The organism is Cellulomonas sp. ES6 (genome assembly GCF_030053835.1).
Classification (GTDB): Bacteria; Actinomycetota; Actinomycetes; order Actinomycetales; family Cellulomonadaceae; genus Cellulomonas.
The window spans coordinates 1764574-1820794 of sequence record NZ_CP125655.1 but is presented as its reverse complement, the minus strand read 5'-3'; the positions used below and the strand labels follow the sequence as shown (position 1 = coordinate 1820794).

The 56221-nt window shown below is 75.9% G+C and carries 49 protein-coding genes, 1 tRNA gene and 12 pseudogenes (2 of these 62 running past the window's edge); 47 read left to right on the top strand and 15 right to left on the bottom strand.

Features of this window, described 5'->3' with window-relative positions:
• Positions 1-1134, bottom strand: the 5' portion of a protein-coding gene (locus tag P9841_RS08600; protein ID WP_502848758.1) for a pyridoxal phosphate-dependent aminotransferase. 114 nt of this gene lie to the left of the window's left edge; only the first 1134 of its 1248 coding nucleotides appear in the window; it begins with the start codon at positions 1132-1134; the stop codon falls past the left edge of the window.
• Between the two features lie 157 nt (positions 1135-1291).
• Between P9841_RS08600 and P9841_RS08595 the strand changes: the two genes are divergently transcribed.
• From P9841_RS08595 to rplA, 5 genes are all read left to right on the top strand, one after another.
• Positions 1292-1364, top strand: a tRNA-Trp gene (locus P9841_RS08595).
• A 95-nt stretch (positions 1365-1459) separates the two neighbouring features.
• Positions 1460-1744 carry a preprotein translocase subunit SecE gene (gene secE / locus P9841_RS08590; protein WP_222171244.1) on the top strand — a complete coding sequence of 95 codons (285 nt, stop codon included), beginning with the start codon at positions 1460-1462 and terminating at the stop codon, positions 1742-1744.
• Between the two features lie 71 nt (positions 1745-1815).
• Positions 1816-2625 carry a transcription termination/antitermination protein NusG gene (gene nusG, locus P9841_RS08585; RefSeq protein WP_283321611.1) on the top strand — a complete coding sequence of 270 codons (810 nt, stop codon included), beginning with the start codon at positions 1816-1818 and terminating at the stop codon, positions 2623-2625.
• 88 nt (positions 2626-2713) lie between these two features.
• Entirely contained in the window at positions 2714-3145 is a 432-nt protein-coding gene (gene rplK / locus P9841_RS08580; RefSeq protein WP_222171246.1) for a 50S ribosomal protein L11, read from the top strand.
• A 105-nt stretch (positions 3146-3250) separates the two neighbouring features.
• Positions 3251-3970: a 50S ribosomal protein L1 gene (gene rplA, locus P9841_RS08575; RefSeq protein WP_283321610.1), complete on the top strand. Its 720-nt coding sequence runs from the start codon at positions 3251-3253 to the stop codon at positions 3968-3970.
• 107 nt (positions 3971-4077) lie between these two features.
• Here rplA and P9841_RS08570 read toward each other — a convergent pair whose 3' ends face one another.
• Positions 4078-4677 carry a hypothetical protein gene (locus P9841_RS08570; protein ID WP_283321609.1) on the bottom strand — a complete coding sequence of 200 codons (600 nt, stop codon included), beginning with the start codon at positions 4675-4677 and terminating at the stop codon, positions 4078-4080.
• Positions 4674-5093 (bottom strand): DUF4383 domain-containing protein, encoded by a 420-nt coding sequence (locus P9841_RS08565; protein WP_283321608.1) that lies wholly within the window; start codon positions 5091-5093, stop codon positions 4674-4676. Before P9841_RS08565 ends, P9841_RS08570 begins: the two co-directional genes overlap by 4 nt.
• 155 nt (positions 5094-5248) lie before the next feature.
• Between P9841_RS08565 and P9841_RS08560 the strand changes: the two genes are divergently transcribed.
• Entirely contained in the window at positions 5249-5542 is a 294-nt protein-coding gene (locus P9841_RS08560) for a thiamine-binding protein (RefSeq protein WP_283321607.1), read from the top strand.
• 203 nt (positions 5543-5745) lie between these two features.
• A complete protein-coding gene (locus tag P9841_RS08555) occupies positions 5746-6918 on the top strand; it encodes a hypothetical protein (protein WP_283321606.1) in 1173 nt (390 codons plus the stop codon).
• Between the two features lie 12 nt (positions 6919-6930).
• On the opposite strand, the gene P9841_RS08550 is transcribed toward P9841_RS08555, so the two are convergent.
• The 5 genes from P9841_RS08550 to P9841_RS08530 form a co-directional block, all read right to left on the bottom strand.
• A complete protein-coding gene (locus P9841_RS08550; protein WP_283321605.1) occupies positions 6931-7899 on the bottom strand; it encodes an alpha/beta hydrolase in 969 nt (322 codons plus the stop codon).
• Between the two features lie 36 nt (positions 7900-7935).
• Entirely contained in the window at positions 7936-8898 is a 963-nt protein-coding gene (locus tag P9841_RS08545; RefSeq protein ID WP_283321604.1) for a zinc-binding dehydrogenase, read from the bottom strand.
• Positions 8899-9146: 248 nt separating this feature from the next.
• Positions 9147-9974, bottom strand: a complete 828-nt coding sequence (locus tag P9841_RS08540; RefSeq protein ID WP_283321603.1) for a maleylpyruvate isomerase N-terminal domain-containing protein — start codon at positions 9972-9974, stop codon at positions 9147-9149.
• 34 nt (positions 9975-10008) lie between these two features.
• Positions 10009-11181: a homoserine O-acetyltransferase MetX gene (gene metX, locus P9841_RS08535; RefSeq protein ID WP_502848753.1), complete on the bottom strand. Its 1173-nt coding sequence runs from the start codon at positions 11179-11181 to the stop codon at positions 10009-10011.
• 89 nt (positions 11182-11270) lie between these two features.
• Positions 11271-12590: a bifunctional o-acetylhomoserine/o-acetylserine sulfhydrylase gene (locus tag P9841_RS08530; RefSeq protein WP_283321602.1), complete on the bottom strand. Its 1320-nt coding sequence runs from the start codon at positions 12588-12590 to the stop codon at positions 11271-11273.
• A gap of 553 nt (positions 12591-13143) precedes the next feature.
• Between P9841_RS08530 and P9841_RS08525 the strand changes: the two genes are divergently transcribed.
• Positions 13144-14550, top strand: a complete 1407-nt coding sequence (locus tag P9841_RS08525) for a C40 family peptidase (protein ID WP_283321601.1) — start codon at positions 13144-13146, stop codon at positions 14548-14550.
• Between the two features lie 77 nt (positions 14551-14627).
• Here P9841_RS08525 and P9841_RS08520 read toward each other — a convergent pair whose 3' ends face one another.
• Positions 14628-15125: an inorganic diphosphatase gene (locus tag P9841_RS08520; protein WP_146835884.1), complete on the bottom strand. Its 498-nt coding sequence runs from the start codon at positions 15123-15125 to the stop codon at positions 14628-14630.
• Between the two features lie 172 nt (positions 15126-15297).
• On the opposite strand from P9841_RS08520, the gene dacB reads away from it, so the two are divergent.
• From dacB to P9841_RS08410, 22 genes and pseudogenes are all read left to right on the top strand, one after another.
• The gene (dacB, locus tag P9841_RS08515) at positions 15298-16713 is read left to right on the top strand and encodes a D-alanyl-D-alanine carboxypeptidase/D-alanyl-D-alanine endopeptidase (protein ID WP_283321600.1); all 1416 of its coding nucleotides are present in this window, start codon (positions 15298-15300) and stop codon (positions 16711-16713) included.
• 38 nt (positions 16714-16751) lie between these two features.
• Complete coding sequence (locus P9841_RS08510) at positions 16752-17753, top strand: Rv3626c family coenzyme F420 biosynthesis-associated protein (RefSeq protein ID WP_283321599.1); 1002 nt, start codon at positions 16752-16754, stop codon at positions 17751-17753.
• A 1-nt stretch (position 17754) separates the two neighbouring features.
• Positions 17755-18929, top strand: a pseudogene (gene tilS / locus P9841_RS08505) (tRNA lysidine(34) synthetase TilS).
• Positions 18930-18940: 11 nt separating this feature from the next.
• Complete coding sequence (hpt, locus tag P9841_RS08500; protein ID WP_459349153.1) at positions 18941-19480, top strand: hypoxanthine phosphoribosyltransferase; 540 nt, start codon at positions 18941-18943, stop codon at positions 19478-19480.
• Positions 19481-19618: 138 nt separating this feature from the next.
• Positions 19619-21706: an ATP-dependent zinc metalloprotease FtsH gene (ftsH, locus tag P9841_RS08495; RefSeq protein ID WP_283321596.1), complete on the top strand. Its 2088-nt coding sequence runs from the start codon at positions 19619-19621 to the stop codon at positions 21704-21706.
• 70 nt (positions 21707-21776) lie between these two features.
• A pseudogene (gene folE / locus P9841_RS08490) lies at positions 21777-22345 on the top strand (GTP cyclohydrolase I FolE).
• A 79-nt stretch (positions 22346-22424) separates the two neighbouring features.
• Positions 22425-23278 (top strand): annotated as a pseudogene (gene folP / locus P9841_RS08485) (dihydropteroate synthase).
• A pseudogene (gene folB, locus P9841_RS19130) lies at positions 23275-23597 on the top strand (dihydroneopterin aldolase); the annotation flags it as partial. The pseudogenes folP and folB, both read left to right, overlap by 4 nt.
• Before the next feature lie 119 nt (positions 23598-23716).
• Positions 23717-24829 carry a 2-amino-4-hydroxy-6-hydroxymethyldihydropteridine diphosphokinase gene (gene folK, locus P9841_RS08470; RefSeq protein WP_283321595.1) on the top strand — a complete coding sequence of 371 codons (1113 nt, stop codon included), beginning with the start codon at positions 23717-23719 and terminating at the stop codon, positions 24827-24829.
• A complete protein-coding gene (locus P9841_RS19125; protein WP_502848748.1) occupies positions 24829-25659 on the top strand; it encodes a DUF3180 domain-containing protein in 831 nt (276 codons plus the stop codon). The genes folK and P9841_RS19125 overlap by 1 nt, the downstream gene beginning before the upstream one ends.
• Complete coding sequence (locus tag P9841_RS08460; RefSeq protein ID WP_502848746.1) at positions 25653-25964, top strand: PH domain-containing protein; 312 nt, start codon at positions 25653-25655, stop codon at positions 25962-25964. Before P9841_RS19125 ends, P9841_RS08460 begins: the two co-directional genes overlap by 7 nt.
• Before the next feature lie 157 nt (positions 25965-26121).
• Positions 26122-26820: a PH domain-containing protein gene (locus tag P9841_RS08455; RefSeq protein ID WP_283321594.1), complete on the top strand. Its 699-nt coding sequence runs from the start codon at positions 26122-26124 to the stop codon at positions 26818-26820.
• A gap of 86 nt (positions 26821-26906) precedes the next feature.
• Positions 26907-27482 (top strand): annotated as a pseudogene (locus P9841_RS08450) (PH domain-containing protein); the annotation flags it as partial.
• Between the two features lie 133 nt (positions 27483-27615).
• Positions 27616-28737: a Rossmann-like and DUF2520 domain-containing protein gene (locus P9841_RS08445; RefSeq protein ID WP_283321593.1), complete on the top strand. Its 1122-nt coding sequence runs from the start codon at positions 27616-27618 to the stop codon at positions 28735-28737.
• Positions 28734-29621 carry a pantoate--beta-alanine ligase gene (gene panC / locus P9841_RS08440; protein WP_283321900.1) on the top strand — a complete coding sequence of 296 codons (888 nt, stop codon included), beginning with the start codon at positions 28734-28736 and terminating at the stop codon, positions 29619-29621. Before P9841_RS08445 ends, panC begins: the two co-directional genes overlap by 4 nt.
• A 3-nt stretch (positions 29622-29624) precedes the next feature.
• Entirely contained in the window at positions 29625-30122 is a 498-nt protein-coding gene (panD, locus tag P9841_RS08435) for an aspartate 1-decarboxylase (protein ID WP_283321592.1), read from the top strand.
• Positions 30106-31658 (top strand): annotated as a pseudogene (locus P9841_RS08430) (L-aspartate oxidase). Before panD ends, P9841_RS08430 begins: the two are co-directional and overlap by 17 nt.
• Entirely contained in the window at positions 31652-31825 is a 174-nt protein-coding gene (locus P9841_RS19120) for a hypothetical protein (RefSeq protein ID WP_502848743.1), read from the top strand. Before P9841_RS08430 ends, P9841_RS19120 begins: the two are co-directional and overlap by 7 nt.
• Complete coding sequence (gene nadC, locus P9841_RS08425) at positions 31822-32772, top strand: carboxylating nicotinate-nucleotide diphosphorylase (protein WP_283321591.1); 951 nt, start codon at positions 31822-31824, stop codon at positions 32770-32772. Before P9841_RS19120 ends, nadC begins: the two co-directional genes overlap by 4 nt.
• A 9-nt stretch (positions 32773-32781) precedes the next feature.
• On the top strand, positions 32782-34311 hold the full coding sequence (lysS, locus tag P9841_RS08420) for a lysine--tRNA ligase (protein ID WP_283321590.1): 1530 nt from the start codon (positions 32782-32784) through the stop codon (positions 34309-34311).
• 34 nt (positions 34312-34345) lie between these two features.
• Positions 34346-34543 carry a hypothetical protein gene (locus P9841_RS08415; protein ID WP_283321589.1) on the top strand — a complete coding sequence of 66 codons (198 nt, stop codon included), beginning with the start codon at positions 34346-34348 and terminating at the stop codon, positions 34541-34543.
• Between the two features lie 97 nt (positions 34544-34640).
• A complete protein-coding gene (locus P9841_RS08410; protein ID WP_283321588.1) occupies positions 34641-34979 on the top strand; it encodes a histone-like nucleoid-structuring protein Lsr2 in 339 nt (112 codons plus the stop codon).
• A 72-nt stretch (positions 34980-35051) separates the two neighbouring features.
• On the opposite strand, the pseudogene xylB reads toward P9841_RS08410, so the two are convergent.
• Both xylB and xylA read right to left on the bottom strand, forming a co-directional pair.
• Positions 35052-36481, bottom strand: a pseudogene (gene xylB, locus P9841_RS08405) (xylulokinase).
• A gap of 114 nt (positions 36482-36595) precedes the next feature.
• Positions 36596-37783 carry a xylose isomerase gene (xylA, locus tag P9841_RS08400; protein ID WP_222171274.1) on the bottom strand — a complete coding sequence of 396 codons (1188 nt, stop codon included), beginning with the start codon at positions 37781-37783 and terminating at the stop codon, positions 36596-36598.
• 505 nt (positions 37784-38288) lie between these two features.
• Between xylA and P9841_RS08395 the strand changes: the two genes are divergently transcribed.
• From P9841_RS08395 to mshA, 5 genes and pseudogenes are all read left to right on the top strand, one after another.
• On the top strand, positions 38289-39116 hold the full coding sequence (locus P9841_RS08395; protein ID WP_283321587.1) for an ROK family protein: 828 nt from the start codon (positions 38289-38291) through the stop codon (positions 39114-39116).
• Positions 39117-39423: 307 nt separating this feature from the next.
• Positions 39424-40488, top strand: coding sequence for a lactonase family protein (locus tag P9841_RS08390; RefSeq protein ID WP_283321586.1), 1065 nt, complete (start codon positions 39424-39426; stop codon positions 40486-40488).
• Positions 40433-40873, top strand: a pseudogene (locus P9841_RS19005) (MFS transporter); the annotation flags it as partial. The gene P9841_RS08390 and the pseudogene P9841_RS19005, both read left to right, overlap by 56 nt.
• Positions 40874-40935: 62 nt before the next feature.
• Positions 40936-41907, top strand: a complete 972-nt coding sequence (locus P9841_RS08385; RefSeq protein ID WP_349306959.1) for an MFS transporter — start codon at positions 40936-40938, stop codon at positions 41905-41907.
• Positions 41908-42045: 138 nt separating this feature from the next.
• Positions 42046-43282 (top strand): annotated as a pseudogene (gene mshA / locus P9841_RS08380) (D-inositol-3-phosphate glycosyltransferase).
• Between the two features lie 51 nt (positions 43283-43333).
• Here the strand turns inward: mshA and P9841_RS08375 are convergent.
• Positions 43334-43864, bottom strand: a complete 531-nt coding sequence (locus P9841_RS08375) for a nitroreductase family deazaflavin-dependent oxidoreductase (RefSeq protein ID WP_349306945.1) — start codon at positions 43862-43864, stop codon at positions 43334-43336.
• Here P9841_RS08375 and P9841_RS08370 point away from each other — a divergent pair.
• Positions 43863-44603, top strand: a complete 741-nt coding sequence (locus P9841_RS08370; RefSeq protein WP_283321585.1) for a phosphoglyceromutase — start codon at positions 43863-43865, stop codon at positions 44601-44603. The two genes, P9841_RS08375 and P9841_RS08370, sit on opposite strands and share 2 nt — an antisense overlap.
• Positions 44604-44691: 88 nt before the next feature.
• Here P9841_RS08370 and phoU read toward each other — a convergent pair whose 3' ends face one another.
• A complete protein-coding gene (gene phoU, locus P9841_RS08365) occupies positions 44692-45357 on the bottom strand; it encodes a phosphate signaling complex protein PhoU (RefSeq protein WP_283321584.1) in 666 nt (221 codons plus the stop codon).
• A 193-nt stretch (positions 45358-45550) separates the two neighbouring features.
• On the opposite strand from phoU, the pseudogene P9841_RS08360 reads away from it, so the two are divergent.
• From P9841_RS08360 to pstB, 6 genes and pseudogenes are all read left to right on the top strand, one after another.
• Positions 45551-46751: pseudogene (locus tag P9841_RS08360) on the top strand (sensor histidine kinase).
• 4 nt (positions 46752-46755) lie between these two features.
• Complete coding sequence (locus P9841_RS08355; RefSeq protein ID WP_283321583.1) at positions 46756-47469, top strand: response regulator; 714 nt, start codon at positions 46756-46758, stop codon at positions 47467-47469.
• A 156-nt stretch (positions 47470-47625) separates the two neighbouring features.
• Positions 47626-48741, top strand: coding sequence for a phosphate ABC transporter substrate-binding protein PstS (gene pstS, locus P9841_RS08350; RefSeq protein WP_283321582.1), 1116 nt, complete (start codon positions 47626-47628; stop codon positions 48739-48741).
• Between the two features lie 221 nt (positions 48742-48962).
• Positions 48963-49867, top strand: a pseudogene (gene pstC / locus P9841_RS08345) (phosphate ABC transporter permease subunit PstC).
• Between the two features lies 1 nt (position 49868).
• Complete coding sequence (pstA, locus tag P9841_RS08340) at positions 49869-50834, top strand: phosphate ABC transporter permease PstA (protein WP_283321581.1); 966 nt, start codon at positions 49869-49871, stop codon at positions 50832-50834.
• Positions 50835-50875: 41 nt separating this feature from the next.
• A complete protein-coding gene (gene pstB, locus P9841_RS08335) occupies positions 50876-51655 on the top strand; it encodes a phosphate ABC transporter ATP-binding protein PstB (RefSeq protein WP_283321580.1) in 780 nt (259 codons plus the stop codon).
• Positions 51656-51944: 289 nt separating this feature from the next.
• On the opposite strand, the gene P9841_RS08330 is transcribed toward pstB, so the two are convergent.
• Entirely contained in the window at positions 51945-52322 is a 378-nt protein-coding gene (locus P9841_RS08330) for a hypothetical protein (RefSeq protein WP_283321579.1), read from the bottom strand.
• A gap of 363 nt (positions 52323-52685) precedes the next feature.
• Between P9841_RS08330 and P9841_RS08325 the strand changes: the two genes are divergently transcribed.
• From P9841_RS08325 to P9841_RS19115, 4 genes are read left to right on the top strand one after another with little or no spacing between them, the layout of a single operon-like run.
• A complete protein-coding gene (locus tag P9841_RS08325) occupies positions 52686-53168 on the top strand; it encodes a CarD family transcriptional regulator (RefSeq protein ID WP_013769765.1) in 483 nt (160 codons plus the stop codon).
• Positions 53169-53189: 21 nt separating this feature from the next.
• Positions 53190-53906, top strand: coding sequence for a 2-C-methyl-D-erythritol 4-phosphate cytidylyltransferase (gene ispD / locus P9841_RS08320; protein WP_283321578.1), 717 nt, complete (start codon positions 53190-53192; stop codon positions 53904-53906).
• Positions 53903-54394 carry a 2-C-methyl-D-erythritol 2,4-cyclodiphosphate synthase gene (locus P9841_RS08315; RefSeq protein WP_502848875.1) on the top strand — a complete coding sequence of 164 codons (492 nt, stop codon included), beginning with the start codon at positions 53903-53905 and terminating at the stop codon, positions 54392-54394. Before ispD ends, P9841_RS08315 begins: the two co-directional genes overlap by 4 nt.
• Positions 54297-54569, top strand: a complete 273-nt coding sequence (locus P9841_RS19115; RefSeq protein WP_502848735.1) for a hypothetical protein — start codon at positions 54297-54299, stop codon at positions 54567-54569. The genes P9841_RS08315 and P9841_RS19115 overlap by 98 nt, the downstream gene beginning before the upstream one ends.
• Before the next feature lie 200 nt (positions 54570-54769).
• On the opposite strand, the pseudogene P9841_RS08310 reads toward P9841_RS19115, so the two are convergent.
• A pseudogene (locus P9841_RS08310) lies at positions 54770-55755 on the bottom strand (EamA family transporter); the annotation flags it as partial.
• A 72-nt stretch (positions 55756-55827) separates the two neighbouring features.
• Here P9841_RS08310 and P9841_RS08305 point away from each other — a divergent pair.
• Positions 55828-56221 carry the 5' end (the start) of a LysR family transcriptional regulator gene (locus P9841_RS08305; protein ID WP_283321577.1) on the top strand. The gene runs 521 nt beyond the window's last position, so 394 of the gene's 915 nt are visible here — the first part of the coding sequence; the start codon lies at positions 55828-55830; its stop codon lies beyond the right edge, outside the window.

Below are 56221 nucleotides of genomic sequence, written 5' to 3'. Positions count from 1 at the left end.
GACGGCGACCTCGGCCTGGTCGAGCAGCAGCGCGGCGAGCTCCGCCGAGGTCGTGGGCGTCACGCCGCGGAACGTCCGCCCGAGCAGCCCCTGCACGTCCGGGTACGCGTAGAACGCGCCCTGCGGCGCCGGGATCCGCACGCCGTCGATCTCGCCGAGCATCGCGACCATCGTGCGGCGGCGCCGGTCGAACGCCTCCCGCATCGCCGCGACCGCCGACAGGTCCCCGGTGAGCGCGGCGACGGCGGCCCGCTGGGACACGTTCGCCACGTTCGACGTCAGGTGGGACTGCAGGTTCGTCGCGGCCTTCACGACGTCCGAGGGGCCGACCAGCCACCCCACGCGCCAGCCCGTCATCGCGTAGGTCTTCGCGACGCCGTTGAGCACCACGGTGGTGTCGGCGAGCTCCGGCACGACGCGCAGCACCGGCGTGGCGACCGCGCCGTCGTACGTGAGGTGCTCGTAGATCTCGTCGGTGACGACCCAGATGCCGTGCTCGAGCGCCCAGCGGCCGATCTCGGCGGTCTCCTCCGGCGTGTACACCGCACCGGTGGGGTTGGACGGCGAGCAGAACAGCAGCACCTTCGTGCGCGGGGTGCGCGCGGCCTCGAGCTGCTCGACGGTGACCCGGTAGCCCTGCTCGACCCCGGCGAACACCTCGACGGGGACGCCGCCGGCCAGCTGCACCGCCTCGGGGTACGTCGTCCAGTACGGGGCGGGCAGCAGCACCTCGTCGCCCGGGTCGAGCAGCGTCGCGAACGCCTCGTAGACCGCCTGCTTGCCGCCGTTGGTCACCAGGACGTCGGCCGGCGAGATCTCGTAGCCGGAGTCGCGCAGCGTCTTGGCCGCGATCGCCTCCTTGAGCACGGGCAGCCCGCCCGCGGGCGAGTACCGGTGGTTGGCGGCGTCGCGCGCGGCGGCGACGGCGGCCTCGACGATGTAGTCCGGCGTCGGGAAGTCGGGCTCGCCGGCGCCGAAGCCGATGACGGGCCGGCCGGCGGCCTTGAGCGCCTTGGCCTTCGCGTCCACGGCGAGCGTGGCGGACTCGGCGATGCCGCCGACGCGCGCGGAGACGCGGCGGGGCGAGGGGGCGGACGGGGCGGGCTGGTCGGCGTGCGCGCTCACGGGTCCCATCCTCGCAGACCTGCGGCGGAGCGGGTCGAGCGGCCCGACGGGGCGCGGTTCGACCCCGGGCCGACCGTCGCGTACAGTTGTCCCTCGGTGGTTGACGCCCGCCATGATGAGCCGTGCCCACGGGGGCGGTGCCGTCGTGGCGGAGGGACGCCGCCGTAGGGCAGTGGCGCAATTGGTAGCGCACCGGTCTCCAAAACCGGCGGTTGTGAGTTCGAGTCTCGCCTGCCCTGCGTTTGTGGTCACGGACCGCCGACCCCAGCGGGCCGGTGGACGACAAGAGGCGACCGGCGACGGCCGGCGTCGCGAGACGTAGGGGAACGAACAGGTGAGCGACTCGGCACCCGTGGCGGCGTCCGGCGCGGGCGAGCCCGCCGAGCGGACCGGTGCCGGCAAGCCCGCCCGTCCGGAGAAGCGCCGGGGCCTGTTCGCCCGGATCGCGCTGTTCGTCCGCCAGGTCGTCGCGGAGCTCAAGAAGGTCGTCCGCCCCACCCGGTCCGAGCTCGTCACGTACACGACCGTCGTGCTGGTGTTCGTCGCGGTGGTCATGGCGTTCGTGACGGTCGTCGACCTGGGCATCGGCCAGGCCACGCGCTGGATCTTCGGGGGCTGAGCCTCCGCGGCGCCCCGCCCGGGCGCTCGACACCTCAGCACCATCGTCCGCAGCAGAAAGCAGGTTCGCACGTGTCGCAGGAATCGCAGCAGCCCGGTCCGGGTGCCGCCGAGTCCGAGCTCGACGACGCCCTCGCGTCGGTCGAGGCGGTCGAGGCCCCCGCGGCGGGCTCGGACGAGCCAGCCGACGTGAGCGACGAGGCCGGGGACGAGCCCGAGACCGCCGGGACGGAGGACGACGAGCCCGTCGCGGACGAGCCCGTCGACGACGAGCCCGACGTCGACGAGGACCCGGTCGCGGCCTTCAAGGCGCAGCTCCGCTCGCAGCCCGGCGACTGGTACGTCATCCACTCGTACGCGGGGTACGAGAACCGGGTGAAGACCAACCTCGAGAACCGCACGCAGAGCCTCAACATGGAGGACTTCATCTACCAGGTGGAGGTCCCCATGGAGGAGGTCGTGGAGATCAAGAACGCGCAGCGCAAGGTCGTGCGCCGCGTCCGGATCCCCGGCTACGTCCTCGTCCGCATGGACCTCACCGACGAGTCGTGGGGCGCCGTGCGGCACACCCCCGGCGTCACGGGCTTCGTGGGCCACACCCACCAGCCGGTGCCGCTGACGCTCGACGAGGTGTTCTCCATGCTGGCGCCGACGATCGAGGCGAAGGCCCCGGCCGCCGCCCCGCAGCAGAAGGCCGCCGCCGCGATCGAGGTCGACTTCTCCGTCGGCGAGTCGGTCACCGTCACCGACGGCCCGTTCGACACGCTGCCGGCCACGATCTCCGAGATCAGCCCCGAGAACCAGAAGCTCAAGGTCCTCGTGTCCATCTTCGGCCGGGAGACCCCGGTCGAGCTGTCGTTCAGCCAGGTCGCCAAGATCTGACCGCCGCCCGGCCCCGCCGGGAGCACGACGGCACTGCAACCGGGTCATCGCCCACGGCGTCGGCCCACGAGAGAAGAAAGGGTGGCTCATGCCCCCGAAGAAGAAGGTCACCGGCCTCATCAAGCTCCAGATCAACGCCGGTGCGGCCACCCCCGCGCCGCCGATCGGCCCCGCGCTCGGTCAGCACGGCGTGAACATCATGGAGTTCTGCAAGGCGTACAACGCGGCGACCGAGTCGCAGCGCGGCAACGTCATCCCCGTCGAGATCACGGTGTACGAGGACCGCTCGTTCACCTTCATCACGAAGACGCCGCCGGCCGCCGAGCTCATCAAGAAGGCCGCCGGTGTCGCGAAGGGCTCGCCCACGCCGCACACCGTCAAGGTCGCGACGCTGACCGCGGACCAGGTCCGCGAGATCGCCCAGACCAAGCTCGAGGACCTCAACGCCAACGACCTGGCCGCCGCCGAGAAGATCATCGCCGGCACCGCCCGCTCCATGGGCATCAAGGTCGAGGGCTGACCCTCACGCACCACCCGCCCGCCCCGGGACGTCCGGGGCGGGCACCCCAGTGGCAGGGCCCTGTGCGGCCCGACGACCACGACTGCTGACAAGGAGACAGAGCAGATGGCGAAGCACAGCAAGGCGTACCGCGCCGCGGCCGAGAAGATCGAGCCGGGCACCCTCTACGCCCCCCTCCAGGCGATCCGCCTGGCCCAGGAGACGTCGACCACGTCGTACGACGCCACCGTCGAGGTCGCGATGCGCCTCGGTGTCGACCCCCGCAAGGCGGACCAGATGGTGCGCGGCACCGTCAACCTGCCGCACGGCACCGGCAAGACGGCCCGCGTCATCGTCTTCGCGAACGGCGAGCGTGCCGAGCAGGCCCGCGCCGCCGGTGCGGACGAGGTCGGCGGCGACGAGCTGATCGAGAAGGTCGCGGCCGGGTACACCGACTTCGACTCCGCGGTCGCGACCCCGGACCTCATGGGCAAGGTCGGCCGCCTCGGCAAGGTGCTCGGTCCGCGTGGCCTCATGCCGAACCCGAAGACCGGCACCGTGACCATGGACGTCGCGAAGGCCGTCGCCGACATCAAGGGCGGCAAGATCGAGTTCCGCGTCGACAAGCACGCGAACCTGCACTTCATCATCGGCAAGACGTCCTTCTCGGACACCGCGCTGGTGGAGAACTACGCCGCGGCGCTGGAGGAGATCCTGCGTCTGAAGCCGTCCGCGTCGAAGGGCCGCTACATCACCAAGGCGACCGTCTCGACCACGAACGGCCCCGGGATCCTGCTCGACCAGAACAAGACCCGGAACCTCACCTCGGAGGACGACGCGGCCTGACGCCCGTCCCCACCGCGACCGCAGGCCCGGTTCCCCGCTGAGGGGAGCCGGGCCTGCGGCGTCGGGCGGTCCGTGCGGCGCGAGCGAGCGGCGCCGGGCCGGGCGGCTCAGTGGTGCGGCTGCTCGGCAGGCAGGCTGTGACCGTCGTGCGGGCCCTGCTGCCCGTGCCGGCCGTGCGGGACGGCGTGCTCGCCGGCCTCGGTGGCCGCGAGCCCCGGGATGGTGACGAGGGCGACCAGCACCGAGCCGGTCGCGAGGGCGGCGAGCTGCCCGAGCGGTCCCGGGCGGCGCTCGGGTCGGCGCGGCGCGGAGGCCACGCGCTCGGCGAGACCGAGCAGCACCGCGCCGGCCAGCGCCAGGACGAGGGCGGCGCCCTCCGCGAGCGTCGGGGCGCGGCCCGTGGCGGGGGCGCTCAGCAGCACCAGGGGCCCCGCGGCGAGCAGGGCGCCGAGCGCCGCGCGGGGCGCCGGGGCCGGCCCGCGGAGCGCCGCGAGCGACCACCCCAGCGCCGCGAGGCCGAGCCCGGTCAGCGCGACCCCGACCGGGAGGTGGTGCGCCAGGTGGCCGGCGCCCGTGCCGCAGGCGACCAGGCCGAGGCCCAGGGCCGCGGTCGCCGCCCACGCCCGCGCGGTGAGCGCCAGGGCGCCCTCCGCGCGGGCGGGCGCTCCGCCGGCCGCCCGGGGCGCGGCCGGCCGGCGGGCGGTCACGCCGCGCGGCGGGCCGTGGTCCCCGCCTCGGCGGTGCGGTCCGCGCCGAGCCCCACGCCCAGCAGCAGGACGGCGCTGGCGAAGTGGAGCACGTTGTCGGCGCCGTTCAGCGCCAGGATGTTCGCGGACGACCCGACGAGGAACAGCCCGAGCAGGCCCACGAGCAGGTAGACGCCGCCCACCGTGGTGTTGGCGGTCCTCGCGGCGCGCGTGGAGGCCGCCGCGGCGCCCAGCAGGACGGCGCCGATGCCGAGGTGCACGATGTTGTGCAGGGGGTTCACCTCGAACAGGATCAGCGTCCCGCCCTCGGTGCCGGCGAACGCCGCCCCGGAGCTGACGAAGAAGCCCGCGATGCCGACGAGCAGGTAGACCGCGCCGAAGATGCCGCCGACGAGGCGGTTGGCCGACTGGCTCATGTGATCTGTCTCCTCCCGGGGTTGCGTCCCCGCTGACGGTGCGCGCAGGTCCGCACGCACCCGTGGTTCGGAGCGGACGCGGCGGCGGATGGGTGGTGCGGTGCAGCCGTCCGGGGGGTGGACGCGGGCCGGGGTCCTGCACCAGGGTGGGAGGCATGCTCGTGGCGTTCTCCGTCTCCCCGCTCGGCTCCGGCGAGTCCGTGACCGAGGCCGTCGCCGACGCCGTGCGCGTGGTGCGCGAGTCCGGGCTCCCGAACCGCACGGACGCGATGTTCACGACGGTCGAGGGCGAGTGGGACGAGTGCATGGACGTCGTGCGCCGCGCCACGGAGGCGGTCGGTCGGCACGGCGGGCGGGTGAGCCTGGTGCTGAAGGCCGACATCCGGCCCGGCCGCACCGGCGAGCTGACGGGCAAGGTCGAGCGGCTGGAGGAACGTCTTCGGTCGTGACGGGGCGGGCGGTGCGCCGAGGTGCCGCCGGCCCGCGTGGACATGTCGTGCAGATGGGTGGTTCCCGGGCCGGGTGACGCCCGGGGGATGACAGACTGCCGTGCGGTGGAGCGCGTCCGCGGGCACCGGCGAGGGGCGCCGGCCGCGAGGTCCGCGCCGCGGTGCGGCGGGACGGCGGACGCAGGAAGGGAAGCAGCGTACTGATGGCGATCTTCGAGCTCGACGGCGGCCGCAGCAGTCTCGTCCAGCCGATGCGACCCCGCTCCGACTCGTTCGACGCCGACTCCTCGGCCCTCGTCACCGACCACGTCTCCGCGCTGCTGGGCGAGCAGGTGCTCCCCGTGCGCGAGGGCGGCCCCGGCGGCCCGCACCTGCTGGCGCTCGACGCCTCCGCGCGCCCCGTCGTCGTCGAGGTCGTGCAGCTGCTCGACGAGGCGGCGCTGGTGCGCGCGCTGCGGCACGCGGGCGGCGCCGCGCGCCTGAGCCGGTCGGACCTCGCGCGGATGTACGCCGGCGGCGCGGAGTCGTTCGAGGCCGACCTCGCCGTGTTCCGCGACCGCTCCCCGATCCTCGCGAGCCGCGACACCGCGGCGGGCGTGCGCCTCGTCGTCGTGTGCGCGGACGTGACCGGCGGGCTGCTGGACGCCGTCGACTTCGTCACCGCCGGCCTGCACGTCGAGGTGCTGCGGATGGGCGTGACCCAGGGGCCGGGCGGCCGTCGCTACGTCGACGTGTCGCCGCTGCGCTCGTCCACCGCGGGCGTCCGGCGCGCGGTGGAGCCCGGCCCGCGCACCGGCGCGGTGCAGGTCGCGCCGCCGCCGTCGGCCGCGGTCACGGACCCCACCCCGGTGGTCCCGGCGCCGGCCGACGCCGCGCCGACCCCGTCCGTCGCCGCCGACGGTACCGACGCCGCCGACGGCCCCGGTCCGCGACGGCACGCCGCCGCGGGGGAGCCCGACGCGCAGCGGGACGCCACCGCCCCGGCCGCCCCGGCGCCCGCCGGCCCGCCGACGCCCCGGCCCGCACCGTCGTCGCCGCGCAGCGACGAGACCACGCTCATGCCGCCCGTGCCGCCGGACGGGGGACCGCAGCACCGCGGCGAGGTCGACCACCGCCCGCTGCCCGAGCTCGCCGCGCTCGCGGCCGCCGAGCGTTCGGCGCTGGAGCTCGTGTGGCACCGCGTGCGCCGCGGCCAGCGCCTCACCGCGACGCTGCGCGCCGACGGCCTCATCGAGCTGCCGGGTGGCAGCGTGCACGCCGACCCGGACGACGCGGCGACGGTCGCGGCCGACCTCGAGTCCCCGACGGACGGCTGGCGCGTCTGGCGGTTCGGCGAGGACGGCCCCACGCTGGGCGAGGCGGTCGGCGTCCGCTGACGCGCGCGGCGGTCAGGACCAGCCGTAGGCCGCCGTCCACCGGCTGATCTCGGCGTACAGCCGCGCCCGGACCGGGGCCGGTGACAGCGTGAGGTCGTGCAGCCCGCCGGCGATCCGCACCACGGACACGACCGGCCCGAGCTGGACGGCGCGCCGCGCCAGCAGCTCCACGTCGAGCACCACGTCGGCGGCGCGCATGTCCTCGCTCCACCGCGGGCTGATGACCGTGCGGTCCGACGCGAGCATCAGCACCGGCCGCCGGATGTGCAGCCCCCGCGCGACCTCCGCGTGACCGTCGAGGATCGCCGCGAGCCACCCCGGCCGGACGGGGAACGACCGGGCCGGGCGCCACGCGTCCTCGTACGTCCACTCGCCCCCGTCGGCGCTCCGCAGCGTGCGTGCGTAGTACCCGGGGTCGATGTTCGGCAGCGGTGCCTTGGGCTGCAGGCGCGCCAGGCGCGCGATCGCGGGGGCGCTGACGTGCCGGGCGACGGCCGCGCCCTGGAGCTCCAGCCACGGGCTGTTGAGGACGAGGCCGTGGAACCGGCCCGGGTGCCGGTTCGCCCACAGGACGCTGATGAGACCGCCCGTCGAGTGGCCCATGAGCATCACGCGCGCGAACCGGCCGAGGTCGCGGTGCACCTGCTCCAGGGCGACCTCGATGTCCTCGTCGTAGGTCCGCAGGTCGTCGACGTAGCCGGGCGTCTGGTGCGGGCGCAGGCTGCGGCCGTACTTGCGCAGGTCGAGGGCGTAGAACGCGGCGCCCTGCGCGTGCCAGAACTCCGCGAGCCCGGTCTGGAAGAAGTAGTCGGACCACCCGTGCAGGTACAGCACCGCACGGGACGGGCGCACCGGCTCCGGCGTCGGGGGCGCGTACCGCACGAGGCTGGCGACGACCTCGCCCTCGTCGTCGGGCGCGAGCTCCAGGGTCCGCACGCGGTAGCCGTCGCCCAGGACGTCCGGCTGCCAGCGACCCGCCATGCGCCCTCCTCCGTCGTGGGCGCGCGGCCCGGTGCCTCAGACCTCCGCGACGACCTTCCCGAACTGCTCGCCGCGTGCCAAGCGTGCCAGCCCCTCGCCGACCCGGGCCAGCGGGACGGTCGAGTCCACGACGGGCCGGATGCCGGTGCGGGCGAGGAACCCCAGCAGCTGCTCGAGGTCCAGGCGGGAGCCCATGGTGGCGCCGAGCACCGCGATCTCCAGGAAGAACAGCCGCTGGATCTCCATCGCCGCGGGGTCCCCGGTGGTCGCGCCGGCCACCACGATCGTCCCGCCGGGACGCACCGAGCGGACCGAGTGCGACCAGGTCGCCGCGCCGACGGTCTCGATCACGAGGTCGACGCGGACGGGCAGCCGCTCCCCGGGCGCCACGGCCCCGGCGGCGCCGAGCGTCAGCGCCCGCTCGCGCCGGGAGGCGTCGCGGCTCGTCACCCAGACCTCCAGCCCCGCGGCGGACGCCAGCCGGACCGCGGCCGTCGCGACGCCGCCCCCGGCGCCCTGCACGAGCACGCGCTGGCCGGGCTGGGCGCCACCGGTGCGGAACAGCATCCGGTACGCGGTCAGCCACGCCGTGGGCACGCACGCGGCCTCGGCCCAGGACAGCTCCGCGGGCTTCGGCACGAGGTTCCAGGTGGGGACCGCGACCTGCTCGGCGAGGGTCCCGGGGTAGCGCTCGGACAGCAGGGAGCGGGGCTCGTCGGGCCCGACGCCGTGGCCGGAGTCGCCGCCGACCACCGCGTGCACCACGACCTCGCGGCCGTCCGCCGTCACGCCCGCCGCGTCGGTGCCGAGCACCATCGGCAGCTGCTCGGCCCGCAGCCCGACGCCGCGCAGCGACCACAGGTCGTGCTGGTTGAGCGCGGCCGCCCGGACGTCCACCGTGGTCCAGTGCGTGCGGGGCTCCGGTGCGGGCAGGTCCCCGACGACCAGGCCGGCGAGCGGCTCCTCGGGCGCGAACCGGTTGACGTAGGCAGCGAGCACGCCCCCAACCTAACCACGCGCGCGGGCCCGCGCGGGCGCGATCCCGCCCGGTCCGGCCGCCCGGGCGCCCGAGAAGCCAGGACACGCCCGGGATCCGCGGGGCCGCTCGGCGTGTCCTGGCTTCTCGGCGAGCGTGGCCGGGGGCTGGGCTGGGCGGGGCTGGGCTGGGCGGGCGCGCGGGCCGTGCGTGCGCGGGTCCGGACCGTGCGTGCGCGGGTCCGGGCGTGCGGGAGCGGGTGCGGGGGGGGTCAGAGCAGCGGGAGCATGCGTCCCAGGTCCGGGACCGCGTCCGAGGGGAACCGCGGCGCGAGGGCGGACGCGAGCACGTCCACGTCGTACGGGACCCGGCCGGCCGCGAGGCGCACCCAGGTCAGCGGGCGCACCACTTCCAGGTCCCAGCCGCCGCGGGCGCGCACGATGGCCAGGAGCTCCTGCGCGACGAGGTCGAGGGCGTCGCCGTCGAGCGGCCCCCCGGAGGTGACGCCGTCGCCGAGGCCGCCGGCCGGTCCCAGACCTCCGGGCACGCCGGGGAGCGGCCCGACGCCGTCGCCGAGCTCGGCGCGCGAACCCGGCGCGGCGCCCCGGGTGCGTGCGAGGGACCGCTGGAGGTCGTCCGCGTGCACCACGAGCTCGGTGATCCGGGACGTGAGCATGGTGGACAGCAGCACGGGTCCCCGGCGCGCCTGCACCACCTGGTCGGCGGGGCCGAGGTCGGCGACGTGGCGCAAGGCCTGGCGCACGAGGTCGTCGACGTGCCGCAGCGGGTCGTCGGCGATCTGCGCGGCGAGCTCGCGCGTGACCCGGTCGATGTCCGCGGCGCGGCCCGCGTACGTGCCGAGGTACTCGCCGAGCGTCAGCGGGACGGTCCCCGGGGGCGCGGGCTCGCAGGCGGTCAGCGCGCCCATCGCCCGGCCGAGGTGCGCGACGAGGTCCGCGACCGTCCAGCCGTCGAGGATGCTCGGGGCGCCGCCGTCGCCGGCCGCGACCACGTCCCCGACCCAGGCGCGCAGCGTGTCCCACTGCCGGCGCAGCACGGCCTCGCGCTCGGTGACGTCCCCGGTCCTGGTGGCTGCCATGGGCACAGGGTGCCACGGCCGGTGCGTCGCCGGCTCAGCCCTCCAGGTGCGCGCGCACGAGCGGGCCGAGCTGGTCGTGCTCGATGAGGAACCCGTCGTGGCCGTACGGGGTGTGCAGCGTGCGGACCGGGCCGGAGCCGGGGATGCCGGCGGCGATGCGGGCGGACTGCTCGGGCAGGAACAGCCGGTCGGAGTCCACGGCGACGACGAGCGTGCGGGCGGTGACGGTCGCGAGCGCCGCCTCGACGCCGCCGCGGTCGCGGCCGAGGTCGTGCGTGATCATCGAGCGCGTCAGCACCGCGTACGTGTTCGCGTCGAACCGGCGGGCGAGCTTGTCGCCGTGGTGGTCGAGGTAGGACTGCACCGCGAACCGCCCGCCCTCGAGCGGCTCCTCGCCGCCCTGCGGGATCCGGCCGAAGCGCTGGTCGAGCTCGGTGGCGCTGCGGTACGTCTGGTGGGCGATCTGCCGCGCGAGGCCGAGACCCACGTGCGGCCCCTCCCCGTCGGGCGCGTCGTAGTAGTCCCCGCCGCGGAACCGCGGGTCGGCGGCGAGCGCCGCGAGCTGGGTGTGGAACGAGGCGATCTGGTCGCCGGAGGTCTGCGCGGTCGTCGCGATCGCGGCGAGCCCCCGCACCCGGGACGGCGCGGTGACGGCCCACTCGAGCGCGCGCTGGCCGCCCATCGAGGCGCCGACGACGAGCGCCCACGACCCGACGCCGAGCGCGTCGGCGAGCCGGACCTCCGCGGCCACCTGGTCCCGGACCGTCAGGTGCGGGAACCGGCTGCCCCACGGCCGGCCGTCCGGGGCCGCGGTGGCCGGCCCGGTGCTGCCCTGGCAGCCGCCGAGGACGTTCGGCGCGACGACGAACCAGCGGTCCGTGTCGATCGGCGCCCCGGGGCCCACGAGCGTCGACCACCAGCCCGGGGTCGGGTGGCCCGGCCCGGCCGGGCCCGTCACGTGCGAGTCGCCGGTCAGGGCGTGCAGCACGAGCACCGCGTTCGAGCCGTCGGGCGCGAGGGTGCCCCAGGTCTCGTACGCGAGCCGGACGCCCGGCAGGCGGCCGCCGGCCTCGAGGTCGAGCGGGCCGAGGTCGGCGAACTGCCGCCGGCCGACGGGGTCCCCCTCGCGCCAGGCGGACGACGCGCGCGGCGGGCCGTCGGGCAGGGCGCGGCGGCGGGGCTGGCGGGTGGTGCGGTGCTCGGGCACGTCGGACCGTCCTGACGCGGGCGCGCCGACGGGCGCCGTGGGGGTCACGGCGCCCGTCGGACGGGTGGTGGCGGAGGTCACGGCGGTGCTCAGGCCCCCTTGGCGGCGCGGAACCCGGCGTCGAGGTCGGCGAGGATGTCCTCGATCCCCTCCAGGCCGACGGCGAGCCGGACCAGGCCCGGCGTGACGCCGGACAGCGCCTGCTCCTCGGGCGTGAGCTGGCTGTGGGTGGTCGACGCGGGGTGGATGACGAGCGAGCGCACGTCGCCGATGTTCGCGACGTTGGAGTGGAGCTCCAGCGCGGAGACGAACGCCTGCCCGGCCTCGGCCCCGCCGGCGATCTCGAACGCCAGCACCGCGCCCGTGCCGCGCGGCCCGTACTTGCGGCCGAGCTCGTACTGGGGGTGGGACGGCAGGCCGGCGTACGTCACGGAGAGCACGTCGTCGCGCGCCTCCAGCCACTCGGCGACCTTCTGGGCGTTCGCGACGTGCCGCTCGACGCGCAGCGACAGCGTCTCGAGGCCCTGCGCGATGAGGAACGCGTTGAACGGGCTGATCGCCGCGCCGAGGTCGCGCAGCAGCTGGACCCGCGCGCGCAGGACGTAGGAGAGGTTGACGCCGAAGGCGCCGTCCTTGCCGAGGTCCCGGGCGAACACCAGGCCGTCGTACGACGGGTCGGGCTGGTTGAACGAGGGGTAGCGCTCCGGGTCGGTGCCGTAGTCGAACGTGCCGCCGTCGACGATCACGCCGCCGATCGCGGTCCCGTGACCCCCGAGGTACTTGGTGGCGGAGTGCACGACGACGTCCGCGCCCCACTCCAGCGGCCGGATCAGGTACGGCGTCGCGACGGTGTTGTCGACGATGAGGGGGACGCCGGAGTCGTGGGCGATGCCGGCGACGGTCTCGATGTCGAGCACGTCCTGCTTCGGGTTGGGCACCGTCTCGGCGTAGAACGCCTTGGTGTTCGGGCGCACGGCGTCGCGCCAGGCCTGCGGGTCGTGCGGGTCGGTGACGAACGTCGTCTCGATGCCGAAGCGGGGCAGCGTGTGGTGCAGCAGGTTGTAGGTGCCGCCGTACAGGGACGGGCTGGCGACGATGTGGCTGCCGGCCTCGGCGATGTTGAGGATCGCGTAGGTCTCGGCGGCCTGGCCGGAGGCGAGCAGCAGCGCGCCGACGCCGCCCTCGAGCGAGGCGATCCGGTCCTCGACGGCCTGGACCGTCGGGTTGCCGATGCGGGTGTAGATCGGGCCGAGGTCCTTGAGGGCGAACCGGTCGGCCGCCACGCCCGCGTCGGGGAAGACGTAGGACGTGGTCTGGTAGATCGGCAGGGCGCGGGCGCCGGTGGCGGCGTCGGGCGTCTGGCCGGCGTGGATCTGGCGGGTCTCGAACGACCACTGGGGCTGGCTCATGGCGGGGCTCCTGGCTGGGTGGGCTGGTGGGGCGGGGGACGGCGGCGCACGCGCGTCGTGCCAGGAGAGGGTCCGGGCCGGGGGTGCCGGTGTGCGGCTGCCCCGGTGCGACGGTCGGTGTCGCGTCAGCGGGGGAGCCGGGGCCGCGGGCCGGTGGACCGGTCTGCGGGCACAGCCGAGCGTGCGCTGGTCAGCGACACATTCGGCGGGACATGGCGCCACAGTACGGAGCGGCGGGGCGCCTGCGGAACAGGTGTCTCACACTCCGAGACAGGCGTCCGCGTGGTGGATGCGGGGGCCGTGCGGCGGGGCCGCCGCCCGTCCCGTGATGCCGCTGGTGAGGCGCCTGCGTGCTCCGAGCGGGTGATTGTGCCCCCGGGGTGTCCGGTTCGTCCCGAACCACGCCGATGTGACTCGTGTGAACGGTGTGACTGGTGTTCACTTCTGTGAATCCAGCCGGTAGCGTTCCCGCGGGGCGCGCCGGACGGTGGCGCCCCGGATCGGACCCGCCCTCCCGGGGCGCGGGAGGCGTGGACGACGAGAGGCGGACGACGTGCGGACGACAGGACGGGTGCGGCTGGCCCGCGCCGCCACCGCGGCGGTCGCCGCGGCGCTGCTGCTCCTGCCCGCCGGCGGTGCCGCGGTCGCCGACCCCGACGTCAGCGACCAGGACGTGCGCGACGCCCGGCGCGCCGTGACGAGCGCCGCGGGCGCCGTCGCCGACATGGAGGTGCGGCTCGCCGAGCTCAGCACCCGCGCGCAGGCCGCGCAGGTCGCGGTCCAGCAGGCCGGCGAGACCTACGCCCAGGCCCAGGCCGACCTCGCCTCCGCCCAGCAGGACGCCGCGCGCGCCGCCGAGCAGTACGACCAGGCACGCGAGCAGTTCGCCTCGGCGCGCTCGACGCTGGTCGCGATCGCCCGCGAGGCCGCGCGGTCCGGCGGGTCGATGGACACCGTGCAGTCGCTGCTGTCGGCCGACGGGTTCCAGGACGTCGTGTCCCGCAACGAGGCGCTGTCGCACGTCAGCGACAAGGCCGACCAGGCGGTGCAGACCTACCTCGCCGCGCAGCAGGTCGCCGACACCCTCCAGCGCGCTGCCGAGCAGGCCGAGGCCGCCCAGGAGTCCGCCGCCGCCGACGCGCAGCAGGCGCTCGACGCCGCCGAGCAGGCGCAGACGGACGCCGACACGCAGGTCGCCGCCGCGCAGACCGAGCGGCAGTCGCTCATCGTGCAGCTCGCGGCGGCCCGCAACACCAGCGCCGAGGTCGAGCAGGCGCGCCAGGACCAGATCGACGCGGAGCGCCGCGAGCGCGAGGAGGCCGCGGCGCGCGCCGAGCGCACCGAGGAGCCGAGCGCCCCGCCGGCGTCCGGCGGCACCGGCGGCGGGACGGACGGTGCGGGTACCGGCGGCGGCACCGCCGCCCCGTCGACCCCGAGCACGCCGTCGACCCCGAGCACCCCGTCGACGCCCAGCACGCCGTCGACGCCCGCGAACCCGAGCGCCCCGTCGACCCCGACCCGGCCCACGACGCCGAGCCAGCCGAGCACGCCCGCGACGCCGCCCGCCGGCGGCGGGTCGTCCGCCGGCACCACGTCCGGCGCCGAGGCCGCGATCGCCTGGGCCCGGGCCCGGCTCGGCGTGCCCTACCAGTGGGGCGGCACCGGCCCGAGCGGCTACGACTGCTCCGGCCTCACGCAGGGCGCCTGGGCCGCGGGCGGCGTGAGCCTCAACCGCACGTCGCGCGACCAGTACCGGCAGGTCAAGAAGATCTCGTACGACCAGCTCCGGCCGGGTGACCTGGTGTTCTGGGGCTCGGACCCGAACGACGCGTCCTCGATCTACCACGTCGCCATGTACATCGGCGGCGGCCAGATCATCGAGGCCCCGCGCCCGGGCAAGACCGTGCAGATCTCCCCGATGCGGTACGCGTCGTCGATGGCGTACGCCGGCCGCCCCTGACGTCCCGCCTCCCCGGGCGCCGGGGACCCGCGCACGGCTGAGGCCCGGCACCCCAGGGTGCCGGGCCTCCCGCCTGCTCAGTGCTGGTCGTACCCCGCGTCGATCGCCCGCTGGCGCGAGCGCTCGATCTCGGCCTCGGCCTCGGCGCGGCCGACCCAGTGGGCGCCCTCGACGGACTTGCCGGGCTCGAGGTCCTTGTAGACCTCGAAGAAGTGCTGGATCTCCAGGCGGTGGAAGTCGGACACGTCGTCGATGTCCTGCCGCCACGCGGCCCGCTGGTCGCCCGTCGGGACGCACAGCACCTTGTCGTCGCCGCCCGCCTCGTCGCGCATGCGGAACATGCCGAGCGCGCGGCAGCGGATCAGGCAGCCGGGGAAGGTCGGCTCCTCGAGCAGGACGAGGGCGTCGAGCGGGTCCCCGTCCTCGCCGAGCGTGCCGTCGATGAAGCCGTAGTCGTCGGGGTAGCGCGTCGAGGTGAACAGCATGCGGTCCAGCCGGATGCGGCCGGTCGCGTGGTCCACCTCGTACTTGTTGCGCTGGCCCTTCGGGATCTCGATCGTGACGTCGAACTCCACACCCGCTCCTTCGTCGCCGCCCGGCCGGCCCCCTGGCCGGCCGCGACGGGCAGCTGATCACGACGACGGTCCCAGGTGGCGGTCCGTCGCACTTCAGTCCCCTAGTGTGACGCACGGACGGCGGGGATCCACCCGCGGCGCGGACGGTGGTCGACGGGAGGCGGACGGGCCGGTGGCACGGGCGGGGAGGACGGTCGGCACGGCGGCGCTCGTGGTGCTGATCGCGGGCGGTGCCTACGCCACCGCCGACGCGTACGACGTGGTGCCCGGGGTGGTGACGCTGGCCCCCGAGGTCGCCCCCGCGGCCCCGTTCCCGACCGCGCCTGCGGCCGGTGCGCCGGCCACGGGCGCGCAGGTGCTGGCGGACCTGGACGCGGCGGCCCCGCTGCCGGAGTCGGCCACCGTGCAGGGCATGCTCGACGGGCTCGCCTCCGACCCGCGCCTCGGCCCCTCGGTCGGCGCGGTGGTGGCGGACGCGCTCACGGGCGAGGTGCTCGCCGAGCACCGCCCGGGAGGGGCCCGCACGCCCGCCTCGACCGCCAAGCTGGTCACCGGCGTCGCGGCCCTCACCGAGCTCGGGCCGGACCGCACGTTCGACACCACCGTGCGCCAGGGGCCGGGCGACCTCGTGGTGCTGACCGGCGGCGGCGACATGATGCTCGCGGCCGGGAAGGGCGACCCGGACGCCGTGAACGGCCGCGCCGGGCTGGCCGACCTGGCCGACCAGGTGGCTGCGAAGCTCCGCCTCGCCGGCCGGGACAGCGCCACGGTCGCGCTCGACACGACGCTGTTCTCCGGCCCGGAGCTCGCCCCGGGGTGGGACGAGGCGGACGTGTCCATGGGCTACGTCGCGCCCGTCGCCCCGCTGGCCGTCGACGTCGCGAAGATGTCCGAGGGCGAGTACCCGCCCCGCTACCCGGACCCGGCCCTGCACGCCGGCCGCGTCTTCGCGCAGCGGCTCGCCGACGCCGGGATCACGGTCACCGGTGACGTGACGTGGGTGGACGCCTCCGCGACCGGTGACGTGCTCGGCACGGTCGAGTCCGCCCCCGTCGCCGAGGTGGCGCAGTACTTCCTCGACACGTCGGACAACACGATCACCGAGGTCGTCGCGCGCATGGTGGCCGTCGAGCTCGGGCTGCCCGGCTCGTTCGAGGGCGCCACGAAGGCCGTGCTCCGCACTGCGTCGGCGCTCGGCGTGGACACGTCCGGCGCGGTGCTCGCGGACGCGTCCGGCCTCGCGGAGGGCTCCGCGCTGCCGCCCCGGATGCTCCTCGGGCTGCTCGAGCTCGTCATCGACCCCGCCCACCCCGAGCTGCGCGAGGTGGGCACCGGGATGCCGGTCGGCGGCCTCACCGGGACGCTCACCCACCGGTTCGCCGACGGCGCCGCGACGGGCCTCGTCCGCGCGAAGACGGGCAGCCTGAAGAACGTCACGTCGCTCGCCGGGACGGTGCTGGACGCCGACGGCCGCCTGCTGCTGTTCGTCCTCATGGCCGACCGGACCGGGGCGGTCGGGCAGGAGCAGCCGCGCGCCGCGCTCGACGGCTTCGTCGACGGGCTCGCGGGGTGCGGCTGCCGGGGATGACCCCGCGGCCCGGCGCCGCGGGTGGTTACCGTGGTGCGGTGCAGCCCGCCGTCGACTGGGACCTGGCCGCCCGGCTCGCCGCCCGCGCGGTGCGGACCGGGCCGGAGGCGACGCGGGCCGAGCGCGAGGACGTCGTCGCCGCGCTGCGGGCGGCCGCACCCGTGGCCGGCGCGCACGTCGCCCGCCTGACGCGGCTCGTCCCGGCGGCACCGGCCGCGGACCTCGTGCACGACGTGCGCGTGGTCGACCGGGCGTCGTGGGCCCGGGCGAACGTCCGGTCGCTGCGGTCCCTGGCGGAGCGCGCCGGCGTCCCCGCCGCCCAGGGCGTCCGCGCGACCGCCGGGGCCGGGCAGGTCGCGGCCGTGCTGGGCCTGCTCTCCGGCTCGGTGCTCGGGCAGTACGACCCGTGGCACCCGCCCGGGACGCTGCTGCTCGTCGCGCCGAACGTGCTGGCCGTCGAGCGCGCGCTCCGGCTGGACCCGGCGGACTTCCGGCTCTGGGTGACGCTGCACGAGCAGACCCACGCGCTCCAGTTCGCCGCGGCGCCCTGGCTGACGGACCACCTCGCGGCACGGGTGGCGGCGCTGCTCGAGGACGACGAGCGCCCGCCCCGCCGGCGGCCCGGGACGTCCCGCGACCGTGCCGGGGGCGGCAGGTCGGTGCTCGACCTGCTCGATCCGCGGCAGCGTGGCGTCGTCGACGAGGTCGGTGCCGTGATGGCGCTGCTCGAGGGCCACGCCGACGTGACGATGGACGCGGCGGGGCGCGGCGCGGTCCCGTCCGTGCGGCGGATCCGGCGCCGGTTCGAGGCGCGCCGCTCGGGGGCACCCGGCACCGCCGCGATGCGCCGCGTGCTGCGGGCGCTGCTCGGCATGGACGTCAAGCTCGCGCAGTACCGGGACGGCGCCGCGTTCGTGCGGGCCGTGCGCCGCAGCGTCGGGACCGACGGTCTGAACGCCGTGTGGACCGGCGCGCAGGCCCTCCCCACGGCGGCGGAGATCGCGGACCCCGCCGCCTGGGTGCGGCGGGTGCACGGCTGACGTGGCCGGCCCCCACCCGGCGGTCGCCGCCACCCGGTCGGCCGTCGCCGCGTCCGTCGCGGACCTGCCCGACGGCGCGCGGGTGCTCGTCGCGTGCTCCGGCGGCCCCGACTCGCTCGCGCTGGCGGCGGCCACCGCGTTCGTCGCGACGGCGGGCGGGCGCGGGCGCCTGCGGGCGGGCGCCGTGGTGGTCGACCACGGGCTCCAGCCCGGGAGCGCCGACGTCGCGTCGCGCGCCGCCGCGGCCTGCCGGCGGCTGGGGCTCGACCCGGTGGAGGTCGTCGCGGTCGACGTGACCGGACCCGGCGGCCCCGAGGCCGCCGCGCGTGCGGCACGCACCGGCGCCCTGGAGTCCGCGGCCGGGCGGCTCGGCGCGGCGGCCGTCCTGCTCGGGCACACCCGGGACGACCAGGCCGAGGGCGTGCTGCTCGGGCTGGCGCGCGGCTCCGGGGCGCGGTCGCTCGCCGGGATGGCGCCCGTGCGCGGGCTGCTGCGCCGGCCGCTGCTGGCCGTGACGCGGGCGCAGACCGTCGCGGCGTGCGCGGCGCTCGGCCTCGACCCCTGGCACGACCCCACGAACGCCGGCGCGGCGCCCGGCGACCCCCGGCGGTCCCGGGTGCGGGCCCACGTCATGCCGGTGCTGGAGCGCGAGCTCGGCCCCGGCGTCGCGGCGGCGCTCGCGCGCTCGGCGGAGCTGCTGCGCGAGGACGCCGACGCGCTGGACGCGCTCGCGCGGCGGCGCTGCTCGACCGGGCGCGGGCGGGCGCGGCGGGCGTCGACGACCCCGGGCGCGACGGCGCCGGGCGCGACGCCGGGTCGGCGGTGCCCGGCCCCGCCGTCGTGCCCGACCCCGCCGTGGTGCTCGACGTCGCCGTCCTCGCCGCCGCCCCGGCCGCGCTGCGCGCCCGCGCCCTGCGCACCGCCGCGGTCCTGGCGGGCTCCCCGCCCGGCGCCCTGGCCGCCACCCACGTCCGGGCCGTCGACGCGCTCGTGACCGCGTGGCGCGGCCAGGGCCCGGTGCACCTGCCCGGGCGCGTCGAGGCCTCCCGCACGTGTGGCAGGCTTGCGCTGCGCGCCGCACCCCCGGCCGAGCCCGGGGACGACGACGGCGCGCGAGGCACCGACGGGGCCGGCGAGCCGGCCGAGGCGACACAGCGAGGAGACCGGCACCGGTGAACGCCGACGACATGGGCGCGGACCTGGAGCGCGTGCTCCTGACCGAGGAGCAGCTCGGCGCCCGCCTGGACGAGATCGCCGCGCAGATCGACGCGGACTACGCCGGCCAGGAGATCCTGCTGGTCGGCGTGCTCAAGGGGGCCGTCATGGTGATGGCCGACCTGGCCCGCCGCATCAGCACCCCGCTGGCGATGGACTGGATGGCGGTGTCGTCCTACGGGTCGGGCACCAAGTCCTCCGGCGTCGTGCGCATCCTCAAGGACCTCGACGCGGACCTCACGGGCCGGCACGTGCTGGTCGTGGAGGACATCATCGACTCCGGCCTGACGCTGTCGTGGCTGCTGGCGAACCTGCGCAGCCGCGGCCCGGCCACCGTCGAGATCGCGACGATGCTCCGCAAGCCCGACGCCGCCAAGGTCGAGGTCGACGTCCGGTACGTCGGGTTCGACATCCCGAACGAGTTCGTCGTGGGCTACGGCCTGGACTACGCGGAGAAGTACCGGAACTTGCCGTTCGTCGGCACGCTCGCGCCGCACGTCTACGCGTCCTGACGGCGCCGGGGCGCCGCGGAGCCCGGGGCGGGAGTCCCGCCCTGGGCGAACACGCGCCGTCCGCGTCAGATCCACCGTGTAACTTCGGAGCCTCCACCCCTGCGACCGGAGGGACGGGGGGCACGCCCCCGTCTGCCCATGACACTCAAGCGCCTCACCCGCGGACCCGTCCTGTGGATCATCCTGGCCGTCCTGATGCTGTGGATCGGGGCGAGCGCCTTCATGGGGTCCGGCGTGCAGCGGATCGACACCTCCGACGGCCTCGAGCTCATCCGCGACGACAAGGTCGAGCAGGCGCGCATCACGGAGGGCGCGCAGCGGGTCGACCTCACGCTCAAGGACGACTTCGTCAAGGACGAGCAGAACCTCGGCAAGGACGTGCAGTTCTACTACGTCGTGCCGCAGGGGCCGGCCGTGGTGGAGGCGATCGCGGACGCCGACCCGTCCGGCGGCTACACCTCGGACGTCCCGCAGCAGTCGTGGTGGGCGAGCCTGCTCGGGGTGATGCTGCCGTTCATCATCATCCTGGCGCTGTTCTGGTTCCTCATGTCGTCCATGCAGGGCGGCGGCTCGCGGGTGATGTCGTTCGGCAAGTCCAAGGCCAAGCTGGTGTCGAAGGAGTCGCCGCAGGTCACGTTCGCGGACGTCGCCGGCGTGGACGAGGCGGTCGAGGAGCTCCAGGAGATCAAGGAGTTCCTGTCGGAGCCGTCGAAGTTCCAGGCGGTCGGCGCGAAGATCCCGAAGGGCGTCCTGCTGTACGGCCCTCCCGGGACGGGCAAGACGCTGCTCGCGCGCGCCGTCGCGGGCGAGGCGGGCGTGCCGTTCTACTCGATCTCCGGCTCGGACTTCGTCGAGATGTTCGTCGGCGTCGGCGCGAGCCGCGTGCGCGACCTGTTCGAGCAGGCCAAGCAGAACGCCCCCGCGATCATCTTCATCGACGAGATCGACGCCGTCGGCCGGCACCGCGGCGCGGGCATGGGCGGCGGGCACGACGAGCGCGAGCAGACCCTCAACCAGATGCTGGTCGAGATGGACGGCTTCGACGTCAAGACGAACGTCATCCTCATCGCGGCGACCAACCGTCCCGACATCCTCGACCCCGCCCTGCTGCGCCCCGGCCGGTTCGACCGCCAGGTGTCCGTCGAGGCGCCGGACCTCAAGGGCCGCGAGCGCATCCTCCAGGTGCACGCGCAGGGCAAGCCGATGGCCACGGACGTCGACCTCGGCGCGGTCGCGCGCCGCACGCCCGGGTTCACCGGCGCGGACCTCGCGAACGTGCTGAACGAGGCGGCGCTGCTCACCGCGCGCTCCAACGCGCAGATCGTCGACAACCGCGCGCTGGACGAGGCGATCGACCGCGTGATCGCCGGCCCGCAGAAGCGCACGCGCGTCATGAACGTCAAGGAGCAGAAGATCACCGCGTACCACGAGGGCGGCCACGCCCTGGTCGCGGCGGCGCTCCGGTACACCGACCCGGTCACGAAGGTGACGATCCTGCCGCGCGGACGGGCCCTGGGCTACACGATGGTCATGCCCACGGAGGACAAGTACTCGACCACGCGCAACGAGCTGCTCGACCAGCTCGCGTACGCGATGGGCGGCCGCGTGGCCGAGGAGCTCGTGTTCCACGACCCGACGACGGGTGCGAGCAACGACATCGAGAAGGCCACGGCGACCGCGCGCAAGATGGTCACCCAGTTCGGCATGAGCGAGCGGGTCGGCGCGGTCAAGCTCGGCCAGGACGGCAGCGAGCCGTTCGTGGGCCGCGACATGGGCCACGGGCGCGACTACTCCGAGACGGTGGCCGGCACGGTCGACGTCGAGGTGCGCCGCCTCATGGACGCCGCGCACACCGAGGCGTGGGAGATCCTCGTCGAGTACCGGGACGTCCTGGACCGGCTGGTGCTGGAGCTGCTCGAGAAGGAGACGCTCAACCAGGCGGAGCTCGAGCAGATCTTCGCGCCGATCACCAAGCGGCCGCCGCGCGACGTGTGGCTGTCCAGCGAGCAGCGCGCCGTGTCGGACCGCCCGCCGGTGCTCACCCCGTCGGAGAAGGCCGCGCAGAACGGCTCCGTGGTGCCGCAGGACGAGGCCGCCGCCGCGAAGGACGAGCACCCGGCGGTCGGCGTCGTCGAGGTGCCGCCGGGCCAGACCCCGGACGTGGGACCCGCGAGCTCCGAGGCGGCCCCGGACGCGCCCGGTCCCGACGCCGGGCCGCGGGCCTGACGGGACGGGTGCGACCGTGACCGGCGCGGACGGGTCCCGCGCGGGCGACGACCGGCGGGCACCGCGCGAGGTGCCGCCGTACGACGCCCCGCGCGCGGAGGCGGCGATCCGCGAGCTGCTGCTGGCGGTGGGGAGGACCCCGACCGCGACGGCCTGCGGGACACCCCGGCGCGCGTCGCCCGGGCGTACCAGGAGATCTTCGCGGGCCTGCGCCAGGACCCGAAGGACGTGCTCAGCGCGACCTTCGACATCGGGCACGAGGAGATGGTCCTGGTCAAGGACATCGAGGTGTACTCGACGTGCGAGCACCACCTCGTCCCGTTCCACGGCGTCGCCCACATCGGCTACATCCCGGGCGCCTCCGGCCGGGTGACCGGGCTGTCCAAGCTCGCCCGGCTGGTCGACGTGTACGCCCGCCGGCCGCAGGTGCAGGAGCGGATGACCGGGGAGATCGCCGACGCGCTCGTGGAGGTCCTCCAGCCCCGGGGCGTCCTCGTGGTCGTGCAGTGCGAGCACCTGTGCATGTCGATGCGCGGGGTCCGCAAGCCCGGCTCGCGCACGGTGACGTCGGCCGTGCGCGGCCAGATGCGGAACCCGGCGACGCGCGCCGAGGCGATGAGCCTCGTGCTGGGTCGCTGAGCCCCGCGGCCGTCGACGGCAACGGGTCCGGCACCCCCTAGGCTGGCCACGTGCGTCCCCCTCGCCGCTCCCGCCCGCGCTGACGGCCGCCGGTCAGGCCGGCCGGGCGGTCGTGATGGGCGTGCTGAACGTGACGCCCGACTCGTTCTCCGACGGCGGGCGCTGGTTCACGCCGGACGCCGCGGTGGCGCACGGCCTGGCGCTGGTCGCCGACGGCGCGGACCTGCTGGACGTGGGCGGCGAGTCGACCCGTCCCGGCGCGGCCCGCGTGCCGGTCGCGGAGGAGCTCGACCGCGTGCTGCCCGTCGTGCGGGAGCTCACGGGGCGCGGCGTGCCCGTCAGCGTCGACACGACGCGGGCGGAGGTCGCGGAGGCCGCCGTGGCGGCGGGCGCCGTCGTCGTGAACGACGTGTCGGGCGGCCTCGCCGACCCCGCGATCCGCGAGGTGGTCGCACGGACCGGCGTCGTGTACGTGGCGATGCACTGGCGCGGCCACGCGGACGTCATGGACGACCTGGCGCAGTACGACGACGTGGTGACCGACGTGCGCCGGGAGCTCGCCCAGCGGGTCGCGGAGCTGCGGGAGGCGGGGGTCGCGGACCACCAGGTGGTGCTCGACCCCGGTCTCGGCTTCGCGAAGCCCGGTGCCGCCAACTGGCCGCTGCTCGCCCGGCTGCCGGAGCTCGTCGCCGACGGGTTCCCGGTGCTGGTCGGCGCGTCCCGCAAGCGGTTCCTCGGGCACCTGCTCGCCGGCCCGGACGGGACGCCCGCCCCGCCGGAGGACCGGGACGCGGCGACGGCGGCGGTCTCCGCGCTGGCGGCGGCGGCGGGTGCGTGGGGGGTCCGCGTGCACGAGGCTCGGGGACGGCGGACGCGGTGCGCGTCGCCGCCCGGTGGACGGCCGCGGTGCCGTCCGGGAAGGACGACCGATGAGCGACGAGGACGAGGTCCTGGGCCGCACGGGCCAGCGGCTCGACCGGATCCGCCTGGTGGGCGTGACGGCCACGGGCTACCACGGCGTGTTCGAGCACGAGCGCCGCGAGGGGCAGACCTTCGTGGCGGACGTGACGGCCCACCTCGACACCCGGCGCGCCGCCGCGACGGACGACCTCGCGCACACGCTGGACTACGGCGCGCTCGCGGAGCAGGTCGCGGCCGTGCTGGCGGGGAGCCCGCGGACCTCGTCGAGACCGTCGCGGAGCGCATCGCCGCGACCGTCCTCGGGCACCCGCAGGTGCAGGCCGTCGACGTGGCGGTGCACAAGCCGCAGGCGCCCATCACGGTGCCGTTCGCGGACGTGGTGGTGGAGGTGCGGCGGGACCGGTCCTGGCTGCCGGCCGCCGAGCCGCTCGACACGCAGACGGCCGTGCCGTGGCACCCGGTGACCGCACCGGCGGCGCCGGCTGCCGATCCCGCCGCGGCGGTCACCGCGCCCCCGACGAGGACGCACCCCTGCCGGTCCCGGACCTCGGCGCCGTCGGGCTGCCGACCCCGCCGACGCCGCTGCCCGTGCCCGCCGTCCCGGCCGCCGCCGACGCCACGGCCGTGCTGCCGCTCGCCGGTGCCACCGCCCTCCCCGGACCGGGGGCCGCGGCGCCCGCCCTCGGTGCCGGCGAGCCCCTCGCCGCGGACGGTCCCGGGGAGGCGGGCGACCCGGAGGAGGGCGCCGGCGTCGACCCGGCCGCCGCCTCGCCGGGCGCGCCGGGAGCGCCCGCGCCCGACGCAGGCACCGCGGCGGACGCGTGGCCCGCGGACGACGACGTCGTCGACGCCGAGCTCGTGCAGGACGCGATGGACGTGCCGCCGGACGAGCCGGTGGAGGTCGTCCTCGCGATCGGGTCGAACGTCGGCCCGGCGCAGGACACGCTGCGCGACGCGGTGGCCGACCTGGCGGCCGTGCCGGGTCTGGAGGTCGTCGACGTGTCGGCGCTCGCGCGCACCGCACCCGTCGGCGGTCCCGACCAGCCGGACTTCCTCAACGCCGTGGTCATCGCGCGCACCACGCTCTCCCCGCGGGACCTGCTGCGGGCCACCGCGGAGGTCGAGCGCCTGCACGGGCGCGAGCGGACCGTGCGCTGGGGCCCCCGGACGCTGGACGTGGACATCATCGTGTACGGGCAGGTGTCCGCCGTGACCGACGACCTGGAGCTGCCCCACCCGCGCGCGCACGAGCGGGCGTTCGTCCTGCAGCCGTGGGCGCAGGTCCGCCCCGACGCCGTGCTGCACGGCCTGGGCGGCGGCCCGGTCGCGGCGCTGGCCGCCACGGCGCCCGACCGCGACGGTGTGCGGTGGCTGGCCCTGGACTGGCTGACGGCCCCGGTGCCGGCGGCCCTGCCCGACCCGGGCGCGCAGCCGGACGCGGGTCCGCAGTGGCCGGACGCGGGGCCGGAGGTCGGGCCGGCGTGGCCGGACGAGGGACCGGCGTGGCCCGACGCGGCCGACCCCCTCGACCCGCTCGGTCCCCCCGACCGCCGGGACCTGTGATGCAGCGCACCCACGCCCGCACGCTGCTGCTCGTGGCCGCCGTCACGGCGGCGCTGGGCTGGCTCGTGCTGCGGCTGCTCGCCAGCCGGGGCCTGGAGCTGCCGCCCGTGCCGTGGCCGATGGTCGCGGTGCTGCTGCTCATCGCCGCCGTCGTGCTCGGCATGGGCTGGTCCGTGCGGCAGTACCTGCGGGGCAGGCACCCGACGCTCGACCCGGTCCGGGCCGCACGGACCGCGGTGCTCGCCAAGGCCTCCTGCTACACCGGGGCGCTGCTGTCCGGCTGGTACGCCGCGCAGGTGCTCGTCGTGCTGGCGGACCTCGACATCGAGGCGCAGCGGGACCGGGCGACGTCCGCCGGGCTGGCCGTCCTCGGGGCGGTCGTGCTCGCGGTGACCGGGCTCGTCGTGGAGTGGTTCTGCCGGATCCCCCGCCGAGCGACCCGGAGGACGCGGCGGGCCCCGACCCGTCGCCGGACGCCGCGCGCGGCTGAGCGCGCCCCGCAGCGGCGCCGGCGTCGCGCGGGACGGACCTCCGGGCCGCGCGGGGCTCCGGCGCGGTGGAAGGATGGGCGCATGACCACGCCTGACGGTGGCGCCGCCGCCCTCCCGCAGCCCGACGCCGTGCCCGCGACGCCGCCGGGGCCGGTGTCCCGCAGCGAGCCGTTCGAGCCCGCCGGGGTCGCCTGGACGCCCGTGTCGAGCCGCCTGGCGACCGCGCGCGTCGTGGTCGGGCTCTGCTGGCTCGGGGTGCCGCTGCTGGCGCTGGCGCTCGCCGCCGCGCTGTCGGGCGTCGCGTGGCTCTGGGCGGGGTCGCGGTGCTCGCCGTGCTGACCCTGTGGCTGCTGTGGCTCGTGCCGCGGCAGGTCCGCGCGATGGGCTACGCCGAGCGCGCCGACGACCTGCTGCTGCGCCGGGGCATCCTGTTCCGGTCGATGGTGGTGGTGCCCTACGGCCGCATGCAGTACGTGGACGTGACGGCCGGACCGCTCGCCCGTCGCTTCGGGATCGCGTCCGTCCAGCTCCACACCGCGTCGCCCGGCACGGACGCGTCCATCGACGGCCTGCCGACGGCTGAGGCGGCCCGCCTGCGCGACCAGCTCGCCTCGCGCGGCGAGGCCCGCCTGGCGGGGCTGTGAGCGGCGAGGAGCGCCTGGCCGGCCCGTCCGGCGCTGCCGTCCCGGTTACGGCCGCCGCGGCCGGCACCCCCGCGCCGCCGACCCCCCAGCCGCCGCCGGACGACGCGCTCGGCTGGCGCCGCATGCACCCCGTCACCCCCGCGGTGAAGGGTGGAAGGTGCTCGTGGCCGTGCTCGCGGTGATCGTGTGGAACTCGGCGGACGACGTGCGCGAGCTCGCCGAGTGGCTCGGCGCCCGCGCGTGGCTGTTCCTCGCGGCCGGGGTCGTCCTGGTCGGCCTGGTCGGGTTCGGGTACTCGGCGATCGCGTGGCGCATGACCCGGTTCGCCGTCACCGACGACGCGGTCCACCTGCGGTCGGGCGTGCTGTTCCGGCAGCAGCGGCAGGCGCGGCTGGACCGGCTGCAGGCGGTCGACGTCGTGCAGCCGCTGCTCGCCCGGATCCTCGGGCTGTCCGAGCTGCGGCTCGAGGTCGCCGGCGGCGCGGGCTCCGCCGTCTCGCTCGCGTTCCTGCGCGAGGCGGAGGCCGAGCAGCTGCGCGCGGAGCTGCTCGCCCGGGCGGCCGGGCTGCACCGCCCCGCGGGGTGCCGCCCCTGGCCGTGCCCGCGGACGTCGACCTCGAGGCCGCCGTCCCCGAGGGGGCCGACGGGACCGGCACGTCCGCGGGCACCGGCCAGCCGGGCGGCGCCGACGGCACCGGCGCGCCGACGCCCGGAGCGCCCGCTCCCGGCACGCCCGGCGCCGGGGCCCCCGGGTGGACCGGACCGGCGCCGGTCGCCCCGGAGCGCCCGGTCTACGAGGTCCCGGTCGGGCGGCTGCTCGGGTCCACCCTGCTGTCGTCCGCGACCTTCTGGCTGATCGGGGTCCTGGTCGCCGTCGTCGCGCTGATCGTCACCTCCGGGCGGTTCGAGTCCGCGTTCGCGCTGCTGCCGGCCCTGCTCGGCGTGGTGTCGTACTCCTGGACCCGCTTCAACCGGGGCGCGAACTTCCGCGCGGCGATCTCCCCGGACGGCATCCGGCTGCGGCACGGCCTGACCGAGGCGCGCGCGCAGACCGTCCCGCCGGGCCGGGTGCAGGCCGTGCAGGTGACGCAGGGGCTGCTGTGGCGGCGGGCCGACTGGTGGCGGGTCGAGGTGAACGTCGCGGGCTACGGCGCCGGCACCGAGCAGACCCACACCGAGAACGTGCTGCTGCCCGTCGGGACCCGGGACGACGCGCTGCTCGCGCTGTGGCTCGTGCTGCCGGACCTCGGCACGCCGGACCCGCGGGCGCTCGTCGACGCGGGCCTGACGGGCCGGGAGGCCGACGGCACCTGGGCCGTGGCGCCGCGCCGGTCCCGGTGGCTCGACCCGGTCGGATGGCGCCGGCACGGCGTGACCGTCACCGACCGCGCGCTCGTGCTGCGCTCGGGCGTGCTCGTGCGCCGCCTGGTGGTCGTGCCGCACGAGCGCACGCAGTCGCTCGGCCTCGCGCAGGGACCGCTGCAGCGGCGGCTCGGCCTGGCGTCGTTCCAGCTGCACTCGACGCCCGGGCCGGTGTCGCCCCGCGTCGACCACCTGGACGCGCAGGTCGCCGCCGGGCTGCTGGACGAGCAGTCGACGCGCGCGCGGACGGCGCGCGCGGGGCGGGGCCGGAGCAGTGGATGCGCCGGGCATGACGCGGCTGGGGATCGGCGTCGTCGGCGCGGGCCGGGTCGGCGCGGTGCTGGGCAGCGCCCTGCGCGCGGCCGGGCACCCGGTGGTCGCCGTGAGCGCGGTGTCGGAGGCGTCGCGCGAGCGTGCCGACGCGCTGCTGCCCGGGGTGCCGGTGCTCGACGTGCCGGAGGTCGCCCGGCGCGCGGAGCTGGTGCTGCTGGCGGTCCCGGACGACGCCCTGCCCGGCCTGGTCACGGGGCTCGCCGCGACGGGTGCCTGGCAGCCGGGCCAGATCGTCGTGCACACCGCGGGCCGCTACGGCGCCGCCGTCCTGGACCCCGCGCGCGCAGCGGGCGCCATCCCGATCGCGCTGCACCCGGCGATGACGTTCACGGGGACGTCGCTGGACCTCTCCCGGCTGGTCGGGTGCACCTTCGCGGTGACGGCGCCGACCGCGGTGCTGCCGATCGGCCAGGCGCTGGTCGTCGAGATGGGCGGCGAGCCGGTGGTGCTCGCCGAGAGCGCGCGTCCGCTGTACCACGCGGCGCTCGCGCACGGGGCGAACCACCTCGTCGTGCTCGTCGCCCAGGCCGGTCAGGCGCTCGCGGCGGCGGGCGTCGCCGACCCCGGTGCGGTGCTGCGGCCCCTGCTGTCCGCCGCGCTGGACGGCGCCCTGCGCGCGGAGTCCGCGGGCGGCGGGCGCGACGCCGGAGGCGACGTCACCAACGGCGCGATCACCACGCTCACCGGGCCGGTGCGCCGCGCCGACGCGGGGACCCTCCGGGACCACCTGGCGGAGCTCGGCGCGCTCGGCGTCCGCACGGGCGCGACGGACGTCGCCGCGTCGTACCGGACGCTCGCGCGCGCGGCGGCCGGCCGGGCGCTCGCCGCCGGGCTGCTGCGGCCGGACCAGGGCCAGGTGGTGCTGGACGCGCTCGCGGCCGCTCCGGCGGCGGACACGACGAACGACCCGGCGACGGGCGACGTCCCCGCGTCCGGCGGGCGGGACCGCGGCCCGTCGGACGCCGCCCCCGGTCACGTGCCGGGACCCGACGGGGGTACCGTGCACGGCGCGCACCACGACGAGAGCGGCCGGCCCGGGGACGACCCGGCGCCCGCCGACGAGGAGGACCAGGCATGACCCAGGCACGTACCGGTGCCCCCACCGTGGTGCGCACCCGCGCCGAGCTCGCGGCGGCCCTCGCGGCCGGCGGGGACGGGGCGCGCCGTGCCGTCGTGATGACGATGGGCGCGCTGCACGCCGGGCACCTGGCGCTCGTGCGGGAGGCCCGGGAGCGCGCGGACCGGGTGGTCGTCACGATCTTCGTGAACCCGCTGCAGTTCGCCCCGCACGAGGACCTCGACCGCTACCCCCGGGACCTGCCGGGCGACCTCGCGTCGCTGACCGCCCCGGACCTGCTGGGTGAGGGGGACGTGGTGTTCGCCCCGGCCCCGGACGAGATGTACCCGGACGGCGACCCCGTGGTGCGGGTGGACGCCGGCCGCATCGGCACCGTCTACGAGGGTGCGATCCGCCCGGGCCACCTCGACGGCGCCCTGACGGTCGTGCTCAAGCTGCTCCACCTGACGGCGCCCGACGTGGCCCTGTTCGGCCGCAAGGACGTGCAGCAGCTCGTCGCGGTCAGCCGCATGGTGCGCGACCTCGAGGTGCCGGTCGAGGTGGTCGGCGTGCCCACGGTCCGCGACGACGACGGGCTGGCGCTGTCGTCCCGCAACGTGTACCTCTCGGCGCCGGAGCGGGAGCGGGCGCTCGCGCTGTCCCGCGCCCTCGCGGCGGGTGCCGCCGCGGCCGCCGCGGGCGGGACGCCGCAGGACGTCCGGTCCGCCGCCCGCGAGGTGCTGGACGCCGCGGACGTCGCCACCGACTACGTGGCGCTCGTGGACCCGGCGGGCTTCGAGGACGTCACCCGGCCCGGGCCGGCCGGCACGACGTCGGTCCTCGCGCTCGCGGCCACCGTGGGCGCCACGCGCCTGATCGACAACTCCGACGTGAGGTGGGGCTGAGGCATGACCTCGCTGCTGCGGCCGATGATGATCGGCAAGATCCACCGCGCGACCGTGACCCAGGCCGACCTGCACTACGTCGGCTCCATCACCGTCGACGCGCACCTGCTCGCGGCCGCGGACCTGCTGCCCGGGCAGCAGGTCGACGTGGTCGACGTGACCAACGGCGCCCGGCTGACCACGTACGTCATCGCGGGCGAGGCCGGCTCCGGGCAGATCTGCATCAACGGCGCCGCGGCGCACCTGGTGCACCCCGGCGACGTCGTCATCCTCATCGCCTACGGGATGCTGTCCGACGCCGAGGCGCGCTCCTACGAGCCGCGCGTCGTCCTGGTGGACGCCGGGAACCGCGTGGTGGACACCGGCCACGACCCCGGCACGGTCCCCGCGCAGTGGACCGACGACTCCGGGCTGCACCCGAGCGGGGTGCCGTTCGACGAGGGCCGCGCGCTCGTGGAGCGCGACCCCGCAGGGCCGGCGGGCCGTGCGGCCGGTGACTGAGCGGGTCGCACGCCGGCTCGCGGCGCCCGCCCCGGGGTGGACGGCGCGGGCCGACGCGGTCGTCGTCGGCTCCGGCATCGCGGGCCTGACCGCCGCGCTGGTGCTGCGCGCCCGGCTGCCGCGCGTCCTGCTCGTCACCAAGGACGTGCTGCTCTCCGGGTCGACGGTGTGGGCGCAGGGGGCATCGCCGCGGCCCTCGACCCGGCGGACTCCCCGGAGGCGCACCTGCGGGACACCCTGGAGGCCGGCGTGGGGCTCTGCGACCCGCGCGCCGTCGAGGTCCTCGTCACCGAGGGGCCCGCCCGCGTGCGGGAGCTCGTCGCCCGCGGCGCGGTGTTCGACACCGAGCCCGACGGGCACCTCAGCCTCACGCGCGAGGGCGGCCACCACGCCGACCGCGTCGCGCACGCCGGTGGCGACGCCACGGGCGCGGAGATCTCCCGGGCGCTGGTCGACGCCGTGCGGTCCGACCCGGGCATCGAGGTGGTCGAGCACGCGCTCGTCCTCGACGTGCTCACCGGCGCACCCGGCCGCGACGGGCGACCGGGTCCGGTGTGCGGGGTGACGCTGCACGTCATCGGGGAGGGCAGCCGCGACGGCGTCGGCGCCGTCCTCGCGCCCGCCGTCGTCCTCGCGACCGGCGGGATCGGCCAGGTGTTCCGCTCGTCCACCAACCCGTCGCAGGCCACCGGGGACGGACTCGCCGCCGCCCTGCGCGCCGGCGCCGCCGTCGGCGACGTGGAGTTCGTGCAGTTCCACCCGACCGTGCTGTGGCTCGGGTCGGGCGTCAAGGGGCAGCTCACGCTGGTCTCGGAGGCGGTGCGGGGCGAGGGCGCGGTGCTCGTCGACACGGACGGGCACCGGTTCATGCCGCAGGTGCACCCCCTCGCGGAGCTCGCGCCGCGGGACGTCGTCGCCCGGGCCATCGTGCGGCAGCTCGCCCGCACCGGGTCCGACCACGTGCTGCTCGACGCGCGCCACCTCGGCGCCGAGCGGCTGCGCCGCCGGTTCCCGACCATCGCGGACCGGCTCGCGGAGCACGGCATCGACCTGGCGACCGACCTCGTGCCGGTGGCACCCGCCCAGCACTACCACTCGGGCGGCGTCGTCACCGACCTCGTCGGCCGCTCGACGCTGCCCGGGCTGTACGCCGTCGGGGAGGTCGCCTGCACCGGCGTGCACGGCGCGAACCGGCTCGCGTCCAACTCGCTGCTGGAGGGCCTGGTGTTCGCGCACCGCGCCGCCCGGGACGTCGCGAAGCGGCTCGACGCCGGCACGCTGCGGCCGTCGGAGCCCCTCGAGCGGCCCGGTGACGCCGCGCTCGTGGCCGGCGCCGCGCGGTCCCGCATCCAGCGGATCGCCAGCGAGGGGCCGGGCGTCCTCCGGTCCGCGGCCGGTCTCGAGGCCGCCGGCCGCGCGCTGCGCACGGTCCGCACGGACGCCCACCACGCCCCCGGCGGCGGCTCGGCACCGGTCGCCGGCCCCAGGTCGCGGAGTGGGAGACCACCAACGTGCACCAGGTCGCCACGGTGCTGACCGCCACCGCGGCGACCCGGCGGGAGACCCGCGGCGGCCACCTGCGCAGCGACTACCCGGCGAGCGACGACGCCTGGCTGCTGCGCGTCGTCGCGACGCTGGACCCGGACGGGGTCTCGTGCAGCGGCGGGTGCCGCTCGAGTGAGGTCCTAGGCTGCTCGCCGTGACCTCCACGGATCCCGCCGCCCCGACGGTCCCCGCGCCCGGCGTGCTCGACCCGGCGTGGCTCGCCCGCACCGTCGCCGTCGCGCTCGACGAGGACCTCGGCCCCGCGCCCGGCCGGGACGTCACCACGCAGGCGACCGTCGACCCCGCCGCCACCGGCGAGGCGCACCTCGTGGCGCGCGAGCCGGGCGTCGTCGCCGGGCTGCCGGTCGTCGCCGAGGTGCTGGCCCAGGTCGCCGCGCGCCTCGCCCTCGCCGCGCCGGCCGTCGAGCAGCGCGTGCCCGACGGCAGCACGGTCGCCGCCGGTGACGTGCTCGCCGTGCTCACGGGCCCCGTGCAGGCGCTGCTGGTCGGGGAACGCACGGCGCTCAACCTCGCGTCGCGGGCCTCCGGCGTCGCCACCCACGCGCGGCGCTGGGCCGACGCCCTCGCCGGGTCGGGCGCGCAGGTGCTCGACACCCGCAAGACCACCCCGGGCCTGCGGGAGCTCGAGAAGTACGCGGTGCGCTGCGGCGGCGGCACCAACAAGCGCATGGGCCTGTACGACGTGGCGATGGTCAAGGACAACCACGTCGTGGCGGCCGGCGGCGTCGCGGCGGCCGTGCGGGCCGTGCGCGAGCGGTTCCCCGACGTCGTCGTCCAGGTCGAGGCCGACACCACCGCGCAGGCGCTCGAGGCCGTGGAGGTCGGCGCGCGGTTCCTGCTGCTCGACAACATGCCGACCCCGGTGCTCGCCGCGACCGTCGCCGCGGTGCGGGCGCTGGAGCCGCGGGTGGGCCGGGTCGAGCTCGAGGCGACCGGCAACCTCACGCTCGACCGCGCGGCGGAGGTCGCGGCCACCGGCGTCGACTACCTGTCCGTCGGTGCGCTGACGCACTCCTCGCCGATCCTCGACCTCGCGCTGGACCTCGTCGAGGGCCTGTCCGGGCCGGTCCCGGGCGCTCGGTAGGATCGGCGGGTGACCGACGCCCCCGCCGCAGCCCCCGCCGACGACCTCCCCGAGCAGCTCCGGGTCCGTCGCGAGAAGCGCGACCGCCTGATCGCCGAGGGCGTCGAGCCGTACCCGGTCGGCGTGCCGCGCACGCACACGGTGGCCGAGGTCCGGGCCGCCTACCCCGACCTGGAGCCGGGGCAGGAGACCGAGGACGAGGTCGGCGTCGCCGGCCGCGTCGTGTTCCTGCGCAACACCGGCAAGCTCTGCTTCGCGACGCTCCAGGACGGCGAGGGCAACCGCCTCCAGGCCATGCTGAGCCTCGCGAACGTGGGCGAGGACCGCCTCGCCGCGTTCAAGGCGGACGTCGACCTGGGCGACCACCTGTTCGTGCACGGCCGCGTCGTGTCGTCGCGGCGCGGCGAGCTGTCCGTGATGGCGGACGCCTGGCAGCTCGCGGCGAAGTCGCTGCGGCCGCTGCCGAACCTGTACGCGCGCGGTGACGAGGAGGCCCCGGAGCTCTCCGAGGAGGTCCGCGTCCGGCAGCGCTACGTCGACCTCATCGTGCGCCCGGCCGCCCGCGACGCGGTCCGGCTGCGGGCGGGTGTCGTGCGGTCGCTGCGCGAGAACTTCCACCGGCGGGGCTACCTCGAGGTCGAGACCCCGATGCTGCAGACGCAGCCCGGGGGTGCGGCGGCCCGGCCGTTCGTCACGCACATGAACGCGTTCGACATCGACCTGTACCTGCGGATCGCGCCCGAGCTGTTCCTCAAGCGCGCGGCCGTCGGCGGCCTGGAGCGCGTCTTCGAGATCAACCGCAACTTCCGCAACGAGGGCGCGGACTCCTCGCACTCGCCCGAGTTCGCGATGCTCGAGGCGTACGAGGCCTACGGCGACTACGACACGATGGCGGCCCTGACCCGCGACCTCGTGCAGACCGCCGCGCAGGACGTCCTCGGCACGACCACGCTGACGCTCGCCGACGGCTCGGAGTACGAGGTCGGCGGCGAGTGGGCGCAGCTCACCATGTACGGCTCGCTGTCCGAGGCGCTGGGCGAGGAGATCACCCCGGAGACGTCGGTGGCGCACCTGCAGGCGATCGCCGACAAGCACGAGGTGGTGCTCGACCCGGCGCGCGTCAGCCACGGCAAGCTCGTCGAGGTGCTCTGGGAGGACCTGGTCGGCGAGGGGCTGCACGCACCCACGTTCGTGCGGGACTTCCCGGTCGAGACCAGCCCGCTGACGCGCGACCACCGGGCCGTCCCCGGGCAGGTCGAGAAGTGGGACCTGTACGTGCGCGGATTCGAGCTCGCCACCGCCTATTCCGAGCTCGTCGACCCGGTGATCCAGCGGCAGCGGTTCGAGGCCCAGGCGCTGCTCGCGGCCGCGGGTGACGACGAGGCGATGCGCGTCGACGAGGACTTCTTGACCGCCGTCGAGTACGCGCTGCCCCCGACCGGCGGCATGGGCATGGGCATCGACCGGCTGCTCATGGCGCTCACCGGCCTGGGTATCCGCGAGACGATCCTGTTCCCGCTGGTGAAGCCTCAGGGCTGAGGGACGCCCGCGCGGCGCGGCGTACGCTGAGGTCATGGACATCGGCCCCGCGCTCGCCGCGCTGATCCCGTCGATCGGCGTCGGGCTCGTCTTCTGGTTGGTCATCCGGGCACTGGTGAACGCCGACCGCACGGAACGCGCCGCATTGGCGCGCCTGGATGCGCAGGACCGCGAGCGGCAGAAATCCCCCGGAACGCCCCCGAAAAGTGACACCGGTGCGCGTTCGCTTTGACGCGCGCGCACCACGGTGTCATGCTTTTCCGGACCGCACGAATACATGCCGCTGATGGTGGCGGGGGAAGCGGCGGCCGACGGCTCGGGAGGGCGAAATGGCACAGAAGGTTCAGGTCCTGCTCGTGGACGACATTGACGGCGGAACCGCCGACGAGACGGTGTCGTTCGCGCTCGACGGTGTCTCGTACGAGATCGACCTGACGACCGAGCACGCCACCGAGCTGCGCGACGCGCTGGCGACGTGGGTCGGGCACGCGCGCAAGACCGGTGGTCGTTCCGGCGGCAGCCGAGGCGGATCGGCCGGCGCGAGCCGTCCCCGCCGGGCGTCCGACGCGGGCGCCGTCCGCGCGTGGGCGAAGGAGAACGGGTTCGAGGTCTCCGAGCGCGGGCGCATCTCCGCGGAGATCCGCGAGGCGTACGACGCTGCGCACTGACGCGTCGTCCTGACACGCGAAGGCCCGGCCCCCGCGAGGGGGACCGGGCCTTCGTGCGTCGGGCCGCCGGGGTCAGGGGCGGGTGGCCGTGAGGTCGCGCACCGACGCGTACTGCTCGCGGACCCGCGGGGCGGCCTCCGCCGAGAACACCTCGGGCGCTCCGCTCGCGGTCCACGCGGGCGGCTCCTGGGCGCCGGACAGCACCCACGCGGCCTGCCGTGCGGCGCCGTCGGCGACGTACTCGCCGGGCGTGGGCACCAGCACGTCGACGCCGAGCACGGCGGGCGCGATGCGGCGGACCGCCTCGGACTGCGCGCCGCCGCCGATCAGCGACACCCGCTCCACGGGCACGCCCTGGGCGCGCAGGGCGTCGAGGCCGTCGGCGAGGGCGCACAGCATGCCCTCCACGGCGGCGCGCGCCAGGTGGGCGGGCGTGGTGTTCGCCAGCCGCATGCCGTGCAGGGCACCGGTGGCGTCGGGCTTGTTGGGGGTGCGCTCGCCCTCGAGGTACGGCACCAGCACCAGGCCGTCGGCCCCGGCGGGGCGGACAGCGCGAGCGCGGACAGGCCGGCGTGGTCGACGCCCAGCATCCGCGCGGCGGCGTCCAGCACCCGGGAGGCGTTGAGCGTGCAGGCGAGCGGCAGGTAGCGGCCGGTGGCGTCGGCGAAGCCGGTCACCATGCCGGTGCCGTCGGCGGTCGGCCGGGCGGCGACCGCCGAGACGACGCCCGACGTGCCGATCGAGATCGCGACGTCCCCCGCGACCATGCCGAGCCCGAGCGCCGCCGCGGCGTTGTCGCCGGCGCCGGACCCGAGCAGCGCCCCCTCGCGCACCGGACCGCCGGCGCCCGCGCGCCCCGCGGCCTCGTGCGGCGCGACGACCCGCGGCAGCACGGCGTCGTGCCCGAGGCCGAGCTCCAGCAGGTCGCGGCGGTAGTCCTCGGTGAACGGCGACCAGTAGCCGGTGCCGGACGCGTCGGACCGGTCGGTGGCCAGCGCGGCGAGGTCGGCGGCGCCCGGCCCGTGACCGGCGAGGCGCCACGTCAGCCAGTCGTGGGGGAGGGCGACGGCGGCCACCCGGGCGGCGGCGTCGGGCTCGTGGTCGCGCAGCCAGCGCAGCTTGGTGACGGTCAGGGACGCGACCGGCACGGAGCCGATCGCGTCGGCCCACGCCTGCGGCCCGCCGAGCTCGCCGATGAGGTCGAGCGCGGCCTGCGCCGAGCGCGTGTCGTTCCACAGCAGGGCGTCGCGCACGACCTCGCCGTCGGCGTCGAGCGTGACCATGCCGTGCTGCTGCCCGCCGACCGCGACCGCGTCGACGTCGTCCAGCCCGCCGGCATCGCGGACGGCGGTCTGCAGGGCGTCCCACCAGTGCCGGGGGTCGATCTCGGTGCCGTCCGGGTGCGAGGCGCGGCCGGTGCGCACGAGCGCCCCGGTCTCGGCGTCGCGCACGACGACCTTGCAGGACTGGGTGGAGGAGTCCACCCCGGCGACGAGGGCCATGGCATGCGTCCTTGCTGTGCTCGGGAGGTCAGGGCTGAGGGGGGAACGGGAACCGCCGGGGGCGGGCACGACGTGGGTCGTCGCACCCGCCCCCGGCAGCGGTCGGGCGTGTGCTCAGCGGGCGCCGAGCGCGTGCTCCAGCGCGAGCTGGTTGAGGCGGACGAAGCCGAAGCCGCGCGCCGCGACGCCGTCGACGTCGAAGTCCTCGAACGCCGAGCGGTCGGCCAGCAGGTCGGCCAGGGTCTCGCCCTCGCCGAGCGTCGGCTGGGCCAGCTCGAGCACGCCGGACGCCTCGAGGGCCTCCTGGACCTCCGGGTCCGCGCGGAACGCCTGCGCGCGCTCCTTGAGGATGAGGTAGGTGTCCATGTTCGCCTTGGCCGAGGCCCACACGCCGTCGAAGTCCTCGGTGCGGGACGGCTTGTAGTCGAAGTGGCGCGGGCCGTCGTAGCGCGGGCCGCCGGCCGGGAAGCCGTTCTCGATGAGGTCGACCGTCGCGAACGCGGAGAACAGGTCGCCGTGGCCGAACACCAGGTCCTGGTCGTACTTGATGGAGCGCTGGCCGTTCAGGTCGATGTGGAACAGCTTGCCGGCCCACAGCGCCTCGGCGATGCCGGACGTGTAGTTCAGGCCCGCCATCTGCTCGTGGCCGGTCTCCGGGTTCAGGCCGACGATGTCGCCGTGCTCGAGCTTGGCGATGAGGCCCAGCGCGTGGCCGATCGTCGGGAGCAGGATGTCGCCGCGGGGCTCGTTCGGCTTCGGCTCGATGGCGATCCGCAGGCCGTAGCCCTTCTCCTTGATGTACGCCGCGACGGTGTCGATGCCCTCGGCGTAGCGGTCGTGCGCGGCGTTCAGGTCCTTCGCCGAGTCGTACTCGGCGCCCTCGCGGCCGCCCCACATGACGAACGTGTCGGCGCCGAGCTCGGCGGCCAGGTCGACGTTCCGGATGACCTTGCGCAGGCCGTAGCGGCGCACGCGGCGGTCGTTCGAGGTGAACGCGCCGTCCTTGAAGATCGGGTGGCTGAACGTGTTGGTCGTGACCATCTCGACCGTGATGCCGGTGTCGGCGAGCGCCTGCTTGAAGCGCGCGAGGATGCGGTCGCGCTCGGCGGCGTCGGAGCCGAACGGCACCACGTCGTCGTCGTGGAACGTCACGTGCGCGGCGCCGAGCTCCGCGAGCTTGTGGACGGACTCCACCGGGTCGAGCCACGGACGGCTGGCCGAGCCGAACTGGTCCTGGGCGTTCCAGCCGACGGTCCAGAGACCGAAGGAGAACTTGTCGGCGGGGGTAGGCGTGCGCACCATCGGGGTTCACTCCTCATCGAGAACACGGCGGCCGCTGCGGACACTGCGAGCACAGCGGGGTTTGTCTTGTGGATGAACTTATCGCCGGAACCGGCTAGGGTCAACCGCGTGACCGACCCCGCCGCCGACCCCGCCGCGCCGCCCGCCGGCGTGCCGCTCGGCGCGGTCGCGGCGCCCCGTCCGGGACCGCCGCCCGCCGCCGGTCGCCCGCGCGGCCCGCGCGTCAGGGGTCGCTGAGGGAGCACAACCTCGCGCTCGTCCTGCGGCACGTGCTCGACGCCGCGCTCGCGGGGAGGCCCCGCCGTCCCGCGCCGACGTCGCCACGGCCACCGGCCTGACCCGTGGTGCCGTCTCCGCCCTCGTCGACCTGCTCGTCGGCGCCCGGCTCGTCGCCGAGCTGCCGCCGCTGACCACCGCCCGGGCCGGTCGACCGGCCGTCCCCCTCGTCCCGGCGTCCGGCACCGTCGTCGGTCTCGGCGCCGAGGTCAACGTCGACTACATCGGCGTGCGCGCGGTCGACCTCGCCGGGGACCTCGTGGCCGACCGCACCACCGTCGGGGACTTCCGGCACAGCGACCCGGCGCACGTCCTCGGGCTGCTCGCCGGCCTCGTCGGCGAGGTGCGGGCCGCGCTGCCGGACGGGGCGCGCCTCGCGGGCATGTGCCTGGCGCTGCCCGGGCTCGTCGACCGCGTGACCGGGCCGCTGCGGCTCGCGCCGAACCTCGGGTGGCGCGACGTCGACGTCGTCACGCTGCTCAGCGCGCACCCGCAGCTCGACGGGCTGTCCGTCCGGCTCGCCAACGAGGCCAACCTGGCCGCCCGCGCGGAGGCCCGCACCGGCGCCGCCGGCCAGTCGTTCCTCTACGTCTCCGGCGAGGTCGGCATCGGTGCCGCGATCGTGCTCGACGGCGAGGTGTTCGCCGGCCGGCACGGGTGGAGCGGCGAGCTCGGCCACACCGTCGTCGACCAGCAGGGTCCCCGCTGCACGTGCGGCGCCCGCGGCTGCCTCGAGCAGTACGCCGGCAAGGACGCCCTGCTCCGGGCCGCCGGCCGTGACGTCGAGGAGCCCGTCGACGCCCTGCTGCGCGCCGTCGCGGCCGGCGACGAGCGCGCCGCCCGGGCCCTGCGGTCCGCCGGGGACGCCCTGGGCGTCGCGCTCGCGAACTTCGTCAACCTCGTCGACGTCGAGACCATCGTGCTCGGCGGCATCTACGCCCCCCTCGCCCCCTGGCTCACGGACGCCGTCGTCGCCCAGCTCCGCTCCCGCGTCCTCGCGCCGCGTGGGAGGACGCCCGCGTCGGCGTCGCCCAGGGCGGCTCGCACGCCGCCATGACCGGCGCGGCGGTCGTCGTCCTGCGCGCCGTCGCCGCCGACCCCGCCGCCTGGCTGGACCCCCCACCACCCCCTGACCTCCCGCCCCACCCCTGACCCCTCGCCACCCCTGCCCCTCGCCACCCTGACTGCCCGCCGCCGCTCGCCCGCCCCTCGGAGGCTCCGGAACGTGCTCGGTGGTGGGCGCGCGGGATCGTGGTGGTCCGCGGAGCACCACGACGACCCGTCGGAGCCTCCGACGGTGCTGGTGGGGAGGGGAGTGGGGGTGGGCGCGGCGGGTGGGGGTGGTGTCGCCTAGAGTCCTCGCCGTGACGGAGCACCTGCGCGACCTGTGGATCGGGACCTACCCCTCGGCCGGCGCGGGGACGCCCGCCGGGGTCGGGGAGGGCATCTGGCGCGTCGCGCTCGACACGGGCACGGGGCAGCTGGGCCGACCCGTGCTGGTCGTCGAGTCGCCCGCGCCCTCGTTCGTGGCCGTCGACCGGCAGGCCGGCCTGCTGCTCGCGGTCGGCGAGCACGCCGCCGGGACGGTGTCCGCCTTCCGCGTGGTCGCGGGACCCGACGGCCGGCCGGGCCTGGTGCCCGCGGGCTCGGCGTCGAGCGGCGGCGACGACCCGTGCCACGTGCTGCTCGACCCGGCGGGCCGGGTGGCCTACGTGGCGAACTACTCGTCGGGCTCGGTGGCCGTCCTGGCGATCGGCCCGGAGGGCCCGGCCGCCGGTGACCCCGCCCAGGTGCTGACGCACGAGGGCTCCGGCCCGGACGCCGGCCGCCAGGAGGGGTCCCACGCCCACTTCGCCGCCCTGACCCCGGACGGCGCCCACCTGCTGGTGTGCGACCTCGGCACGGACGAGATCCGCCGGTACCGGCGCGACGCGGGCACGGGGCTGCTCACCGAGGACGGCGTCGCCGCGACGCTGCGTCCCGGCTCCGGCCCGCGGCACCTGGTGTTCTCCGCGGACGGCCGGATCGCGTACGTCGCGTGCGAGCTCGACGTCACGGTGGCGGTGCTGGCCTGGGACGCGGCGACGGCGTCCGGGCGGGTGGTGCAGCACGTCCCCGCCTCCGAGGACGGCGCCGGTTCCGGGTCGGGCGGCCGGCCGCTGCCGTCCCACATCGACCGCGTCGGCGACCGTGTGCTGGTGGCGACGCGTGGCGCGGACGTGCTCGCCACCTTCGCGCCCGCCCCGGACGGCACGCTCGCCCCGGCCGGCCAGACGGCGCTGCCCGGCGCGTGGCCCCGCCACTTCGCGGTGGTCGACGGCTGGACCGTGGTGGCGGACGAGCGCGGGGGCACGCTCACGGTCCTGCGCGACGGTGCGGTCGTCTCCCGCGTGCCCCTGCCGGCCCCGGCCTGCGTCGTGCCGGCATGACCGCGGTCCCGGAGGGCGCGCGCCGCGCGCTGCCCCGCTGCTGGCCGGGCCGCACCTGCGGCGGCTCGACGTCATCACGGTGGTCGCGACGTTCGGCGGCCTGCTGTTCGGCTACGACACGGGTGTCATCAACGGGGCGCTCGACCCGATGGTGGCGGACCTGGGGCTCACGCCCGCGACCGAGGGGCTGGTGACGAGCAGCCTGCTGGTCGGCGCGGCGCTCGGGGCGCTGGTGTGCGGGCGGCTCGCGGACCGGCTGGGGCGGCGGCGCACGCTCGTCGTGCTGGCCGTGGTGTTCTTCCTCGGGGCGCTGGGCAGCGTCGCGGCGCCGTCGTTCGAGGTCATGGTGCCGATGCGGCTGGTGCTCGGTGCGGCTGTGGGTGGCGCGTCCGTGACGGTGCCGGTGTACCTGGCGGAGCTGGCGCCGACGGAGCGCGCCGCGGCGCGATCACGGGCCGCAACGAGATCGCCATCGTCGTCGGTCAGCTCGCGGCGTTCGTCGTCAACGCGGTCATCGGCACGGTGTGGTCGGACCACGCGGGCGTGTGGCGGTACATGCTCGCCGTCCAGGCGGTGCCGGCCGTCGCGCTGTTCGCGGGGATGCTGCGGATGCCGGAGTCGCCGCGCTGGCTGCTGAGCCGCGGCCGGGACGACGACGCGCTCGCGGTCCTGCGTCAGGTGCGTGACCCGGGGCGCGCGGCCGCGGAGCTGCTCGAGGTGCGCGAGCTCGTCGAGCAGGAGCGCGCGGAGTCACCGGCGCGCAGCGGCTGGTCCGAGCTGCGGCTGCCGTGGGTGCGCCGCCTCGTGCTCGTCGGCATCGGCGTGGCGGTCGTGAACCAGCTCGGCGGGATCAACGCCGTCATGTACTACGGCACCCAGCTGCTGCGGGAGTCCGGGTTCTCCGGCGACGTGGCGCTGGTCGCGAACGTGCTCAACGGGGTGTTCTCGGTGGCGGGCATGCTGATCGGGCTGCGCGTCATCAACCGCGTCACCCGCCGCTCGCTGCTGCTGGTGGGCCTCACCGGCATCATCGCGTCGCACCTGATGATCGCCCTGTGCTCGGCGGCGCTGCCGGAGGGGCCCGGCCGCTCGGTGGCCGTCACGGCGTTCCTGGTGCTGTTCGTCGGCTTCAACCAGGCGTCCGTCGGGCTGGTGTGCTGGGTGGTCCTGGCCGAGCTGTTCCCGCTGCGTGTGCGCGGGTTCGCGATCGGGCTGTGCGTGTTCTGGAACTGGACGTCGAACGCCGTGATCTCCGGGTTCTTCCCGACGGTCGTCGCGGGCATCGGCGTCAACGGGACGTTCCTGGTGTTCGCCGGTCTCAACGTGCTGTCGTGGTTGTTCGTGCGGTTCGTGCTGCCCGAGACGCGGGACCGGTCGCTGGAGCAGCTGGAGGAGGACTTCCGGGCCGCTCGCGCCTGACGCGCCGGCCCGCGGCGTACCCCGGGCGTCCCCGGGTGTGCGCGGTCCGCGTCGCGGGACCCCGCGGATGACGGACAATGGGAGCAGTCCACCGTCCGTCGCCCGCAGGAGCCCGCCGTGCCGCAGCAGCGCATCGCCATGCTGTCGGTGCACACGTCGCCGCTCGACCAGCCGGGCACGGGCGACGCCGGCGGGATGAACGTCTACGTGGCGGAGCTCTCACGGGCCCTGGCGCGCCGGGGCGCCGCGGTGGAGATCTTCACGCGCGCGACCTCGTCCGCGCTGCCGGAGACGGTGCCGCTCGACGGGACCGCCGACCAGGTGCTCGTGCACCACGTCCCCGCGGGGCCGTACGAGGGGCTCGACAAGAACGACCTGCCGGGCCAGCTCTGCGCCATGGCGGCCGGCGTGCTGCGGTTCGGCGCGACGCGACCCGCGGGCTGGTTCGACGTGGTGCACTCCCACTACTGGCTCTCCGGCCAGGTGGGCTGGCTCGCGGCGGAGCGGTGGGACGTGCCGCTGGTCCACACGATGCACACGATGGCGCGGGTGAAGAACGCCGCGCTCGCCCCGGGGACAGCCCCGAGCCGGCGACGCGCGTCATCGGCGAGGAGCAGGTGGTCGCCGCCGCGGACGCGCTGGTCGCCAGCACCGCCGAGGAGGCGCACGACCTGGTCGGCATGTACGACGCGGACCCGGAGCGGGTGCACGTCGTGGCGCCGGGGTCGACCTGCGGGCCTTCCGGCCGTGGCCCGGTGACGTCGCGGACCTGCGCCGGGAGCTGGGCCTGCCGGCGGACCGGGACGTGGTGCTGTTCGCCGGTCGCGTCCAGCCGCTGAAGGCGCCGGACGTGCTGGTGCGCGCGCTCGGCGTGCTGCGCGCGACCGGCCGCCCGCTGCCGCTGCTGGTGGTCCTGGGCGGGCCCAGCGGCCGGGCCTCGGCGCTGCGGGAGCTGCAGGCGCTCGCCGCCACCGAGGGGGTCGCGGAGCACGTGCTGTTCCGTCCGCCGGTCCCGCGTGCGGAGCTGGCGCGGTGGTTCGCCGCCGCCGACGTGGTCGCGATGCCGTCGCGGTCCGAGTCCTTCGGCCTGGTCGCCGTCGAGGCGCAGGCCGCCGGCACCCCCGTCGTCGCGTCGGCGGTCGGCGGACTGCGGTCGGTGGTGCAGGACGGGGTCTCCGGCCGTCAGGTCCGCGGCCACGACCCGGTCGTGTGGGCTGACGCGCTCGCGACGACGCTCGCCGACCCGGCGGTGCGCGGCCCGTGGCGGCGGGGCGCGCGGAGGGTCGCCGAGCAGTACGGCTGGGACGCGACGGCCGAGCAGGTGCTCAAGGTCTACGCCCTCGCCTCCGAGCGGCGCGCCCGCCTCGTGCTCTGACGCGCGCCCCGGGCGGGAGCCCGGCAGGGCCCGTGCCCGGGGTGCCCGGGGTCAGGCCCCGACGGGCTCGAGCACGAGCACGGGGATCACGCGCTCGGTCCGGCGCTGGTAGTCCGCGTAGTCGGGGTAGGCCGCGACGGCGCGGTCCCACCACAGGTCCCGCTCGGCGCCCGTGACCTCGCGCGCCACGTAGTCGCGCCGCTCCGGGCCGTCCTGCAGCTCGACGTGCGGGTCGGCCAGCAGGTTCCGGTACCAGACGGGGTGCTTCGGCGCGCCGCCGAGCGACGCCACGACCGCGTAGGTGCCGTCGTGCTCGACGCGCATCAGCGGGATCTTGCGGACCTTGCCGGACGTCGCTCCCCGCATGGTGACGACGACGACGGGCATCCCGCGCATCGTCGTGCCCTGCGTGCCGCCGGAGCTCTCGTAGAGCTCCACCTGCTCGCGGGTCCGGGTGTCGGTGCTCGGTGCGTACTCTCCGGTGATCGGCATGACCGCGACAACGCGCACCGGGCCGGCCGTGTTCCGCGGGCCGAACGTCCCCCGACGCGTCGCGGCCGGGTGCGGCAGGATGGGACCCATGACCTACACCCTCGTTCTGCTCCGCCACGGCGAGAGCGAATGGAACGCCAAGAACCTGTTCACCGGCTGGGTCGACGTCGCGCTGTCCGAGAAGGGCGTCGCGGAGGCCAAGCGCGGCGGCACCCTGCTGACCGGCGCGGGTGTGCTCCCGGACGTCGTGCACACCTCGCTGCTGCGTCGCGCGATCATGACCGCGAACTACGCGCTCGACACCGCCGACCGCCTGTGGATCCCGGTCAAGCGCTCGTGGCGCCTGAACGAGCGCCACTACGGCGACCTGCAGGGCAAGGACAAGAAGCAGACCCTGCAGCAGTACGGCGAGGAGCAGTTCATGCTCTGGCGCCGGTCGTACGACGTGCCGCCGCCGGACATCGAGCTCGGCTCGGAGTTCTCGCAGGACCAGGACCCGCGCTACGCCGGTGAGCCGATCCCGCGGGCGGAGGCCCTCAAGCAGGTGCTCGACCGCGCGCTGCCGTACTGGCAGTCGGACATCGTCCCGGACCTCAAGGCCGGGAAGACCACGCTCGTGGCCGCGCACGGCAACTCGATCCGCGCGATCGTGAAGTACCTCGACGACGTGGACGACGCGACGATCGCCGGGATCAACATCCCGACGGGCATCCCGCTCGTCTACCACCTGGACGAGGAGACGCTGAAGCCCACGAACCCGGGCGGCACGTACCTCGACCCGGACGCCGCCGCGGAGGCCATCGCCGCGGTCGCCAACCAGGGCCGCTGAGCCCCGGTCGCACGCACGCACGAGGGCCCGGTCCGACAGCCGTCGGACCGGGCCCTCGTCGTCTCCGCCCCGGCGCGGGGCGGCGGTGTCAGCGCGTGGTGGCGGAACGCTCCGCGGCGAACTCGCCGGTCACGAGGAACACGATGCGCCGCGCGACGGACACGGCGTGGTCCCCGAACCGCTCGTAGTACCGGCCGACCAGCGTGACGTCGACGGTCTGCTGGGGCGTGCCCGTCCAGGAGCCGCCGAGCAGGACGCGGAACGTCTCCTCGTGCAGGCTGTCGAGCAGGTCGTCGTCCCGCTCGATGCCCTCGGCCTCGGCGAGGTCGTGCGTGCTGAGCACCTGCGTGGTGCGCTGGGCGACCCGCACCGCCGCGTCGTTCATCTCCGTGAACACCCCGATGAGCGCCGGGTCGATCGCCCCGTGGGGGTAGCGGGCCCGCGCCACCTGGGCGACGTGCCGGGCGAGGTCGCCCATGCGCTCCAGGGTGGCGCTCATCCGCAGCGCCGACACGACGACCCGCAGGTCCGTGGCGACCGGCTGCTGCTGGGCGAGCAGCAGGACGCAGCGCTCGTCGAGGTCCCGCTCCAGCGCGTCGATCGCCAGGTCGTCGGCGATGACGGTCTCGGCGAGGGCCAGGTCCTGGCGCAGCAGCGCCTGCCCGGCCGCCGCGATCGCGTGCTCGACCCGCCGGCTCATCGCGACCAGGTCGTCACCGAGCTGCTTGAGCTCGGCGTCGAAGATCTCCCGCATGGTTTCCTCTCGTCCGCGCGTGCGCGCGTCTGGGGCACAGAACAGTCCGGGTGCCACGCTCGCACGACCAGGTGAACGGCGCGGTGAACGATCGGCCGCCCCCAGGTGAACGGCGGTGAACACTGGGCGCCGCGCGGCCCGGCGCGGGCCCGCACGGCCCGTGGCACCCCGCGGCGACCGTACGCTGACGCACGTGGAGGGTCTCAACGGCTTCGTCGTGCTGCTCGCCGGCGCGCTCGGCCTGGTGACGGGCATCGGCGCGACGCTGGCGTTCCGCTGGAGCGAGCGCGCGCAGCACACTCCCCGAGCCGCCGGAGCGGGAGCTCGACGACGGCCTCGTCCGGGTGCTCGCGGTGCTGCGGTCCGCGGCGGTCGTGCTCGACGACGACGACCGGGTCGTGCGCGCGAGCCCGCCCGCGTACGCGCTGAACGTGGTGCGGGACGGCGCCGTGGTGCATCCCGCCGTGCGGGACCTCATCGCGGACGTGCGGCGCACCGGCGTCATCCGGGACGGAGCTGGAGCTGCCCCGCGGTCCGCTCGGCCCGGGGACGCTCATGCTGCAGGTGCGGGTCGCGCAGGTCGGGCCGGGGCTGCTGCTGGTGCTGGCGGAGGACCGGACGCAGGCCCGGCGGCTGGAGGCGATCCGCCGCGACTTCGTGGTGAACGTGTCCCACGAGCTCAAGACGCCGGTGGGCGCGCTGTCGCTGCTCGCCGAGACCGTGCAGGACGCCGCGGACGACCCCGTCGCGGTCCGGCGGTTCGCGGGCCGGATGGTCGGGGAGTCCGCCCGGCTCTCGGCGCTGGTGCACGAGATCCTCGAGCTGTCGCGGCTGCAGGTGGCCGGCGCGCTGCAGGACATCGCGGTGGTGGACGTGGACGAGGTCGTCGCGGAGGCCGTGGACCGCGCCCGCACCGGCGCGGCCGCCAAGGAGATGGCGTTCGACGTCGGGGGGAGACGGGCGCGCAGGTGTTCGGCGACCACACGATGCTGGTGCAGGCCGTGCGGAACCTGCTCGACAACGCCGTGTCGTACTCCCCGGAGGGGACCCACGTCGGCGTCGGCGTGCGGACGTGCGAGGGCCTCGTCGAGATCGCCGTCGTCGACCAGGGCATCGGCATCTCGGCGGAGGAGCAGGAGCGCGTGTTCGAGCGGTTCTACCGCGTGGACCCGGCGCGCAGCCGCGACACCGGCGGCACCGGCCTGGGCCTGTCGATCGTCAAGCACGTCGCCGCGGACCACGGGGGCGACGTGCAGGTGTGGTCGCAGCCGGGCCGCGGGTCGACGTTCACGCTGCGGCTGCCCGAGGCGGCCCGCCCCGCCCCCCAGACCGTGCCCGACCGCCCCGACGACGGCCCCGCCGACCGACCCGCCGACCCCACCCCGGAGGACTGACCCCGTGACCCGCATCCTGCTCGTCGAGGACGAGGAGTCGTACCGCGACCCGCTGGCCTACCTGCTGGGCCGCGAGGGCTTCGAGGTCACCACCGCCGCGACGGGCCCGGACGCCCTGACCGCGTTCGACGCCGAGGGCGCCGACCTGGTGCTGCTCGACCTCATGCTGCCCGGGCTGTCCGGCACGGAGGTCTGCCGCCAGCTGCGGGCGCGCAGCGACGTCCCCGTCATCATGCTGACCGCGAAGGACGGGGAGATCGACAAGGTCGTCGGCCTGGAGCTCGGCGCGGACGACTACGTCACCAAGCCGTACTCCTCGCGGGAGCTGCTGGCCCGGGTGCGCGCCGTGCTGCGCCGCCGCCAGGCACCGGCGGCCGCGGCGCCCGCCCCGGACGACGAGGACGACGGCGTGCTGGCGGCCGGCCCGGTCCGGATGGACGTCGAGCGGCACACCGTCACGGTCGGCGACCAGGTCGTCGCGTTCCCGCTCAAGGAGTTCGAGCTGCTCGAGCTGCTGCTGCGCAACGCCGGTCGGGTCCTCACCCGGGGGCAGCTCATCGACCGCGTGTGGGGCACGGACTACGTGGGGGACACCAAGACCCTCGACGTCCACGTGAAGCGCGTGCGCGCGAAGATCGAGCCCGACCCCGCGAACCCCACCCTGCTCGTGACCGTCCGGGGCCTGGGCTACAAGCTGCTCGACGACGGGCCCGCGTAGCCGCCCGCGTCCGCGGCGGCGGGTGCCCGCCAGGATTGGCCGGTCGTTCACCTGGGGTTCACCGGGCGACGGAGGGCTGGTCACCTCCGCTCCCTAGCGTCGGCGTCAGGTCGCGCACAGACGGGTGCGCGCCGCGTCACGACAGGACGGAACAACGTGAAGCTCAACCGCGGTCGTACGGGTGCCCTCGCCCTCGCCGGCGTCGTCGCCCTCTCCCTCACGGCATGTGGTTCGGACGACCCGACCGGCTCCGGCTCGACCGGCGGCACCGACACCGGTTCCGACACCTCGCTCTCGGGCGAGCTCGTCGGCGCGGGCGCCTCGTCGCAGGAGTCGGCCATGGAGGCCTGGCGCGCCGGGTTCCAGAGCGCGAACCCCGACGTCACCGTCTCGTACGACCCCGTCGGCTCCGGCGGCGGCCGCACGTCGTTCCTCGACGGCTCCGTGGCCTTCGCGGGCTCGGACGCCGCGCTGGACGAGGACGAGCTGGCCCAGGCGCAGGAGCGCTGCTTCGGCTCGAACGCCGTCGACCTGCCGGTCTACATCTCCCCGATCGCCGTGGTCTTCAACCTCGAGGGCGTCGACTCCCTGAACCTGTCGGCCGAGACCATCGCGAACATCTTCAACGGCACCATCACCACCTGGGACGCGCCGGAGATCGCCGAGGCCAACCCGGACGTGACGCTGCCGAGCACCGCCATCACGCCCGTGCACCGCTCCGACGAGTCGGGCACCACGGAGAACTTCACCGAGTACCTGGCCGCCGCGTCCGGCGGTGCCTGGGCGGACGAGCCCTCCGGTGACTGGCCGATCGACGGCGGCGAGTCCGGCGCCCAGACCTCCGGCCTGATCCAGGCCGTCCAGGGCGGCGACGGCACCATCGGCTACGCCGACGCCTCGAAGGCCGGCGACCTCGGCATCGTCTCCATCGGCGTCGGCGACTCGTTCGTCGCGCCGACCGAGGAGGCCGCGGCGGCCGCGCTCGACGCCTCGCCGCGCGACGAGACCCGCGAGGAGGGCGACATCGTCATCGCGATCGACCGCGAGACGACCGCCGACGGCGCCTACCCGCTGATCCTCGCGTCGTACCTGGTCGTGTGCCAGGCGTACGACACCCAGGAGGACGTGGACCTGGTCAAGGCCTTCGCCACGTACATCGCCAGCGCCGAGGGCCAGTCGGCCTCCGAGTCCGCCGCGGGGTCCGCACCGATCTCCGACGCGCTGCGCACCGACGTCCAGGCCTCGATCGACGCGATCACCCTGGCGTCCTGAGCCGGAGGGGACCGGCGGCCGCGACCCGGCCGCCGGTCCCGCCCGCGGCCGGTCCACACGCGTGGGCCGGCCCTCGGCGCGAAGGCCCGCTCCTCCCCCTCCCCTGGAGACAGTGTGACCAGCACCCAGCCCCGCACGACGGGGACCCCCGGCCGGCCGCGGACCCGGCCGCCGCCGCCCGCCGCGGGAGGAACCGCCCCGCGGACCGTGGCGGCAGCCGCGTGTTCCGGTGGCTCGCCACCGGCGCGGGCGTCCTGATCCTCGTGATCCTCGCCGCGGTCGCGGTGTTCCTCGTGCAGCGGGCGTGGCCGGCGCTCAGCGCGGACCCGGCCGACCTCGCGGACGCGGTCAGCTGGTTCCCGGACGACACGTCCCTGCTCGGCTTCGTGGGGCCGCTGGTCTTCGGCTCCCTGCTCGCCGCCGCGCTCGCCCTGCTGCTGTCCACCCCGGTCGCCATCGGGATCGCCCTGTTCATCTCCCACTACGCCCCGCGGCGCCTCGCGACCGCCCTCGGCTACGTGGTCGACCTGCTGGCCGCGATCCCCTCGGTCGTCTACGGCCTGTGGGGCGGGCTGGTGCTCAGCCCGCTGGTGCAGCCGCTGTGGGAGGTCCTCGGGAGGTACCTCGGCTGGATCCCGTTCTTCTCCGGCGCGGTCTCCCCGACGGGCCGCGTGATGATGACCGTCGGCGTGGTGCTGGCCGTCATGATCCTGCCGATCATCACCGCGATCTGCCGCGAGGTGTTCCTGCAGACGCCGCGCCTGCACGAGGAGGCCGCGCTGGCCCTCGGCGCGACGCAGTGGGAGATGGTGCGGATGGCCGTGCTGCCGTTCGCCCGCTCCGGCATCGTGTCGGCCGCCATGCTCGGCCTGGGCCGCGCGCTCGGCGAGACCATGGCCGTGCTGATGATCCTGTCGCCCGGGTTCCTCTACTCGTTCCAGCTGCTCGCCGCGGGTCAGCAGCAGACCATCGCCGCGAACATCGCCGCGCAGTTCCCGGAGGCGAACCAGACCGGCGTCGCGACGCTCATCGCGACCGGCCTGGCGCTGTTCGTCATCACCCTGGCCGTGAACATGGCCGCCCGCGCATCGTCGCGCGGCGCAAGGACTTCTCGGGGGCCAACTGACATGACCGCCACCACCCCCGCGACGCCCGCCGGCCCCGCCGCCGACGGCTCCGCCACGCTGCGCGAGCTGCTGCAGACCACCGACCGGCGCCGCCGGCGCACTGACGTCGTCATGCGCGTCCTGGTCACCGGGGCGTTCCTGCTCGCGATGCTGCCGCTGATCTCGCTCACGTGGACCGTGGTGTCCCGCGGCATCGGCCGGATGAACGCCGACTTCCTGCTGTACTCCATGCGCGGCGTCTACGGCGGCATGGACGCGGGCGGCATCTACCACGCGATCGTCGGCACCCTGCTGATCACGCTGTTCGCGACGGTGATCTCGGTGCCGATCGGCCTGCTCGCCGCGATCTACCTCGTCGAGTACGGGCGGGGCGCCCTGGCCCGGCTCATCACGTTCCTCGTCGACGTCATGACCGGCATCCCGTCGATCGTCGCCGGCCTGTTCGCCTACGCGCTGTTCGCGCTCATCTTCGGACCCGGCGTGCGGATGGGCCTCGTCGGCTCCGTCGCGCTGTCGGTGCTGATGATCCCCGTGGTCATCCGCTCCAGCGAGGAGATGCGGCTCGTGCCGAACGAGCTGCGCGAGGCGTCGCTGGCCCTGGGCGTGCCGCGCTGGCTCACGATCATCAAGGTCGTGCTGCGGACCTCCGTCGCGGGCCTCACCACCGGCGTCATGCTGGCGATCGCCCGCGTCATCGGCGAGACCGCGCCGCTGCTGCTCACCGTCGGCGTCGTCGACTCCATCAACACCAACCTGTTCGACGGCCGCATGATGACGCTGCCCGTCTACGTGTACCGGCAGTACGCCCAGGGTCTCGTGCCGTGCTCCGCCGACGACCTGGCGTGCGTCCCCGACATCAACCTCCAGCGGGCGTGGGCGGCGGCCCTCACGCTGTTCCTCATCGTCATGCTGCTGAACCTCGTGGGACGTCTCGTCAACCGCTGGTTCGCGCCGAAGGCCCGCTGACCTCCCCGACCTCCCCCTCTGACCGGCAAGGAGACGACCCGATGGCCCAGCGCATCGACGTCAAGAACCTCAACATCTTCTACGGCTCGTTCCGCGCCGTGGCCGACGTGGACATGACCATCGAGCCCCGCTCGGTCACCGCGTTCATCGGCCCGTCCGGCTGCGGCAAGTCGACGTTCCTGCGCACCCTCAACCGGATGCACGAGGTGATCCCCGGTGCCCGCGTCGAGGGCACCGTCGCCGTCGAGGGCGTCGACCTGTACGGCGCGGACATCGACCCGGTGGCCGTCCGGCGTCAGGTCGGCATGGTGTTCCAGCGGCCGAACCCGTTCCCCACCATGTCGATCGCCGAGAACGTGCTCGCCGGCATCCGCCTCAACAACCGGCGGATCTCGAAGGGCGACGCGAACGACCTCGTCGAGCAGTCCCTGCGCGGGGCGAACCTCTGGAACGAGGTGAAGGACCGCCTCGACCGGCCCGGCTCCGGGCTGTCCGGCGGCCAGCAGCAGCGCCTCTGCATCGCGCGGGCCATCGCGGTCAAGCCGCAGGTGCTGCTCATGGACGAGCCCTGCTCGGCGCTCGACCCCATCTCGACGCTCGCGATCGAGGACCTCATCGCCGAGCTGAAGTCGCAGTACACGATCGTGATCGTCACCCACAACATGCAGCAGGCCGCGCGCGTGTCCGAGAAGACGGCGTTCTTCAACATCGCGGGCACGGGCCAGCCCGGGCGGCTCATCGAGATCGACGACACGGCGACGATGTTCTCGTCGCCGAAGGAGCAGGCGACCGAGGACTACATCTCGGGCCGCTTCGGCTGACCGGGGCCTGCCCGGACGCCAGCAGCCCCCTCCCGGCGGACCGGGAGGGGCTGCTGTGCGTCGTGGGGCGCGCGGGGCGTCGTCGGGGGCGCGTCGTCGCGCCGCGCGGGACCGGCGTGCCCGGGGGACGCCGCCGCCCCGGGTGCCGGACCCCGGCTGTGTGGCCGCGGGGCCGGGCGGCGGGTGTCAGGCGCCGTCGGCCGCCGGCACGGGTCGGCGTACTCCGGGAGCGTGCCGTCGAGCACCGGCACCGGGACGCCGACCTCGCCGTCCGCCCCCGTGCTGAGGGTCACGTCGGCGACCGCGCCGGGGCCACGGGCGTCGTCAGCACGACCTCGTCCCCGTCGGAGCCTCCGAACAGGACCGTGTCGCCGGCGGGCAGCCACACCCGCGCGCTGTCCTCGCCGAGGACGACCGTCACCGTCACGCCGTCGTCGCCGCGGTTGGACAGCGCGCCCTGCAGCGCGCCCGGCTCGTCGGCGCCGGCGGCCACCAGCAGCAGGTTCTCGGCGGTCACGGTGCCGAGCGTCGCCCGCACGCCGTCCGACGCGGAGTACGCGTCCATCGACGTGATCTCGTTCGTGGCGGAGCACCCGGTCAGGGCGGCCGCCAGGACGACGACCGCGCCGGCGAGGACGGGACGGGTGGACGTGCGGCTGCGGGCCACGGTGACTCCTCGGGTGTCGGACGACGGGGCGCTGCGGTGCGCGGACGCTCGGGCGCACGCGGGGGCGTGCGGTGCTGAGCCTACGTGGGCTTGGCGCCGCTCCGCACGGCCCGGTGGCGGGCGGGGCGGCGACGGCGGCGACGGCCTGCGGTCACCGTCGCCGCAGGTCACAGGGCTCAGGAGCGCGGTATGGGCCTGGTCGGAGACTAGCCACGCGCGACGCCGGATGCGCGTGCTCCGCCCGGCGTGTCGGACCCCTGACGAGGCCCGCAACGCTCTGACCAGGGCAAACGCCGGAGATCTCCACGAAGTCCCCCAGGTCCACGTGGTAGACTGGGCTTCCGCGAAAGGGGACACCTGCAGATGACTTTCACTGTTGGGGAGACTGTTGTCTACCCGCACCACGGTGCAGCGCTGATCGAGGAGATCAAGACCAGGACCATCCGCGGCGAGGACAAGATCTACCTCAAGCTGAAGGTCGCCCAGGGTGACCTGACCATCGAGGTGCCGGCGGAGAACGTCGACCTCGTGGGTGTGCGTGACGTCGTGGGCCAGGAGGGCCTGGACCGGGTGTTCGAGGTGCTGCGCGCCCCGTACACGGAGGAGCCGACCAACTGGTCCCGCCGCTACAAGGCGAACCTGGAGAAGCTCGCGTCCGGCGACGTCATCAAGGTCGCCGAGGTCGTGCGCGACCTGTCCCGCCGGGACGCCGACCGCGGGCTGTCCGCGGGTGAGAAGCGCATGCTGGCGAAGGCCCGGCAGATCCTCGTCTCGGAGCTCGCGCTCGCCGAGCACACCGAGGAGGAGAAGGCCGAGGCCATCCTCGACGAGGTGCTCGCGTCCTGACCCCGCGCTGACCACGCGCGCATGTCGACCGCCGCGATCCTGACCGCCGCCGGCAGCGGGACACGGCTCGGGCTGCCCGGGCCGAAGGCTCTCGCCGAGGTGGGCGGGGTGCCGCTCGTGCAGCACGCCGCACGCCGGCTGGCGGCCTCGGGCGTGATCGCGTCCGTCGTGGTCACGGTGCCGCCCGGGTGCACCGACGCGTTCCGTGCCGCCCTCGGCGACGTGGACGTGCCCGTCGTGCTCGTCGAGGGGGACGCGGCGTCCCGGCAGGCCTCCGTGGCGGCCGGGCTCGCCGCCGTGCCGCCCGACGCCGACGTGGTGCTCGTGCACGACGCGGCGCGGGGACTCGCGTCACCCGCGCTCGTCCGGTCGGTGGAGCGAGCCGTCCGTGCGGGGCACCGGGCGGTCGTGCCCGGGCTGCCCGTGACGGACACCGTCAAGCAGGTCGGCGTGCACCGCGACGGCGCCGCGCCCGTCGTCGCGACCGTCGCACGTGCCGCGCTGCGCGCGGTGCAGACCCCGCAGGGCTTCGACAGGGCGCTGCTCGACGCGGCGCACGCGGCCGGGGCCCACCGCGCCGCGGACGAGGCGACCGCTGCCACCGACGACGCCGCCCTGGTCGAGGCGCTCGGTGAGCAGGTGTGGGTCGTGCCCGGTGACGAGTCCGCCGCGAAGATCACGACACCGCGGGACCTCGCGGTCGCCGAGCTGGTCGCGCGCGCCGGGGTGCGGGCGTGAGCGGGCTGCCGCGCACCGGCGTCGGCGTGGACGTCCACGGCTACGACCCGGACCCCGCGCCCGGGGCGGTCCTGCACCTCGCGGGGCTCGCGTGGCCCGGCGAACGCCCGCTCGCCGGGCACTCCGACGCCGACGTCGCCGCTCATGCCGCCGCGGACGCGCTGCTGTCCGCCGCCGCCGTGGGCGACCTCGGCTCGGTGTTCGGGACGTCGCGGCCCGAGTGGGCCGGCGCGGCGGGGACCGCCCTGCTCGCCGAGGCCGCCCGGCTGGTCCGCGAGGCGGGGTTCGAGATCGGCAACGTCGCCGTCCAGGTGATCGGCACCAGGCCGCGGCTCGGCCCCCGCGCGCGCCGAGGCGGAGGCCGCGCTGTCCGCCGCCGCCGGGGCGCCGGTGTCGGTGTCCGCGACGACGACCGACGGTCTCGGCCTCACCGGCCGGGGCGAGGGCGTCGCCGCGATCGCGACCGCCCTCGTCGCCCCCGCGCCTGAGCCCACGGGGCGGGGACCCCGACCGGCCACCTGGGGCCGCGCGCGTGGCGGCCCGCTGCCGCCCGCTCGTGGCCTGGACCCAGCGGGTCCGTGCTCGTCGGGGCCGCCGCAGGTGCGGGGTCCCGCACCGCGACGCCCGCGCCTGCGGCGACGCCGGTGCCCGCCGCGGCCCTGATCGGGCGGAGCGGGCCCGGTCGGCCGGGTGTCGAGCGGCCAGAACCCGGGGGCCGGGCGCGGGCTGCGGGCCCGCCTTCTGGCCTCTCGCGGCCTGTGCGGCCCGGGTCCGTGCGCGTCGAGGTTGCCGCAGGTGCGGGGTTCGCGGCCCGGAACCTCGCACCTGCTGCGATGTCGACGGCCGGCCGGCCGCGCAGGCCCGGGCCCCGGCCCTAGGCCGGGTGCGGGGCGTGGCGGTGCAGCGGGTCCGGTGTCGTGCGCTCGAGGGGTGCGCGCGTCCCGCCGGGCGACGTCCGCCGGCCGGGCTCCGCCCCGGCGCGGGGGCCGGGTCGCGACCAGGACGCCCCCGACGATCACCGCGCCGAGCAGCAGCTCCCCGGCTGCCGGCCGCTCCCCGAGGAACGCCCAGGACGTCCCGATCCCGACGACCGGCACGAGCAGCGAGAACGGGGCGACGACGCCGGAGGGGTGGCGGGCGAGCAGCGCCGTCCAGATCCCGGAGCCCACGACGGTCGCGACCAGCACCGTGAACGCCAGCCCGCCGAGCGCCCACGCGGCGGTCGGCGTGCCGAGCGTCGTCACGGACCGCGCGATCGCCGACGGGCCGTCCACGACCAGCGACAGCGCGAGCATCGGCAGCGGCGGGACGACGGACATCCAGAGCATGAACCGCAGCGGGCTGCCGGGCTGCGCCTGCCGGCTGGCGACGTTGCCGAACGCCCACCCCAGGGCCCCGCACAGCGTGAGCACCACGGGCAGCAGCCCGGCGGACGCCCCGGCCCCGGCCCGCAGCGCGGCGATGCCCCCAGCCCCGCGAGCGCGACCGCCACGCCGAGCGCCTGGCGGGCGCTGACCCGCTCGCGCAGCAGCACGGCGCCCAGCAGGACGGTGAACGGGGCGGAGGCCTGCAGCACGAGCGACGCGAGGCCCGTCGGCATGCCGGTGTGCATGGCGAGGTAGAGGAACGCGAACTGCAGCACCCCGAACCCGACGCCGTACCCGAGCAGCCACCGCAGCCGGACGTCCGGCCGGGGCACGAGCAGCAGCGTCGGCACGGCGAGCAGGGCGAACCGCAGCGCGACCAGGAAGAACGGCGGGAACTGCTCGAGCGACAGGTGGATCGCCGGGAAGTTCAGCCCCCAGATGACGGCGACGGTGAGGGCGAGCAGGCGGTCGCGGGTCGGCATGTGCTGATGCTGCCCGGGCCGCATCGTCCAGCACCATCGAAAGATCGGACACAGACCGTGTAGCGTCGCTGCATGGACACGCGGCACCTGGCCACGCTCCGGGCGGTCCGGGACCGCGGCGGCGTCACGGCGGCGGCCGCGGCGCTGCACCTGACGCCCTCCGCGGTCTCGCAGCAGCTGCGCGCCCTGTCCCGCGAGGCGGGCGCGGACGTCGTCGAGCGGGTCGGTCGCGGCATCCGCCTGACCGGACCGGGGCACGCCCTGGCGGACGCCGCCCTCGACGTCGCGGTCGCGCTGGAGCGGGCCGAGGCGGCGGTCGAGGCGTTCCGCTCCGCGCCGCACGGCGTGGTGCGGGTCGCGTCGTTCCAGTCGGGCGCGGAGCTGCTGCTGCCCGGGCTGCTGACGCGCGTCGCGGCGATGGACGGCGTGGACGTCGAGCTCGGGGACGAGGACGTCGCCCAGGACC

Bases quoted from the DNA above. Each gene is read 5' to 3' on its own strand.
- P9841_RS08410 (WP_283321588.1), top strand. From the start codon at position 34,641: ATGGCACAGAAGGTTCAGGTCCTGCTCGTGGACGACATTGACGGCGGA.
- ispD (WP_283321578.1), top strand. From the start codon at position 53,190: ATGTCGACCGCCGCGATCCTGACCGCCGCCGGCAGCGGGACACGGCTC.
- P9841_RS08325 (WP_013769765.1), top strand. From the start codon at position 52,686: ATGACTTTCACTGTTGGGGAGACTGTTGTCTACCCGCACCACGGTGCA.
- P9841_RS08565 (WP_283321608.1), bottom strand. From the start codon at position 5,093: ATGAGCCAGTCGGCCAACCGCCTCGTCGGCGGCATCTTCGGCGCGGTC.
- rplK (WP_222171246.1), top strand. From the start codon at position 2,714: ATGCCCCCGAAGAAGAAGGTCACCGGCCTCATCAAGCTCCAGATCAAC.
- P9841_RS08530 (WP_283321602.1), bottom strand. From the start codon at position 12,590: ATGAGCCAGCCCCAGTGGTCGTTCGAGACCCGCCAGATCCACGCCGGC.
- pstB (WP_283321580.1), top strand. From the start codon at position 50,876: ATGGCCCAGCGCATCGACGTCAAGAACCTCAACATCTTCTACGGCTCG.
- P9841_RS08445 (WP_283321593.1), top strand. From the start codon at position 27,616: ATGACGCGGCTGGGGATCGGCGTCGTCGGCGCGGGCCGGGTCGGCGCG.
- rplA (WP_283321610.1), top strand. From the start codon at position 3,251: ATGGCGAAGCACAGCAAGGCGTACCGCGCCGCGGCCGAGAAGATCGAG.
- P9841_RS08415 (WP_283321589.1), top strand. From the start codon at position 34,346: ATGGACATCGGCCCCGCGCTCGCCGCGCTGATCCCGTCGATCGGCGTC.
- panC (WP_283321900.1), top strand. From the start codon at position 28,734: ATGACCCAGGCACGTACCGGTGCCCCCACCGTGGTGCGCACCCGCGCC.
- ftsH (WP_283321596.1), top strand. From the start codon at position 19,619: ATGACACTCAAGCGCCTCACCCGCGGACCCGTCCTGTGGATCATCCTG.
- panD (WP_283321592.1), top strand. From the start codon at position 29,625: ATGACCTCGCTGCTGCGGCCGATGATGATCGGCAAGATCCACCGCGCG.
- P9841_RS08375 (WP_349306945.1), bottom strand. From the start codon at position 43,864: ATGGGTCCCATCCTGCCGCACCCGGCCGCGACGCGTCGGGGGACGTTC.
- P9841_RS08370 (WP_283321585.1), top strand. From the start codon at position 43,863: ATGACCTACACCCTCGTTCTGCTCCGCCACGGCGAGAGCGAATGGAAC.
- pstA (WP_283321581.1), top strand. From the start codon at position 49,869: ATGACCGCCACCACCCCCGCGACGCCCGCCGGCCCCGCCGCCGACGGC.
- P9841_RS08560 (WP_283321607.1), top strand. From the start codon at position 5,249: ATGCTCGTGGCGTTCTCCGTCTCCCCGCTCGGCTCCGGCGAGTCCGTG.
- phoU (WP_283321584.1), bottom strand. From the start codon at position 45,357: ATGCGGGAGATCTTCGACGCCGAGCTCAAGCAGCTCGGTGACGACCTG.
- P9841_RS08540 (WP_283321603.1), bottom strand. From the start codon at position 9,974: ATGGCAGCCACCAGGACCGGGGACGTCACCGAGCGCGAGGCCGTGCTG.
- hpt (WP_459349153.1), top strand. From the start codon at position 18,941: ATGGGCGCGGACCTGGAGCGCGTGCTCCTGACCGAGGAGCAGCTCGGC.
- xylA (WP_222171274.1), bottom strand. From the start codon at position 37,783: ATGGTGCGCACGCCTACCCCCGCCGACAAGTTCTCCTTCGGTCTCTGG.
- P9841_RS08550 (WP_283321605.1), bottom strand. From the start codon at position 7,899: ATGGCGGGTCGCTGGCAGCCGGACGTCCTGGGCGACGGCTACCGCGTG.
- P9841_RS19125 (WP_502848748.1), top strand. From the start codon at position 24,829: ATGCAGCGCACCCACGCCCGCACGCTGCTGCTCGTGGCCGCCGTCACG.
- P9841_RS08555 (WP_283321606.1), top strand. From the start codon at position 5,746: ATGGCGATCTTCGAGCTCGACGGCGGCCGCAGCAGTCTCGTCCAGCCG.